The sequence below is a fragment of the Leucobacter japonicus genome (genome assembly GCF_001273855.1).
GTDB classification, from domain to species: Bacteria; Actinomycetota; Actinomycetes; order Actinomycetales; family Microbacteriaceae; genus Leucobacter; species Leucobacter japonicus.
In genome coordinates this window covers 115,344-167,957 of record NZ_JHBX01000105.1, presented here as the reverse complement: position 1 = coordinate 167,957, position 52,614 = coordinate 115,344, and the positions used below count along the sequence as shown (strand labels likewise).

Annotated in this window: 47 protein-coding genes and 2 tRNA genes (1 of these 49 cut by a window edge); 13 read left to right on the top strand and 36 right to left on the bottom strand. The window is 68.0% G+C overall.

Annotated elements, in window-relative coordinates; genetic code table 11:
• Positions 1-3,522 (bottom strand): choice-of-anchor G family protein (locus AMS67_RS07785; RefSeq protein ID WP_053386881.1); only part of this gene is annotated, 3,522 nt, incomplete at its 3' end.
• A gap of 385 nt (positions 3,523-3,907) precedes the next feature.
• Between AMS67_RS07785 and AMS67_RS07780 the strand changes: the two genes are divergently transcribed.
• Positions 3,908-6,448 carry a helix-turn-helix transcriptional regulator gene (locus tag AMS67_RS07780; RefSeq protein ID WP_082305383.1) on the top strand — a complete coding sequence of 847 codons (2,541 nt, stop codon included), beginning with the start codon at positions 3,908-3,910 and terminating at the stop codon, positions 6,446-6,448.
• A 10-nt stretch (positions 6,449-6,458) separates the two neighbouring features.
• A tRNA-Ser gene (locus tag AMS67_RS07775) sits at positions 6,459-6,549 on the top strand.
• Between the two features lie 136 nt (positions 6,550-6,685).
• On the opposite strand, the gene AMS67_RS07770 is transcribed toward AMS67_RS07775, so the two are convergent.
• The 5 genes from AMS67_RS07770 to AMS67_RS07750 form a co-directional block, all read right to left on the bottom strand.
• The gene (locus tag AMS67_RS07770) at positions 6,686-8,080 is read right to left on the bottom strand and encodes an MFS transporter (RefSeq protein ID WP_053386879.1); all 1,395 of its coding nucleotides are present in this window, start codon (positions 8,078-8,080) and stop codon (positions 6,686-6,688) included.
• 58 nt (positions 8,081-8,138) lie between these two features.
• Positions 8,139-9,191, bottom strand: a complete 1,053-nt coding sequence (locus tag AMS67_RS07765) for a 2,3-butanediol dehydrogenase (RefSeq protein ID WP_053386878.1) — start codon at positions 9,189-9,191, stop codon at positions 8,139-8,141.
• A 28-nt stretch (positions 9,192-9,219) separates the two neighbouring features.
• Positions 9,220-9,771, bottom strand: coding sequence for a TetR/AcrR family transcriptional regulator (locus AMS67_RS07760; RefSeq protein ID WP_053386877.1), 552 nt, complete (start codon positions 9,769-9,771; stop codon positions 9,220-9,222).
• Positions 9,772-10,044: 273 nt separating this feature from the next.
• Positions 10,045-10,135, bottom strand: a tRNA-Ser gene (locus tag AMS67_RS07755).
• A 48-nt stretch (positions 10,136-10,183) separates the two neighbouring features.
• Positions 10,184-10,744: a phosphorylase family protein gene (locus tag AMS67_RS07750; protein WP_053386876.1), complete on the bottom strand. Its 561-nt coding sequence runs from the start codon at positions 10,742-10,744 to the stop codon at positions 10,184-10,186.
• Between the two features lie 407 nt (positions 10,745-11,151).
• Here AMS67_RS07750 and AMS67_RS07745 point away from each other — a divergent pair, with 407 nt between their 5' ends.
• Together AMS67_RS07745 and AMS67_RS07740 are read left to right on the top strand one after the other, a co-directional pair.
• Positions 11,152-11,436, top strand: coding sequence for a hypothetical protein (locus AMS67_RS07745; RefSeq protein WP_241488022.1), 285 nt, complete (start codon positions 11,152-11,154; stop codon positions 11,434-11,436).
• 90 nt (positions 11,437-11,526) lie between these two features.
• On the top strand, positions 11,527-12,018 hold the full coding sequence (locus AMS67_RS07740; protein ID WP_053386874.1) for an S-ribosylhomocysteine lyase: 492 nt from the start codon (positions 11,527-11,529) through the stop codon (positions 12,016-12,018).
• Between the two features lie 242 nt (positions 12,019-12,260).
• Here AMS67_RS07740 and AMS67_RS07735 read toward each other — a convergent pair whose 3' ends face one another.
• The 5 genes from AMS67_RS07735 to AMS67_RS07715 form a co-directional block, all read right to left on the bottom strand.
• Positions 12,261-12,977 (bottom strand): HAD family hydrolase, encoded by a 717-nt coding sequence (locus AMS67_RS07735; RefSeq protein ID WP_053386873.1) that lies wholly within the window; start codon positions 12,975-12,977, stop codon positions 12,261-12,263.
• A gap of 2 nt (positions 12,978-12,979) precedes the next feature.
• Positions 12,980-13,732, bottom strand: a complete 753-nt coding sequence (locus AMS67_RS07730; protein ID WP_082305382.1) for a nucleoside phosphorylase — start codon at positions 13,730-13,732, stop codon at positions 12,980-12,982.
• 92 nt (positions 13,733-13,824) lie between these two features.
• The gene (locus tag AMS67_RS07725; protein WP_053386872.1) at positions 13,825-15,201 is read right to left on the bottom strand and encodes an amidohydrolase; all 1,377 of its coding nucleotides are present in this window, start codon (positions 15,199-15,201) and stop codon (positions 13,825-13,827) included.
• Positions 15,202-15,277: 76 nt separating this feature from the next.
• Positions 15,278-16,150 (bottom strand): SDR family NAD(P)-dependent oxidoreductase, encoded by an 873-nt coding sequence (locus AMS67_RS07720; protein ID WP_053386871.1) that lies wholly within the window; start codon positions 16,148-16,150, stop codon positions 15,278-15,280.
• Positions 16,151-16,152: 2 nt separating this feature from the next.
• Complete coding sequence (locus AMS67_RS07715) at positions 16,153-16,938, bottom strand: isoprenyl transferase (RefSeq protein ID WP_053386870.1); 786 nt, start codon at positions 16,936-16,938, stop codon at positions 16,153-16,155.
• 171 nt (positions 16,939-17,109) lie between these two features.
• On the opposite strand from AMS67_RS07715, the gene trhA reads away from it, so the two are divergent.
• Positions 17,110-17,889 carry a PAQR family membrane homeostasis protein TrhA gene (gene trhA, locus AMS67_RS07710; RefSeq protein WP_156316576.1) on the top strand — a complete coding sequence of 260 codons (780 nt, stop codon included), beginning with the start codon at positions 17,110-17,112 and terminating at the stop codon, positions 17,887-17,889.
• Here the strand turns inward: trhA and AMS67_RS07705 are convergent.
• Together AMS67_RS07705 and AMS67_RS07700 are read right to left on the bottom strand one after the other, a co-directional pair.
• The gene (locus AMS67_RS07705; RefSeq protein ID WP_241488021.1) at positions 17,886-18,494 is read right to left on the bottom strand and encodes a gluconokinase; all 609 of its coding nucleotides are present in this window, start codon (positions 18,492-18,494) and stop codon (positions 17,886-17,888) included. The two genes, trhA and AMS67_RS07705, sit on opposite strands and share 4 nt — an antisense overlap.
• Positions 18,491-19,213, bottom strand: a complete 723-nt coding sequence (locus AMS67_RS07700) for a TetR/AcrR family transcriptional regulator (protein WP_075201273.1) — start codon at positions 19,211-19,213, stop codon at positions 18,491-18,493. Before AMS67_RS07700 ends, AMS67_RS07705 begins: the two co-directional genes overlap by 4 nt.
• Before the next feature lie 128 nt (positions 19,214-19,341).
• Between AMS67_RS07700 and AMS67_RS07695 the strand changes: the two genes are divergently transcribed.
• Entirely contained in the window at positions 19,342-20,292 is a 951-nt protein-coding gene (locus tag AMS67_RS07695; RefSeq protein WP_053386868.1) for an NAD-dependent epimerase/dehydratase family protein, read from the top strand.
• A gap of 59 nt (positions 20,293-20,351) precedes the next feature.
• Here AMS67_RS07695 and AMS67_RS07690 read toward each other — a convergent pair whose 3' ends face one another.
• Positions 20,352-21,836, bottom strand: a complete 1,485-nt coding sequence (locus tag AMS67_RS07690) for an MFS transporter (protein WP_053386867.1) — start codon at positions 21,834-21,836, stop codon at positions 20,352-20,354.
• A 77-nt stretch (positions 21,837-21,913) separates the two neighbouring features.
• On the opposite strand from AMS67_RS07690, the gene AMS67_RS07685 reads away from it, so the two are divergent.
• Positions 21,914-22,603 (top strand): TetR/AcrR family transcriptional regulator, encoded by a 690-nt coding sequence (locus tag AMS67_RS07685; RefSeq protein WP_053386866.1) that lies wholly within the window; start codon positions 21,914-21,916, stop codon positions 22,601-22,603.
• On the opposite strand, the gene recQ is transcribed toward AMS67_RS07685, so the two are convergent.
• From recQ to mca, 3 genes are read right to left on the bottom strand one after another with little or no spacing between them, the layout of a single operon-like run.
• Positions 22,600-24,657 carry a DNA helicase RecQ gene (gene recQ / locus AMS67_RS07680; RefSeq protein ID WP_053386865.1) on the bottom strand — a complete coding sequence of 686 codons (2,058 nt, stop codon included), beginning with the start codon at positions 24,655-24,657 and terminating at the stop codon, positions 22,600-22,602. The genes AMS67_RS07685 and recQ overlap by 4 nt on opposite strands.
• Before the next feature lie 4 nt (positions 24,658-24,661).
• Positions 24,662-24,934 carry a light-harvesting protein gene (locus AMS67_RS07675; RefSeq protein ID WP_053386864.1) on the bottom strand — a complete coding sequence of 91 codons (273 nt, stop codon included), beginning with the start codon at positions 24,932-24,934 and terminating at the stop codon, positions 24,662-24,664.
• On the bottom strand, positions 24,931-25,797 hold the full coding sequence (mca, locus tag AMS67_RS07670; protein WP_082305379.1) for a mycothiol conjugate amidase Mca: 867 nt from the start codon (positions 25,795-25,797) through the stop codon (positions 24,931-24,933). Before mca ends, AMS67_RS07675 begins: the two co-directional genes overlap by 4 nt.
• A gap of 85 nt (positions 25,798-25,882) precedes the next feature.
• Between mca and AMS67_RS07665 the strand changes: the two genes are divergently transcribed.
• Entirely contained in the window at positions 25,883-26,341 is a 459-nt protein-coding gene (locus tag AMS67_RS07665; protein ID WP_241488020.1) for a DUF4307 domain-containing protein, read from the top strand.
• A 116-nt stretch (positions 26,342-26,457) separates the two neighbouring features.
• On the top strand, positions 26,458-26,943 hold the full coding sequence (gene greA / locus AMS67_RS07660) for a transcription elongation factor GreA (RefSeq protein WP_053354071.1): 486 nt from the start codon (positions 26,458-26,460) through the stop codon (positions 26,941-26,943).
• Positions 26,944-27,041: 98 nt separating this feature from the next.
• Here the strand turns inward: greA and AMS67_RS07655 are convergent, their stop codons facing one another.
• Both AMS67_RS07655 and AMS67_RS07650 read right to left on the bottom strand, forming a co-directional pair.
• Positions 27,042-28,466, bottom strand: coding sequence for an APC family permease (locus AMS67_RS07655; protein ID WP_053386863.1), 1,425 nt, complete (start codon positions 28,464-28,466; stop codon positions 27,042-27,044).
• Between the two features lie 65 nt (positions 28,467-28,531).
• The gene (locus tag AMS67_RS07650) at positions 28,532-30,265 is read right to left on the bottom strand and encodes an amidohydrolase (RefSeq protein ID WP_053386862.1); all 1,734 of its coding nucleotides are present in this window, start codon (positions 30,263-30,265) and stop codon (positions 28,532-28,534) included.
• A gap of 158 nt (positions 30,266-30,423) precedes the next feature.
• Between AMS67_RS07650 and AMS67_RS07645 the strand changes: the two genes are divergently transcribed.
• Positions 30,424-31,026, top strand: coding sequence for a TetR/AcrR family transcriptional regulator (locus tag AMS67_RS07645; RefSeq protein ID WP_053386861.1), 603 nt, complete (start codon positions 30,424-30,426; stop codon positions 31,024-31,026).
• A 211-nt stretch (positions 31,027-31,237) separates the two neighbouring features.
• Here the strand turns inward: AMS67_RS07645 and ilvA are convergent, their stop codons facing one another.
• The 5 genes from ilvA to AMS67_RS07620 are packed head-to-tail and all read right to left on the bottom strand — an operon-like array spanning position 31,238 to position 36,826.
• On the bottom strand, positions 31,238-32,479 hold the full coding sequence (gene ilvA, locus AMS67_RS07640; RefSeq protein ID WP_053386860.1) for a threonine ammonia-lyase: 1,242 nt from the start codon (positions 32,477-32,479) through the stop codon (positions 31,238-31,240).
• Positions 32,476-33,684, bottom strand: a complete 1,209-nt coding sequence (locus tag AMS67_RS07635; protein ID WP_053386859.1) for an AI-2E family transporter — start codon at positions 33,682-33,684, stop codon at positions 32,476-32,478. The genes ilvA and AMS67_RS07635 overlap by 4 nt, the downstream gene beginning before the upstream one ends.
• A 35-nt stretch (positions 33,685-33,719) precedes the next feature.
• Positions 33,720-35,135, bottom strand: coding sequence for an aldehyde dehydrogenase family protein (locus tag AMS67_RS07630; protein ID WP_053386858.1), 1,416 nt, complete (start codon positions 35,133-35,135; stop codon positions 33,720-33,722).
• Between the two features lie 48 nt (positions 35,136-35,183).
• Positions 35,184-35,480 (bottom strand): hypothetical protein, encoded by a 297-nt coding sequence (locus AMS67_RS07625; protein WP_053386857.1) that lies wholly within the window; start codon positions 35,478-35,480, stop codon positions 35,184-35,186.
• Positions 35,477-36,826, bottom strand: a complete 1,350-nt coding sequence (locus tag AMS67_RS07620; protein WP_053386856.1) for an inorganic phosphate transporter — start codon at positions 36,824-36,826, stop codon at positions 35,477-35,479. Before AMS67_RS07620 ends, AMS67_RS07625 begins: the two co-directional genes overlap by 4 nt.
• A 243-nt stretch (positions 36,827-37,069) precedes the next feature.
• On the opposite strand from AMS67_RS07620, the gene AMS67_RS07615 reads away from it, so the two are divergent.
• Positions 37,070-37,345 carry a mycoredoxin gene (locus AMS67_RS07615; RefSeq protein WP_053386855.1) on the top strand — a complete coding sequence of 92 codons (276 nt, stop codon included), beginning with the start codon at positions 37,070-37,072 and terminating at the stop codon, positions 37,343-37,345.
• Positions 37,346-37,372: 27 nt separating this feature from the next.
• On the opposite strand, the gene AMS67_RS07610 is transcribed toward AMS67_RS07615, so the two are convergent.
• The 5 genes from AMS67_RS07610 to manA all read right to left on the bottom strand — a co-directional run bounded on the left by AMS67_RS07610 (position 37,373) and on the right by manA (position 43,695).
• Positions 37,373-38,410 (bottom strand): 6-phosphofructokinase, encoded by a 1,038-nt coding sequence (locus tag AMS67_RS07610; RefSeq protein ID WP_053386854.1) that lies wholly within the window; start codon positions 38,408-38,410, stop codon positions 37,373-37,375.
• 158 nt (positions 38,411-38,568) lie between these two features.
• Positions 38,569-40,728 carry a DEAD/DEAH box helicase gene (locus tag AMS67_RS07605; RefSeq protein ID WP_053386853.1) on the bottom strand — a complete coding sequence of 720 codons (2,160 nt, stop codon included), beginning with the start codon at positions 40,726-40,728 and terminating at the stop codon, positions 38,569-38,571.
• Between the two features lie 186 nt (positions 40,729-40,914).
• The gene (locus tag AMS67_RS07600; protein ID WP_053386852.1) at positions 40,915-41,853 is read right to left on the bottom strand and encodes a bifunctional riboflavin kinase/FAD synthetase; all 939 of its coding nucleotides are present in this window, start codon (positions 41,851-41,853) and stop codon (positions 40,915-40,917) included.
• The gene (locus tag AMS67_RS07595) at positions 41,853-42,329 is read right to left on the bottom strand and encodes a hypothetical protein (RefSeq protein WP_053386851.1); all 477 of its coding nucleotides are present in this window, start codon (positions 42,327-42,329) and stop codon (positions 41,853-41,855) included. The genes AMS67_RS07600 and AMS67_RS07595 overlap by 1 nt, the downstream gene beginning before the upstream one ends.
• Positions 42,330-42,363: 34 nt before the next feature.
• Positions 42,364-43,695, bottom strand: a complete 1,332-nt coding sequence (gene manA / locus AMS67_RS07590) for a mannose-6-phosphate isomerase, class I (protein WP_053386850.1) — start codon at positions 43,693-43,695, stop codon at positions 42,364-42,366.
• Between the two features lie 71 nt (positions 43,696-43,766).
• On the opposite strand from manA, the gene AMS67_RS07585 reads away from it, so the two are divergent.
• Both AMS67_RS07585 and AMS67_RS07580 read left to right on the top strand, forming a co-directional pair.
• Positions 43,767-45,170: an O-antigen ligase family protein gene (locus AMS67_RS07585; RefSeq protein ID WP_053386849.1), complete on the top strand. Its 1,404-nt coding sequence runs from the start codon at positions 43,767-43,769 to the stop codon at positions 45,168-45,170.
• On the top strand, positions 45,167-45,532 hold the full coding sequence (locus tag AMS67_RS07580; RefSeq protein WP_053386848.1) for a hypothetical protein: 366 nt from the start codon (positions 45,167-45,169) through the stop codon (positions 45,530-45,532). The genes AMS67_RS07585 and AMS67_RS07580 overlap by 4 nt, the downstream gene beginning before the upstream one ends.
• Before the next feature lie 37 nt (positions 45,533-45,569).
• Here AMS67_RS07580 and deoC read toward each other — a convergent pair whose 3' ends face one another.
• From deoC to AMS67_RS07545, 7 genes are all read right to left on the bottom strand, one after another.
• A complete protein-coding gene (gene deoC / locus AMS67_RS07575; protein ID WP_053386847.1) occupies positions 45,570-46,247 on the bottom strand; it encodes a deoxyribose-phosphate aldolase in 678 nt (225 codons plus the stop codon).
• A gap of 22 nt (positions 46,248-46,269) precedes the next feature.
• The gene (locus AMS67_RS07570; RefSeq protein WP_053386846.1) at positions 46,270-47,286 is read right to left on the bottom strand and encodes an ABC transporter permease; all 1,017 of its coding nucleotides are present in this window, start codon (positions 47,284-47,286) and stop codon (positions 46,270-46,272) included.
• On the bottom strand, positions 47,283-48,812 hold the full coding sequence (locus AMS67_RS07565) for a sugar ABC transporter ATP-binding protein (protein ID WP_206541751.1): 1,530 nt from the start codon (positions 48,810-48,812) through the stop codon (positions 47,283-47,285). Before AMS67_RS07565 ends, AMS67_RS07570 begins: the two co-directional genes overlap by 4 nt.
• On the bottom strand, positions 48,809-49,756 hold the full coding sequence (locus AMS67_RS07560) for a sugar-binding transcriptional regulator (RefSeq protein ID WP_053386845.1): 948 nt from the start codon (positions 49,754-49,756) through the stop codon (positions 48,809-48,811). The genes AMS67_RS07565 and AMS67_RS07560 overlap by 4 nt, the downstream gene beginning before the upstream one ends.
• Positions 49,753-51,279, bottom strand: a complete 1,527-nt coding sequence (locus AMS67_RS07555; protein ID WP_053386844.1) for an FGGY-family carbohydrate kinase — start codon at positions 51,277-51,279, stop codon at positions 49,753-49,755. Before AMS67_RS07555 ends, AMS67_RS07560 begins: the two co-directional genes overlap by 4 nt.
• Positions 51,280-51,301: 22 nt before the next feature.
• Positions 51,302-52,345 (bottom strand): galactitol-1-phosphate 5-dehydrogenase, encoded by a 1,044-nt coding sequence (locus tag AMS67_RS07550; RefSeq protein WP_053386843.1) that lies wholly within the window; start codon positions 52,343-52,345, stop codon positions 51,302-51,304.
• Positions 52,346-52,427: 82 nt separating this feature from the next.
• Positions 52,428-52,614: the final stretch of a substrate-binding domain-containing protein gene (locus tag AMS67_RS07545; protein WP_241488019.1), read on the bottom strand. The gene runs 803 nt beyond the window's last position; only the last 187 of its 990 coding nucleotides appear in the window; its start codon lies off the right edge, out of view — the gene reads right to left on this strand; its stop codon occupies positions 52,428-52,430.

The window sequence follows — 52,614 nt, the reverse complement described above, 5'->3', positions numbered from 1 at the left end:
CGAAGCCGTCGCATCATCGTCCGCCGCGGCCTCCGCCGAAGCCGACGCCGAAGCCGACGCATTCGCATTCACATCGGCATCTGCCGCGGCCTCGACCTCGGTCGTTGCGGTTGCCGTGCGTCCGCTGGTGTCGCCGGTCGCAGTGAACTCGGCGTCACCCGTCGCGAAGTCGGCCGGAACGTCCCAGGTCGTGCTGAACGTGCCGTCGGCCTCGGCGGTGACCGTGGTGGTCGTGCCGTCGGGCAGCGTGACCGTCACGTCTTCGCCGCCGACGAACCCGCCGCCGGTCAGGGTGACGGTGCCGCCCTGTTCGACCGGATCGGGAGTCGCCGTGAGCGTGCCCGCCAGTGCTTCCACCTCGGTGGTCGCCGTTGCCGTGCGTCCGCTGGTCTCGCCCTCCGCCGAGAAGTCAGCGCTCCCCGGCGCGTAGTCGGCGGGCACCTCCCACGTCGTCGTGAACGAGCCATCGGCTTCAGCCGTCACAGTGACGGTGGTGCCATCCGGAAGCGTGACCGTGACGTCTTCACCATCAGCGAACCCTTCACCGCTCAAGGTGACTGTGCCCTCTTGCTCGACCGGGTTCGGAGTCGCTCCGAGAGTTGCCGCGGATGCCGCTTCCACTTCGGTGGTCGCCGCCGCCGTACGACCGCTCGCATCGCCCGTCGCAGAGAATTCGGCGTCGCCTGGAGCGAAGTCGAATGGCACGTCCCAGGTGGTGGTGAACGACCCGTCGGCTTCCGCCGTCACCGTGGTGGTCGTGCCGTCGGGCAGCGTGACCGTCACGTCTTCGCCGCCGACGAATCCGCCACCGGTCAGGGTGACGGTGCCGCCCTGTTCGACCGGATCGGGAGTCGCCGTGAGCGTGCCCGCCAGCGCTTCCACCTCGGTGGTCGCCGTGCCGGTCGCGCCGCTCTCCTGCCCCTCGGCCTCGAACGTCGCGGGGCCAGCCGGGTAGTCCGCGGGAACATCCCACGTCGCACTGATGGTGCCGTCGGCCTCCGCGGTCACGACCGTGGTCGTGCCGTCCGGGAACGTGACTGTGACATCCTCACCCGAGGCGAAACCGCCACCCGTCAGGGTCACGGTACCCTCCTGCTCCACCGGATTCGGTGACGCGTCGAGGGTGGCGTTGATCGCTGCGACGACATTCGTGGTCGCGGTCGCGGTCAGTCCGCTCGTGGCTCCCGTCGCGGAGAACGTCGCTTCACCCGTGGGGAAGTCACCAGGTACGTCCCACGTGGTGGTGAACGAACCGTCGGCCTCGGTGGTCACCGTAGTCGTCGTGCCGTCAGGGAAGGTCACGGTGACGTCTTCGCCGCCATCGAACCCACCACCCGCGACCGTCACGGTGCCGCCATGCGCCACCGGATCCGGCGTCGCCTCGAGCAGCGCATCTGCGGCCGCCTCGACTTCGACGCTCGCCGTCGCGGTCGCCCCGCTCGTCACGCCCGTCGCTGAGAAATTGGCCGGACCGACCGGGAAGTTCGCGGGAACGTCCCAGGTCGTGGTGAAGCTGCCATCCGCCTCAGCCGTCACCGTGGTCGTCGTGCCGTCGGGCAGTGTGACTGTGACGTCTTCGTCGCCGTCGAACCCGTCGCCGTTCAGGGTGACGGTGCCGCCCTGTTCAACCGGGTCGGGAGTCGCCTCAAGCGTCGCATCCGAGGCCGCGACGACCTCGGTCTCGGCCGTCGCGGTGAGCCCGCTCGTAGCCCCAACCGCTGAGAAGGCTGCCGCGCCGATTGCGTAATCGGCTGGCACGTCCCAGGTGGTCGAGATCGAGCCGTCCGGCTGTGCCGTGACCGTAGTCGCTGTGGCATCCGGGAACGTCACCGTAACGTCCTCGCCAGCGGTGAAGCCACCGCCGGTCAGGGTGACGACGCCACCTTGCTCGACCGGATTCGGTGACGCCGCGAGCGTGGCCTCGGCCTCAGCGGAAATCACCGTCGACGACCCCAACTGGAGGTTCGCCGAGCCAGCTCCGAGAATCGGAAGCAGCTCAATAGCGAGTGCACGAACGGTGAAACTCCCCGCACCGAGATCGCCCTCGGCCGGTTGTTCGTTCACCGTCACCTCAAGCAAGTTCGACAGGACGGGCTCGAGCGCGTCGTCGAGCAGCGGATTCACCACTGCGCCGACCGCCGTCGTCAACACCGGCTGCGCATTTGTGAGCAGGTTCTGCACGACGGGGAGCACAGCCGCACCGATTGTGCTCACCGTGCCGGCAAGCAAGTTCGCGATGGGTTGCACGATGGTGCCGACGGGGATGCCGGCCACCGTGATGCCGCTCACGTCGAATACCGCGGGCGTGTACCCCGGCTGGCCGGTCAGCCCACCGAGGTTCGTCGCCAGGGTGACCGGCGCGTTGACCAGCACGAGACCGGTCAGCGGGTTTGTCACGCGGATCTGCAGCGAAATGTTGAACGCGACGTTGTAGATGCCCTCGTTCAGCAGGTTCACGACCTTCGTGATCAACGAGTTCGGGCCGTTTCCGAGCAGCAGCTCGGTCACGCCGTCGACGATGCTCGTGACGGCTTCGCCGCTGAGCAAGTTCGTGTTCGGGTCCAGCGAGCTGAGCCCGACGGCTCCCCCGCCATCGGTGAGCAGGTTGTCGAGGTCGACATGGATGACACCGGTGCTCAGGTCGATCGACAAGCTGCCTTCCGCGTTTTCGAGCGGTTCGGCGAGCAGTGAGCTGCGGATCTCATTGGTGAGCGGCGTCGTGTCGAGCGACAGGCTGTTCAACGATGCGTTCACCTGCGCTACGAGCGGCACCTGGATGCCGTTGAGCGAGGTGATCAGCGTACCCAGCGTGTTCTGAATGGTGCCCCCAGGGCCGACCAGCGCATTCAGCGGGGCCAAGAGCGTTCCGAGCGCGCTATCCACTGTCGTAGTCAGATTGCCGACGACCGGGCTGTGTACGTCGAGGCCGACGCCCGAGAGCAGGTACTCGCTCGTCGGCTGACCGTCAACGGCCTCGGCCCGCGAGGCGAGTGCCCCGATGCTCACCGAAGCTTCATCCAGCGCGGTATCCACGAGCACATCGGGAAGCACCTGGCGCAGGAGCCCGCTCGCATCGAGGGTCGCCCGATCGAAGTCGGCCGGAACCGACTCCGGGTCCAGGCTGATGCCTCCGTCTTCACCGATCAGGCCGGCAGAGGCTACCGAGTTCTGTGCGTCTGCCGACTCCGAGAAGCTCGAAATCGCACCGAGGCCGCCCAGGTTCAGCAAGCCGCCGTTCGTACCGTCGCCGATCAATGGAATGTTGACGCCGGTGCCGATATCGACGGTGAGCGCGCTCAAGACCGAGAGGTCCAGATCTTCGCCGTTCGGACCGACGTTGTCGGGGAATTCGGAGAGCGCGGAGCCCGTACCCGCGACGTCGAGGCCGAGCGCGTCGAGCCAGAGTGCGTGCCCGTGGCCCGCGGACTCCGCATTCGCACTCGGCGTGTGCGTATCGGCCGATGCTGCCGTCGCGGCGATCACCGATGTCGACGCCAGGGCGGTGAGCGCAACGACTCCCACCGCCAAGGGCCTCATGGTGCGTCGAACCCGACGTCTCCGTTGGTCTTCCCTGTACCCCACGAGATACCCCCTCCGTTGGTCTGCAAAACCCGCGGCTACGCGGGCGCGGAGGTGGACAGAGTCCGGTCCTCCCTACGGGGAGGCTAATAATGTGCATTCACTGAGAGCCACGCAATTCAGCAATGCGGAGACTCAGTTCTCGTAATGCTGAATGAATATTCGCGCACTACTGAGAACACATATGGTTCACACTGATGCGAAACTTTGTTGCGCCTGACGTCAAGGGGGCGCGGCACGCCTGTTCTTTCGCTATGGTGATACCAAACGTCAAGTATGGTCACGGCATATTCGACGCGAGGGTTCGTCTTTTCAAGGGGGGAAGGGCGTGATTCGTCACATGCGAGGTGGGGTACGAAGCGCGGTTGCGGAGCGCCTCATCGAGGAATCGGGAAGGCCCGGGCTCCTCATTTTGATGGGCGCTCGAGGCAGCGGCACGTCGGGTGTGCTCGCCGACGTGCAGCAGGTCTGCAGTACCGCCGACATTCCAGCGTTCTCGGTCAGCATGCGCGACGCCGCAGCCGCCGAGGTGCTGACGCAGCAACCATTGACGGCGCTGCACCTGGTCGACGATCTCGAGTTCGCAACACCCGAGGCGTTGGAGGCACTCGCGACACGGCTGCGACACGGTGGGCGCGGTGCTTGCGCTCTCGTGGAGGATCACCTCACCGCCGAGCGCTCCAGCGAGCCGGGGTGGCGAGCCCTGTTTGCTCCCGAAACCGAACTTCCCTTGACGAGGTATGTGCACCTCGTCCCGCTCTCGGCGTTGGAGTCGCTGCGCATCATCACTGAGACGAGCTCAGAGTATGTCGACGCCCACACCGCTGTCACCCTGCACGGCTTATCATTCGGTCGACCGGCTTGGCTGCTCGAGCTGTTGCAACTCGAGGCCATGGGTGCGCTGCAGGCGACCCCCTGGCCCGGGCTCTCAGCGACTCAAGTGCGCGAACTCGGCCTCGATTCCTTCCGATTCGCCGACGATCGCGCCGCAACTCACCTCGCGCCCGAAGTCATCGCTGCGGGAGCGGCGCTGGCGCGCCTGGACCCCCGCACGCTCAGCGGTCATGGCGATCTCATCAGCGGGGCCTCAACCGCGGCGCTGCTCGCGCAGGGTCTCCTGATCACCATCCCCGGCGATGCCTCGATGTACGCGGTACCCGAGCTGTACGCGGCGGCGCTGCAACTCAGAGCCGATCCTGCGCTGCTCGCTCGAGTGTCGAACCAGATCTCTGAACGGCTGCAGATGCAAGAGTTGCTCGGCATTCAGCTCTCGGAACGCGAGGCTTACTTCTGCGCGACCGCCGATGAGCCCGCCGGCGATGCGACCGTCGGCGATCCCGTGCGAGCCGCACTGCATCACCGGGTGGCGAGCGAGTTCTTGGCCTTCGGCGGAACCGGCGAGGTGCGCGATCTGCTGCTACGAGGCGCCGCTCTCGGGTTGCGGCTCGATCCGCTCGAACGCAGCCGAGTCGCCACCGCTCTGCACGGCCCGCTGGCGGGCATGCGCAGCCTGCAAGCCGCTCAGGAGCATCCGAAGAACCTCGCCGAGCACATCGCGTTCGACGCTCTCGCGAGCTACGTCGTGGCCAACGCCCCGGTGCCTCACGACTCACTCCGAGTCTCTGTCGGGTCAGGAGCGAAGCCGTCGAGCGACGACGACGCACCTGCCGCCCGGTGGCTTCTCGACCGGTGGAACGCGCTCGGACCAATCGACTCCGATGCACAGCGCATCGCACGCATCGCTGACCGGCATCCGGTGGCAGAGATCGCGCTGCTCGCACGACTGCTGCTCGATCTCGAACAGGTGAAGCGCGGGCTGCAACCGCTCACGACCTCTGACTGCGTCGCACGCATTACGCAGATCACGGGCATCGCGATGACCAGCCCACCTGAACTGCGCGACCTGCTCACGACCGCCGTCGTCGCCGAAGCGATGATCGCGTTTTACCTGGGAGACACCTCAGGAAGCGATGTCGCGCTCGACGCGTTGACCGAGACGCTGCCCGCCGCCGCGCTGCACCATCGCTGGCTCATGCATCTCGGAGCCGCAGGCAAAGCCATCCTTGCGGGCGATATCCTGCGCGCCGCACTGGAGTGGAAGCACCTCGTGGCGCACCTGCCGCATTTTCTCCCCGTGAGACTCGACACCCTGATTTCGGACGTCGGCGAGGCGATCGAACGCGCCTCGATGAGTTCCGCCGCGCTCGGTGAAAACGAACTGAGCACCGACATCGACGACCTGTCGTCACAGTATCTGGCGTACTTCAGTGGACTTCTCGAACACATTGGCCCCCGCATCCAGCGCTACGGGTTTTTGCACGATGCACCCGTCGACGATGCACGTTCCCTCGACATCCCCCGGCTCGCCCGTGTCCACATTCAAGCAACGAATGCGCAGAACCCTGCCGCGCTCATCACCATCGCAGAGCATCTCGCCGAGCGCCACTTCTGGGGGCCCGCCGCCTACGCATTGCGCGAGGCACGACGCATTTTTGTGCAACGTCGCGCTACGGGAAGCGTGAACCGTTGCAGTGAACTGCTGACCGAACTGGAGCATGCGGCGCAGTTGACCGACCCGTGGTTTAGCATCGAGGCACTCCCGGAGGTCGAGTTCGCCCGGCTCACGCCGCGCGAGCTCGCCACTGCCCGACTCTCGGTCGACGGGCTCAGCAACAAGGAAATGGCCGCGCACCTGCGCTGCAGCGTGCGCACCGTCGAGTCGCACCTGGCGCAGGCCAGAGCGAAACTCGGGGCATCGGATCGCGAGGAACTCGCGGAGATCATGCGCGAGTTCGCGCAGCCGGAAGCGCCGCGGAACGCACGGCATCGGTTCCGGGTCGATTCGCGCACCATCGAGCACATGCGCTAATCTCGTGAGCGGTGACGTGTCCGAGCGGCCGAAGGTGCAACTCTCGAAAAGTTGTGTAGGGTAACCCCCTACCGTGGGTTCAAATCCCACCGTCACCGCCAGAAGAACCCCCTCCTGAGGAGGGGGTTCTTGCGTTTCCGCAGTTCAGCACTGCGCGGGGCGGCGGGGCGCCCTGACGCCCCTGCGCGTCGACGCGTCCCTCCGCATGCGCCGCCTCGCCCGCCGCCGACGTGCGGCTCAGGCGTCGACGACCTCGACCTGGTCGGTCGAGCGCGGATTGCGAATACCGAGGAACGAGACGATGGCACCCGCAATGAAGAGTGCCCCCGTGACGAGCGCTGCCGTGTGGAACCCGCGAAGGTCGAGCGTGCCGCCGACGATCGTCGCCAGGAGGGCGATGACGATGAGCCCGGCGACTCGCGAGATCGCGTTGTTCACCGCCGAGGCGATGCCGCTGCGCTCGGGGCCGATCGCACCCAGAATCGCAGCGGTGAGCGGGGCGACCATGATCGACAGGCCGAGGCCCATCACGAGCATCGTAGGGAGCACCTGCGTCCAGTACGAGAACGGCGTATCGACGAGCAGCAGCAGCCACGCCCCGATGCCGAGCAGGAGCGGGCCGACGGTCATGAACAGTCGAGGTCCGTACCGCCCGGCGAGTGCTCCGGCGCGAGAGCTGAGCAGCACCATCAGAATCGTGATGGGCAGACTTGCGAGCCCCGCAAGCGTCGCGGTAAGCGCTGGCCCCTCGGGATTTTGCAGGTACACCCCGACCACGAAGCCGTTGAGCGCGAGCGCGGCGTAGATGAAGAGGGTGGCGAGGTTGCCCGTCCAGAAGTTGCGCACGCGGAACAGGCTGAGCGGAAGAATCGGCGATGCCACACGCGTCTGCCACCAGAGGAAGGCCAGCAGGAGCAGCGCCCCGACGCTCAGCGGAACCCAGATCACGGGGCTCCCCCAGCCGTGCGCGGGCTCTTCGATCAGCGCCCAGACGGCGAGCCCGAGGCCGAGTGCGGCACCGATGCCGCCGAGCCAGTCGATGCTCACACCGCGACGTCGGTCGTCGGTGCCATGCAGTTTTTGCAGCATCCACAGCGTGAGCCCGATCGGCACCACGTTGATGAGGAAGACGAGTCGCCAGGACAGGTAGTCGGTGAACACGCCGCCGAGCAAAGGCCCGATGATCATGGCCCCCGTGGTCGCCGCCGTCCACACACCGATCGCGTGCCCTTGCGCCGGGCCCGAGACGCGCGACGTGATGAGCGCCAAGGAGCTCGGCAGGAGAAAGGCCCCGGCGGCCCCCTGCAGGGCTCGGGCGGCGATCATCATCTCGGGCGAGACGGCGAGGCCGACAGCGATCGACGCGATGCCGAAGCCGATGAGCCCGATGCGCATGATGAAGATGCGACCGTACGCGTCGGCGATCGACCCGGCGAGCAGCATGAGCGCGCTGAGTGTGACCAGGTATGCATCGACCACCCACTGCTGCGTTGCCAGCCCGCCGCCGAGGTCGGCCGAAATGCGCGGCAGCGCGACGTTCGTCACCGACATGTCGAGCGAGGTCACGAACGATGCGAGTATCGCGATCGTCACGACGAGGCGCTGAGCCGGAGTGAGCGCGGTGTCGGTCATGGAAGCAGGATACGACGAGCCGCCGACATTGGGAGACGGCGACCCGCGCATCGAGCGGCTACTGCCCGGCCTGCACCAGAATCTTCGCTCCGACGCCGCCGCGCAGGGCGTGGATCGCATCGACGACGCCGTTCAACGGCACCTCTTGCACCCATCCGGTCGTGTCGTACTTGCCATCTGCCATCGCCGCGATCACGGCATCGAAATCCTCGGGCAGATACGCCAGCGCACCGGCGATTTCGGTCTCGCCCATCACGAGCTGCGTCGGCAAGAACTCCATGGGACGCTCGTGAATGGCGACCACGACGATCCGCCCGCCCGGCGTGAGGCTGGCGAGCCCCGACGTGACCGCGGGGCCCGCACCGGCTGCATCAAATGCGACGTCGACGCCCGTGCCGCCCGTCAGCTCCGCCACGGCTGCCGCGAGATCCTCGTGCACCGGGTCGACGACGGTCGCCCCGAGCGCGGCAATGGTCGCGCGGCGGTCAGCGCTGGGCTCCGAGACGAGCACCCGATCCACCCCGCGCGCCTTGAGCGCGAACCAGACTCCGATGCCGATCGGACCCGCGCCCGCGACGATGGCCGTCTGGCCCGCCTCGACGTGGCTGCGTGACACCGCGTGCCACGACACCGACATCGGCTCGACGAGGGCGCCCATGCGCAGGTCGACATTCTCGGGCAGCACGTGCACCTTGCTCGCCGGAACCGTCGTGAACTCGGCCATGCCGCCGCCGTGCGAGCTGAGCCCGTGGAAGCCGATCTTCTGGCAGACGTTGTAGAGGCCCTTGACGCAGGCCGGGCACTCGCCGCAGTAGTAGATGGGCCAGACCGCGACGCGATCCCCCACCGCGACATCGGAGACGCCCTCGCCGAGCTCGACGATGGTGCCCGAGAATTCGTGACCGAGGATCTGCGGCAGCGTCGAACCGGTCACCGGGTGCGGGTGGTCGAAGTCGAGCCCAGCGGCTTCGGGCGAGTAGTAGACGTGCAGATCTGAACCGCAGATGCCGGCGAAGGCGTTGCGAATCTTCACTTCGCCCGGGCCCGGCGTGGGCTCCTCGACGTCGACGATGCGGAGGTCTTCCTTCGCGTAGAACTGTGCTGCCTGCATGGGGTGCTCCTTCTTCTCGGGCCGCGGATCAGCGCAGCCACCATTCCGGGGATGCCGCGAGGATCAGCTCGACGGCACGTTCGATATCGTCGCTGCCCGAGTCGAGCCAGGCCTCGATGGCTCCGACGGTGCCGGACGCGGCATACGCGATGGCGATGCGTTGCCCGATGGCGTCGTCGCGCAGGGCGGGCGGCAGGATCGCCGGGCGCAGGGCGATCCAGGTTTCCAAGCCGTGCCGCACGGACTGCTCGAGCGCACTCCGCACGGGTGCGACGAGTGTCGGTCGCATCGCCCCGCGATAGATGTCGGCGCGCGCGGCGACGTGCGCGATCAGCAGCCGCTCCCCATCGCCGATGGTCTGCGCGGCGGGCAGCGCCTCCATCGCGGCATCGATCTCGTGCGCGAGTGCGTCGCCGAGCAGGTGCGCCGGGGTGCTGGCGTGCCGATAGAACGTGTCACGCGTGATTGCCGATTCCCGGCAGATCGCCGCAACGGAGATGTCGTCGATCGGCGTCGCTGTCGACAGGGTGAGGATCGCGGCGCGCAGTTGGCTCCGCGTGCGGAGCGACCGAGCATCCATGCGCACATTCTATCTGACAGGTGTCAGATAGACCAGCGCCAGGTGCCCGCTCCGCCCGCCCTGCCCTAACAGCTTCGTCGGCCAGCTCCGCCCACTCACGGATTGGTGTCAAAAATTGCTCTCAGATCAGTGATGTGGGCGGGCTGAACGACACAAAGTGACACCGATTCGGCAGGGGCGAGCGGCGTTGCGAGCGGAGTGACGCGCGGCGTAGCGAGCGCAACGCCCAGCCCCACCAACGCGAAAACCCCCTCACGAAGAGGGGGTTTTCTGTGGCGGTGACGGTGGGATTTGAACCCACGGTAGGGGGTTACCCTACACAACTTTTCGAGAGTTGCACCTTCGGCCGCTCGGACACGTCACCGCGGAAGAGCTTATGCGATTCGCGCACGCATTGCGAATCGGGGCAGACTCAGGCGAGTCGCTCCTCCCAGAATGCGCGCAGTTGTTCGCTCTTGCGGAAGACGATCGTGTCCCACTCTTCATCGGTGGTCGACGAATCGGCGAAGTCCGAGGGGATCTTGAAGAGCTGCAGCGCAACCCCGAACCGCGCGCACACGCTCGCGTAGGCGTACGCCTCCATGTCGACGAGGTTCGCGCCGAGCCCGGCGATGGTCGCCCGCTGGTCGTCGTTCTGCACGAAGACATCGCCGGTGGCGATCACCGCGGTCGATTCCGTGGGCAGGATCACCGCACCTGTCGGGGCGAGCTCGGGCGAGGGCAGCGAGAAGTCGTGCTGCACGACCCCGGCGATTTGGTAGACCTCGTCGAGCGAGGGGCGATCCGGCGCATCACTGACGACCCCTGCCGTGCCGAGCACGACCACCCGGTCGACCGGGCGCTCGGCGAGCTCGGCGGCGAGCGAGACGGAGGCGTTGATCTTGCCCACCCCGGTGACGAGGTGCGGCACATCGGCGAAGGCCGAAGCCTCGTCTCGATGCGCGAAAACGAGCAGGGTGGTGAGGTCAGACATCGGCGCTCCCAGCGGCGCTTGCACGCCCGTCGATCAGGAATTTTCGACTCCACACTAGCGCTTTTCGAAACCTTGTTCTAATATTGGGGAGTCGGGTTCGCGAGCCGTACGCGTGATCGCCCTGAAACGGGACGTCGAGATCACCTCAACTCCGCGACAATCGCAGCGAAACCCACCCGCACCGCAGACCTTCACACGAGGTCGATCCTCCCGATGAGGCCGGTGCAGATGCGCTCACGCATCGATCCCGCAGGTTCCACAGACGCTGCAGGCTCGATCGGGCTGTGCCGACGCAGCCCCCGCGATGCAGCGTGAGGCCCCGAGCGGGCCCACCCCCGAGACATGCTCGGCGGGATACGCACCATGACGGTGCGTCAGAAAGGAACACCATGACTTCGCATACCCGTATGCCTGAAACCGCAGCCCCGCGCCCCGTCGCGACGCTGCGCACCCCGTACCACTCGCTCAGCGGCGCCGACAACATGCTCGTGCCCGACTGGGCGCAGCGCCGCTCCGTCTACCGCAGCTCGGGGCGCACGCTGTACATGGTCGAAACCGATCGCCTCAGTGACGCCCGCGTCGATCTGAAGCGTCTCGACCGTGCCGGCTGGGACGTTCGCGTCTCGCCGCTCCCCACGGGCGACCACGCCCGTATCGCGCTCACGCGCCGCGACCTCGCTCGCGCCGCGTAACCGTTCGCACACGCTGAGCTCCATGAGCATCGCGTAACTCGACGCCATCGCCCATGCGGCCCGGTGGATCCCCTGGATACACTGGGCCGCATGAGTGATGTCGAGCTTGCCGAAGTCGAGAGCTTCTCCCTGGACCACACGAAAGTGCTGGCCCCCTACGTGCGTCTGATCGGCGTCGAACGCGGACCCAAGGGCGATGCGATCTCGAACTTCGATATCCGCCTCGTGCAACCGAACGAGGGCGAGATTCCAACTGCGGGCCTCCACACCATCGAACACACGCTCGCGGCGCTGCTGCGCACCCGCTTCGACGGGCTGATCGACATCTCCCCGTTCGGCTGCCGCACCGGCTTCCACCTCATCGCGTGGGGCGAGCCGAGCGCCGAAACCGTCGCCGCAGCGATCAAGAGCTCACTCGAAGACCTCGTGGAGCGCGTGACTTGGGACGACGTGCCCGGCACCGAACCCGTCAGCTGCGGCAACTACCGCGACCACAGCCTGCACTCCGCGAAGGAGTGGGCCAAGATCGTGCTCGCGCAGGGCATCAGCCTCGACGCATTCGATCGCTCACGGATTGCCTAGCCCAGCAGGGCCTCGCGCCGAGCCGCATGCCCCGAGTTCTTGAGTCTCGGGCCCTCGAGCCCAAGGCTTTGAGCCCTTGAGTCGTTGAGCCCTGGGCCTCGCGCCCTCGAACGCACCGGTTTCGCGCGAGAGTACCCACATCACAGGGGTGCACTCGCGCGAAACCGGTGCGTTCGTTGCAGCGCGGCGGTAGCGCGGCGGTAGCGCGGCGCTAGCCCGGCGCCAGCGCGCCGCAAGCAAATCTACTCCCCCACGCCCCAGCCATCGACGAGACCGGCAAGCTCAGACATGCTGCTGAACACGAGCGTCGCGCCCGCAGCGCGCAATGCGTCGGGTGCGGTCGCGACCGGGCTGTCGGGCGAGAACCCGAAGACGGTCGCTCCTGCGGCGATGCCCGCAGTGACGCCGGCGACGGTGTCTTCGACGACCAGCGCGGTCGAGGCGTCGATGCCGAGTGCCGCCGCGGCCGCCAGGTACACATCGGGGGCCGGCTTGCTGCGCGGCTGATCCATGCCGCTGAACACGCGATCTCCGAACCAGCGGCCGAGACCGGTGACTTCGAGCTGCATATCGATTTTGACGCGGTCTGCCCCGGATGCGAGCGCGATGCGGTCGCCAAAGCGCTCCGTGATCTCGGCGAGCATTTCGGGGACACCGTCGATGGGAGTCACGCTCACTCGCAGCGCGTCGTCGCGACGGGCGTGAAACTCATCGATCCAGTCTTCGGTGATGCGAATCCCAGTGTGGGTGAGAATCACTTCCCACTCGTCTTTCAGTGCGCGCCCGATGAACGTACGGATGGTCTCGGCTTCAGAGATCTCCCACCCGAGTTCGCGCAGCATCTCGGCGAGCAGTCGCTGCGTGATCGTCTCCGAGTCGACGAGTACGCCGTCGCAGTCGAACAGCACCGCCGAGAACGGAGTCCTCACCGCAGCGCCACCCGCAGCCGCGTCGCTCATGCTCAGCCCACCAGCACGTCGAGTGCGGCGGTGAGTGCACCGTCGACGGCCTGCGTCACGATCTCGCGGTACGGGTCGTACCCGTCCATCGCCTCGTCTTTCGCGGCGAGCGGGTTGCCGTCGATCGCGAAGACGGCACCCGACTCGATGCCGTGCAGCGACGCGATGACGAAGAGCGCCGCGGCTTCCATCTCGACGGCCACGATGCCGGCGCGCTGCCAGGCGTGGTGGTCGACCCCGACGATGACCTCGCTCGGGTAGAACATGTCGCCGGTGAGCACGATGCCGCTGTGCACGTCGAGCCCGGTCTGGGCCGCGGCAGCCTTGAGCGCGATCGTGAGCTCGGGGGTCGCGATGGCTGGGAACTCGGTGGGCACCAACTGGTGGCTCACCCCGTCGGCGCGCACCGCACCGGTGGCGACGACGATCGCGCCGTCGACGACCTCGGGCTGAATGCCGCCCGCGGTACCCGAGCGCACGATGCGGGTGACGCCGCCGCGCGCGAGCTCTTCGAAGCACACCGCGGCACCAGCAGCACCGACGCCGTGCGAGGCGACGGTGACGGGCACGCCCTTCCAGGTGCCCGCGTACACGTGGTACTCGCGGTTCGCCGCGAGCTGGCGCACATCGTCGAGCCGTTCGGCGACGCGCGCGGCCCGAGCGGGATCGCCGACGACGAGCGCGCGATCGGCGAGATCGGAGACCCGAGCGCGCAGCAAGGGAAGTTCGGCATCGGAGGGAAGACGTACGGGCATGACGGGCCTTTCAGTGACAGCGAAGCGATGCCGTGCAGCGATCGCGCGAGGTGGGAAGCAGTGTTCGGGAGTGGTGCCGGATCGCGCCAGCGTCACTCAGCGGAGCGACTGGCGGCGGTGAGGCGTGCACGCGCTGCGGCGGCGCGCGCGCGAATCGCGTCGGCGTCGAGCGTGAGGTGCTCGCCCTCCGCGTAGACGTGGCGGCCGCCGATGAAGACGTGGCGCACATCGGCACCGGTGGCGGCGAACCCGAGGTGGGAGATCAACGACGCGGCGTCGAAGGGAACGGCGGCGGATCCCGTGACGTCGAGCGCGATCACGTCTGCGAGGCGCCCGGCTTCGAGCGCCCCGGTCTCGGCGAACCCGATCGCTTCGGCACCGCGTCGCGTCGCGATGTCGAGCACGTCGGCGGCGCGCACGATCGCGGCATCTTGGCGAGCGCCGCGATGCAGAATCGTGCCGGTCTTGATCTCTTCGAAGAGGTCGAGCGTGTTGTTGCTCGCGACCGAATCGGTGCCGAGCGAGATGCGCAGCCCGGCCTCCTGCCACTCGGGCAGCGGGGCGATACCGTTGCCGAGTTTCAGGTTGGAGACCGGGTTGTGGCTGACGGCGGTGCCGGTGCGCGCGAAGAGCGCGATCTCGCTCTCGGTGAGGTGCACGCAGTGTGCGGCGAGCACCTCGGCTGCGAAGAGCCCGAGCGAGTCGAGGTGATCCGCCGGCGTCGCACCGTACTGCTCCTGAATCTGCGCGACCTCGGCCGCCGACTCCGAGATGTGTGTGTGAATCGGGATGCCCCGCTCGACCGCTCGACGGGCGATATCGCGCAGGTATTCGGGCGGGCAGGTGTAGGGCGCGTGCGGGCCGTAGGCGATGGAGATCTGCGCGTCGTCGGCGTAGCGCGCGGCCAGCACCTCGGTCTCGTTCGTCGCGTCAGCGCCGTTCCAGGGCGAGACGCCCGGAAAGCCGACGGTGTCGGGCGCGAACGACGCGACCGCGATGAGCGCGCGCATGCCCGCGGTGCGCACCAGCTCGATGAGCTCGGCATCCCAGTGATACATGTCGGCGAACGCCGTCGTGCCCGTCTCGATCATCTCGACCATCGCGAGCTGCAACCCCACGGCGACGTCATCGTGGGTGAGGTGCTGCTCGAGCGCTTGCACGGCCGCGAGCCACGGCATGAATCCTTCGTCGTCGGAAACGCCGCGCAGCAGCGTCATCGCCGAGTGGGTGTGTCCGTTCACGAGCCCGGGCATGAGCACGTGCCCCGCAAGATCGTGCACCACGCGGTCGCCGGCAGACTCTGCGTCGGGGCGGGCGGATCCGGCATAGGTGATGCGCCCCGTGCCGTCGAACGCGAGCTCGGCGTCGACAATGACGCCGCCGGGGGCCAGCATCGCGTCGGCGCGCAGCACCGTTTCGAAGAGCACGGTGTCAGACGCGGCGGTCTGGGGGGTCTCGATGTCGCTCATGCGGGGCTCCGTTCTGCGGTGGGAGTCAGGTGTCTGGGAAAGCAGGGTCGGGTGGCAGCGCCGGATCGCCCAGCGCTCACCATCCGGGCGTCGCGAGCATGCCGCCGTCGACGGCCAGGTCTTGGCCGGTGATGAAGGTCGCCGCGTCAGAGGCGAGGAGCGCGCAGGCACCGCCGATGTCAGCCGGTGTCGCGAGTCGACCGAGCGGCGCGTGGCGCGTCCAGCTCTCGACGCCGGAGGGCCAGGCCTCGGCAAGGCCGGGACGATCGACGAGCCCGGGCGACACCGTGTTCACGCGGATGCCCTGCGGCCCGAGCTCGAGCGCTGCGGCGCGCGCGTGCATCACGAGACCGGCCTTGGCCGCGGCGTAGTGCGCGTGCGCGGGGCTCGGCCGCGACGCCTCGACGGAGGCGATGTGCGTGATCCAGCGATTCGCAGGCACCCCGTCGGCTGCTTCCCCTGGCGCAGCGATCATCGCGGCGGCCGCGACCTGCGACAGCTCGAAGACGGCGCCGAGATTGGTACCGAGCACCTCGTCCCACTCGGCGCGCGTCGTCTCGGCGAGCGGGGTGACGGGTTGCACGCCGGCGTTGTTCACGAGGCCGTCGAGCCCACCCAAGCCGGCGACCGCATCGGCGATCAGTCTGGCCGCCGCACCGGGCTCGTTCAGATCGGCGCGCACTCCGATGACGCGGGGCGTGGGATCAGCACCCGGCGCCGGGGCCACGCCCCCGCCGACGGCGTCGGCGAGTTCGCGCAGCTCGGCGACGAGTGCCTCGCCGGCCCGCACCGACTCGGGTGTGAGCCCGCGGAAGTGGACGGCGACGCTCGCGCCGGCGAGCACGAACGCGCGGGCGATGCCGCCGCCCACGCCCCCGGACGCACCGGTGACGAGCACGCGCTGACCCGACAGATTCGGGAGACCGCGCGGGTGGGTTTGGGAAGTCACAGTCACCCTCCGAGGCGTCGTTGGCGGGTCGAGTAGTCGCGCAGGGCGCGCAGGAAGTCGACCTCGCGGAGGTCGGGGTACAGCGCTTCGACGAAGTAGAACTCGGAGTGCGCCGACTGCCAGATCATGAAGTCACTCAGCCGCTGCTCGCCCGAGGTACGAATGACGAGGTCGGGGTCTGCCTGACCCCGCGTCCAGAGGTGCTCGCCGATCAGCTCCGGCGTGAGGCGTTCGGCGAGCGTGTCGATGGTGCCGCCCGCGGCCTGGTGCTCGGCGATGACGCTGTGCATGGCGGCGGTAATTTCGCTGCGGCCCCCGTAGCCCACGGCGAGGTTGATGTGCAGGCCCGTGCGATCCTGCGTCGCCGTTTCGGCCGCCTGCAGCGCCGAGGCGAGCTCGGGGGCGAGCCCCTCGCAGGTGCCTACGTGCTTGACGCGCCACCCGGGATGCTCGGCGAGCAGGCCCGCGAGCTCGGCGATGATGCCGAAGAGGTCTTCGAGCTCTTGGCGGTCGCGCGCGTTCAAGTTGTCAGCCGAGAGCAGGTAGAGCGTGACGGTGCCGACCCCAGCCTCTTCGCACCAGCCCAGAAACTCCGGAATCTTGCGCGCCCCGGCACGGTGCCCGAACGCCGCGCGCTCTTGCAGCCGCTGCTTGGCCCAGCGGCGATTGCCGTCGACGATCACCGCGATGTGGTGCGGCACCTGCTTCGGATCGATCTCGTGACGCAGGCGTCGCTGATACAGCCGGTAGAGCAGACCGGCCCGCGGTTTCGACGGCTGGGCACTCACCCTCCGAGTGTACCGGTCGGGCAGCTTGGCGCACCCCGCTCGTCTGCGACGCGCGACAGCAGCAACACGTCCGAGCGACTGGGGGTTCTCCACACATATGCCCCCGCCACGCTGTAGCGAACATACACTCGAGATATGACCTCGCAGAGCTCGCCCGCGCCCGAATCACCGATGCCGGATGCGGGCGCGAGCGAGGCGACCGCGGGCACCGGCGGCGAGCGCCGCTTCCCGGAGCCCGACAGTCTCTCGCTTCCCCTGCTCGACGATGCACTCGATCACCCGCACGATCAGCCGGGCGGTGCGCACGAAGACGTGAAGCCCCGGTGGCGTGGATGGATTCACGCGGGCACGTTCCCCGTCACCATCGCCGCGGGGATCGTGCTCATCTGCCTCGCGCACGGCGCCGTCGCGAAGTGGGCCTCGGTCGTGTACATGCTCTCGAGCATGCTACTGTTCGGCGTCTCGGCGCTCTACCACCGCTTCAATTGGAAGCCGACGACCAAGCAGGTGTTCAGGCGCCTCGACCACGCGAACATCTTCGTACTCATCGCAGGAACCTATACGCCGATCGCCCTGCTCGCGCTGCCGCCGTCGCAGGGCATCCTGCTGCTCGTATTGGTGTGGGCGGGTGCGCTGCTGGGAATCGGGTTCCGGGTGTTCTGGATCGGTGCCCCGCGTTGGTTGTACGTGCCGCTGTATCTGCTGCTCGGTTGGGCAGCGGTCATGTACCTCGGTGCGATCGCTCACGCGAATCTCGCCGCGATGGTGCTCGTGGTGGTCGGCGGCCTGCTCTACTCACTGGGCTCCGCGGTCTACGGCTTCAAGCGACCGAACCCTGTGCCCGGGGTGTTCGGATTCCACGAGATCTTCCACGCGCTCACCGTGTTGGCGTTCCTGTGCCACTGGACCGCCGCGCTCTTGCTCGCGCTCGACCCGTTCTTCTTGCGTTAATTCGCGCCGAGCACCCCGCCCGCCGAACGCCAGCTCTGCACCTGCATCGCAAGGCGGTCGAGGAGGCGCGACTCAGGGAGCGCGCCGTCGATCGTGAGCCCCGACTCGTCAGCGCCGAGCGGTTCGAGCGTCGCGAGCTGGGAGTCGAGCAGCGCGACGGGCATGAAGTGGTCAGGGCGCCCCGAGATGCGCGCGGCGAGCTCGGATCGCGCCACGTCGAGGTGCACGAACACGAGGGCACAGTCGGGCCCGGTGCCTGCGCGCAACCGGTCTCGATAGCTGCGTCGCAGCGCCGAGCAGGCGATGAACGCGGGTCCGCGCCCCGCAGCGGCAGTGTCGCGCATGCGTTCGGCAACACGGTCGAGCCAGGGTGCGCGATCGACGTCGGTGAGCGGCACTCCGGCACGCATCTGGGCCACCGCGGCGGGCGAGTGCAGCGCGTCGGCTTCGATGAACGCTCCCCCAACGCGCGCGGCGAGGGCCGCGGCCACCGTGGTCTTGCCGCACCCGGCAACCCCCATCACCACCACGGCGAGGCCGCGTGACTCCTCCGGCACGGCCGCCGCGGCAGTGAGCGCTCGGCCAACAGGCTGGGGCTTACTCACGTGAGCCCGAAGCGCGCCGAGGTCGAGGTGATCCACCGCTCGAGCAGTTCGCTGCCGAAGGCGGACAGCACGCTGCCGAGTTGCTCGAACACTTCGGCGCTCACAAGCCCGATGAGCGCCGACCAGGCTTCGACAGCGTCGGCGGCGAAGCCGGGTGCGTCGTGCGCCTCGGCGGTGAGCTCGGCGCCGGCCTCGCCGAGGAGCGCCGCGACGCCCTGCTCGAGCACGGCCGCGAAGTCATCGCTGACCGGTGGCCGCTCAGCATGCCGCACCGCGCGATCGCCGGCCGCGAGCGCCTCGACGAACCGCATCATCACGCGCGTGCCGGCGGGCGTCGTCTCATCGGAGGGCGCCGCATACCCGGGCACGGGCGATCCGTAGAGCAGCGCCCACGATTCAGGGTGCGCGACGCCCCAGGCGCGGGTCGCCCGGGCGATGACCGCGAGCCCGTCGACTCCCGCATCACCCGCCGCGTCGAGCTCCGCATCGACCGCATCGGCGAGCTCGGTGTAGGCGTCGACGACGAGCAGGGTGAGCAGCGCGTCTCGGTTCGCGACGTGCCGGTAGATCGCCGACGAGGCGACCCCCAACCCTCGCGCGATTTCGCGCACCGACAGCCCGGCGGCGCCGGAGTCGGCGAGCTGTGCTCGCCCGAGGCGCAGGATCCCCGCGCGCATCTGCGCGCGGGCCTCGGCGTGTGTGCGGCGGGGGCGTTCCATGTCCCCCAGTGTGGCAGTCCGCACCCCGCCAAGCAATTCAGAGATCAGTGCTCTTGATTTTTCGCAAACTTCGTTTTACAGTGAATCTCATCAATTAGTGAGCACTGATCACAGAATGGAATTCCCTCATGCACGCACTCATCACCGGCGCCGGTCAGATCGGCACCCAACTCGCCCGCGAACTCTCCGCAGCCGGCCACGAGGTCACCGTGCTGCGCCGAGGCACCGGAGCCGTTCCCGGGGCCCGCGTCATCAGCGGCGACGCGGGCGACCGCGACAGCCTGCGCGCGATCGCCACGGGCACCGCAACGGAGACCAGCACGATCGACGTCATCTTCCACTGCATCCACGCGGCGTACTCCGCGCCGGTCTGGCGCCGCGAACTCCCCCAGCGCGAACTCGCCGTCATGGATATCGCCGCCGAGCTCGATGTGCCGGTCGTCTTCCCGGAGTCCGTCTACGCCTACGGACGCGGTGCAGCGCAGCTGCACGAGCACCTCCCCCTCGCACCAGTCTCCCCGCTCGGCGAGGTGCGCGCCGAGTTGCTCGCGGCCCGGGCGGCTCACCCCGCACGCACGGCCTCGGTGATCGCCTCGGATCTCGTCGGCCCCACAGCCACGGCGCAGTCGTCGGTGGTGCTCGGCATGGTATTCACGCCTTCCGCTGCCGGGCGCGGCGCGTGGGTGCTCGGCGATCCCGATGCTCCGCACGCCGTCACGACGATCCCGGATCTCGCTCGCGCGATGATCGCCGCGATCCCTCTGGCGAGCACCGGCGATACGCGCCTCACCGCGCCCACCGACACCGCGCGCTCGCAGCGGCAGATGGCCGCCGACGCGGCGCGCGTCGCTGGTAAGCCCCAGCGCACCACGCACCGCATCCCCGGCGCGCTCTTCGCACTCGCCGGGCCGTTCTCGCCGATGATGCGCGAGATGCAGCATCAGCGGTATCTCTGGGCCGCACCGAGCGTCATCGTGCCGGGTCGCCTCACGACCGAGCTCGGCCTCGAGCCGACGCCGTGGGAGGACACCCTGGTCGAGTGGCATGGCGGGCGGGCGGTCGATCCGGCGCACCGGTAACCCGCACTCAGCGGGCGTGCGCGCTGAGCAGGCTCACGCCCGCTCGAGCACGCGACCCCTCAGCGCTCGCGGCGCGGCGCCGGCACGAGGAACGCCGCGGCCACGCCGACGAGCGAGACCGCAGCGGCGATCCCGAACAGCATTCGGAACGTCTCGACCCCCGGCTGCCCGGCCGCCGTGACGCCGACGATGGTGAGTACCAGCGTCGCGATCGGCGTGCCGAAGGCCGAACCGACCGTGCGCAGCACGCCGTTGACACCGAGTGCCGCGCCGATGCCGGCCGGGGGCACATTGCCCGCGATGAGCTCGGCGATGACGGCGAACCCGATGCCGTTGCCGAGGCCGATCAGGCAGAAGAACCCGATCACCATGGCGAGGGAATCGGGCCGCGCCGCGATACCGACGCCGCCGATCACCATCACTGCGAGCGCGATTGCCGCGACCACCCGTCCGCTGAGTCGGCCGAGCAGCCATGGCGCGAAGCGTCCGCCGAGGAAGACGAGCACGGCCCCCGGTAGGAGCGCCGCTCCGGTCGCGGTGACTCCGAGACCGTGACCGGCACTCGACGCCCCCGGCAGCACCGACGCCTGCAGCAGCACCGGCAGGCCGACGTAAAACGCGTACGGAATGAAGCCGAGGAGAAGGGTGAGCACGTTCGTCGCGGCGAGCGCGCGGTGCGTGACGAGGGCGGGATCCACGAGCGGCGCCGCGACCCGGCGCTCGACGAGCACGAGCGCGACCAGGCTCAGCACGGCGACCACGGCAAGCGCGATGGTGGCGGGTGCGCCCCACCCCCACCGGGCGCCCTGCGATACGACGAGCAGCAGCGGCAGCAGCGTCGTCACGAGCAGCACGATGCCGGCCCAGTCGGGTCGGGATCCGGTCGCGCGCAGGGCCGCGGCCGGCACGCGCCACAGCACCAGCAGCACCGACACCAGGCCGAGGGCGCCGCCCGCGATGAACAGCCACGGCCAGCTCAGCAGGTCAGTGATTGCGCCGCCGACGACGAGCGCGATGCCGGCGCCGAGCCCGAGTGTGCCCGACAGCCAGCCGATGGCGCTGGCCTGCGCGCGACCGGTGAGCCGCACGCGCACGATGGCAACCGCGAGCGGGAACGAGGCGGTGGCCGACCCTTGGAGCACCCGCCCGACGAGCAGCAGCGGGAACGCGGCCGCTACCGGGATCAGTGCGCTGGCGGCGGCGAGCGCGGCGCCGAGCACGAACACGAGCATCGCGACGACGAGCGTGCGCCGGTGGCCGTAGCGGTCTCCGAGCGAGCCGATGACGGGTGCGGCGATGGCCCCGCTCAGCAGATATGCGGTGAGGATCCATCCGGCAGTGGCCCCGTCGACGCCGAGTTGCTCGGCGAAGACCGGCAGCGCCGGCACGAGCAGTGTCTGCATCATCGAGAAGGCCAGCACCGCCGATGCGAGCGCGAGGGTGAACCCGGCGGGCGGGGCAATGCCCGGCGCGAGCGTGCCCCGTGCAGGGGCAGCCGCGTCGGGCGCGGCAATCGTCGGATTCGGGGCGGTCTGCGCGGTCATGGCATCCTTTCAAAATCGGAACGGAATGATTCGTTCCGATTCAGAATCGTAACACCACCCTCGGTACGATGGAAGCCATGAGTCAGCAGACGGAGCCGACGCGGCCCGAAGCGGGCGGCGACGACGCCGCTCCCCTGCGCGGACGCGCACGCGAGGCCCGCGACAACGACCGCATCCTGATGCAGGCGGCACGCGAGGTCTTCTCGCAGCGCGGCTGGCAGGCTCCCATGTCTGCGGTGGCCGAGCAGGCGGGCATCGGCATCGCCAGCATCTACCGCAGGTTCCCCAGCAAAGACGACCTCGTACTGCACCTGCGCACGCTCGCGATCTCCGACATCACCGACGTGGCTCGCGCGAGCCTCCCGGGCGAGGGGTCAGCCGTCGCCCGCTTCTTGCGCCGGCACATCAGCGAGGCGGCGTCGCCGCTTATGGTCGGCTCCTGGCGCCAGGCGGTATCGTCGCCCGAGATCGATCGGCTCGCCGAAGAGCTGCACGCGGGGCTCGACGCCCTGGTCGCGCAGGACGCGGCGGCCGGGCTGATCCCGAACGCCTACACCGCAGCCGATCTCATGCTCGCCGTCGCGCACCTGCGCCCGAATCTGCCGGCCGCACGCGAGCGCACTACCGAGATCCACCTGCGGCACGTCGATCTCTACCTGCTCGGGCTCACCGCGTCGGTGGCGCACCCCGAACTCGTGAGCGGTACCGGGTCGACCTGGGACGAGTGGTTGTCATTCAACGTCGCCGAGGCCGACACCGCGCACTAATCGGCCGCGCGCTCACCTGCCGCGAGGGTCTCGAGCACGGCAGCACCGTAGCGCTCGAGCTTGACCTGGCCGATTCCTGAGATGGCGAGCAGTTCGTCGTCGTTCGTCGGCTGGTGCACGGCGAGCGCTGCGAGAGTCGCGTCACCGAACACCACGTACCCGGGCACGCCCTGTGTGCGCGCCTCGCCGGCTCGCCACGCACGCAGGCGCTCGAATACCTCGGCCTGCTCGGGCGACAGATCGGCAGCAGCGGCCGATCGTTTCTCACCGGCGGCCCCGCGTGACGCTCGGCTGCCGCGACCGCCGCTTGCGGCGCGGGTCACGACTTCCTCGCGCATGTGCACCTGCTCCTCGCCGCGCAGCACCGGCTTCGACGCCTCGGTCGGGGCGAGTACGCCCCACTCGCCGCGGGCTTCGATGAGCCCGGCCGCGAGCAGGTGCCGCACCACGCCGCGCCACTGCGCCACCGACCACTCGGTACCGATGCCCCACGTCGAGAGCTCATCGAGTCGCATCTGCGTGGCGCGCTCCGACGAGACGCCGCGCAGCACGTCGATATGCTGACCGGCTGCGTAGGTGCGGCGGCGCTCCTTCTCCGTGCGGATGACGGTCGACAGCAGCATCTGCGACGGCACGGTCGCATCCCACAGCTTCGGCGGGTTCAGGCAGACGTCGCAGTTGCCGCAGGCCTCGCTGCGCTCCTGACCGAAGTAGCGCAGCAGGAATACGCGCCGGCATGCCACGCCCTCGCACAGCGCGAGCATCGCGTTGAGGTGCCGGGTCTGGCTGGCCCGCGTCACCTGATCGCCGTCGCCCGACTCGATCATCTGGCGCTGCTGCACCACGTCTTGCAGCCCGTAGGCGAGCCACGCCTCCGAGGGCAGGCCGTCGCGGCCCGCACGGCCGGTCTCCTGGTAGTACCCCTCGACCGACTTCGGCAGATCGATGTGCGCCACGAACCGCACATCAGGCTTGTCGATGCCCATGCCGAACGCGATCGTCGCGACCACCACGACGCCGTCTTCGCGGAGGAAGCGCGTCTGCGCGTCGAGACGCACGTGCGCCGGCAGTCCGGCGTGATACGCGACGGCGTCGACGCCGACGTCGCGCAACGCGGCCGCCGTCTGCTCCACGCGCTTGCGGCTCAGGGCGTAGACGATGCCCGCCTCGCCGGCGTGCTCGCCGCGCACGAACTGGATCAGCTGCGCCCGCGCATTCTGCTTCGATTCGATGCGGTAGCGAATGTTCGGGCGATCGAAGCTCGACACGAAGTGCCGCGCGCGCTGCAGATGCAGGCGCTCGGTGATCTCCTGGTGCGTTTCGGGCGTCGCCGTTGCGGTGAGCGCGATGCGCGGCACGTCGGGCCAGCGCTCCGCGAGCGCACCGAGTCGCAGGTAGTCGGGGCGGAAGTCGTGCCCCCACTGCGACACGCAGTGGGCTTCGTCGATCGCGAAGAGCGCGATGCGGCCCTGCGCGAGCAGCTCGACGGTGCCGGGAGCAGACAGGCGCTCGGGCGCGAGGTAGAGCACGTCGAGCTGCCCCTCGCGGTAGGCCTGCTCGACGGCGCGGCGATCCTCGATCGACATCGCCGAGTTCAGTGCGGCCGCGCGCACGCCGACGAGCTGCAGCGCCGCGACCTGATCGTGCATCAGGGCGACGAGGGGCGACAGCACGATGCCGGTGCCCTCGCGCACGAGCGCGGGAATCTGGTAGCAGATCGACTTGCCGCCACCGGTCGGCATCAGCACGACCGCGTCGCCGCCGCCGATCATCTGCCGAATGATCTCTTCCTGCTCGCCGCGGAACGCGTCGTAGCCGAAGACCTCGGCGAGCACCTCGCGCGGATCTTGACCGACGTGCGGCCCGTTGCCCGAGGCGATGGCGGGCGCGGTGGCCGGAGTCGCAGTGCGCTGCTGCGGGATCGCCGACGGCGCACCATCCGCCACGTTTCCGGGCGGCAGCGCTCCCCAGGCCTCACCGGGCCAGCGTTCGTCGTCGCCGAAGTCGAAGTCTGCCGGCTCCTCGTCGGGGCCGGGGGACCAGCCGCCGCTCACGCGGTCAGCTCCGCTGCCCGGATTCCGGATCGGCGGGCTGCGCAGGATCGGCAGCGTCGGTGCCGCCCTGCTGCTCGGCGAGTTCGAGCTCGATCTGCTCGCGAATATCGGCGCGATAGCTGTTGCGACGCAGGCGACGCACCATGTTGAACCCGAGCAGGATGATGCCGACGGCGAGCGCCGCGACGGCGAAGAACCCGGCGACACCGGGGCTGACGGTGTTCGGGTCGAATTCGGTGTCTTCGGCGGCGCGGGCGATGGTGAACAGCAGGCTCATGCGCCCTCCTCGATTCCTTGGAACAGGTCAGCTTCGAATTCGCTGGTCGCCACGCGAGAGGCGGCCAGTCGGTAGTCCTCGAATGGCCAGGCCTGACGCTGCAGCTCGTTCGGCCAGAAGAAGAATGTGCTGTCGGGCGGCACCTGGCTCGCGTGGGCGCGCAATGCCTCGTCACGGCGCTCGAAGAAGCGCCCCACGTCGACGCTCGCGGTGCCCACGTAGGGGCGACGCATCATCCACTCGCGAATTTCGCTGAACTGCTCGATGATCGGCGACGATGGGTCGTTGTCGGTCAGCCACTGGTAGATCGTCTCGACGCGCTTCGCGTTGAAGATCTCTTCGTAGTAGAGCTTCGACATCTCCCAGGGCTCCCCGGCATCAGGGTAAGCCTCGGGGTCGCCCGAAAGCTCCCACGCGCGACGGCTGATCTCGTGGCAGCGGATGTGGTCGGGATGCGGGTAGCCGCCCTGCTCGTTGTACGTGATCATGACGTGCGGGCGGAACTCGCGCACGACGCGCACGAGCGCTTCGGCGGACACCTCTGCCGGGATGCCGGCGAATGACGTTTCGGGCACGCCCTCACCCTCTTCGGGCAACCCCGAGTCTTGGTACCCAAGCCACGTGTGGCGGAAGCCGATGATGTCTCGTGCGCGCGCCATCTCGTCACGGCGCAGACCGGGCAGATCGCGCCGGCTCTTCGGATCGCGCGCGACGAGCTCGTTGAGCAGATCGCCGCGCTCGCCCCCGGTGCAGCTCACAATGAGCACCTCGACGCCCGACTCGACGTAGTGCGCGTACGTCGCGGCACCCTTGCTGGACTCGTCGTCGGGGTGCGCGTGCACCGCGATCAACCTGAGCGTCATGAGGGTCCTCTCACATGCTTCCCGGGCGCTTCCCGGTACTCTGGCAACAGACACCCAGTTTACCCAGGGCAGATCGGAGGATGCCGTGCCAGAGGCCGCTGGTTCGACCCCGATCGCTCAAGGCTCGGCGACTTCGGCGACGCAGTCGCTGGAGGATCGCTACGGCACGAGCCGTCGACGCAGTTTCGATCGACGATTCGCCTGGGGCGCCGCTGTCGCGCTTGTCGCGGGCGGCGTCGCCTTCCTCGCCTTCAGTGGGTGGCAGCAGACCAGCCAGGTCTCTGCGCAAGACATCGGGTACACGAAGAACGGCGATGCGAGCGTCGACGCCAAGTTCATTGTGACAGCCCCGGCGAACACTCCCGTGGCCTGCGCGATCGAAGCCTTGAACAAGGCGAAGGCGCCGGTCGGGTGGAAGGTCGTCGAGGTGCCCGTCTCAGACGCGACCTCGCACACCGTCACCACCCGCGTCATCACCACGAATCCTGCCACTGCCGTCACTGTGCAGGAATGCTGGGTCATCGAGGAGCGCGCCACGGCCTGACATCTGGAGCGCGCTCCTGATATCCTGGAAGTTGCGCCCTGGTCATTCAGGGCGTTGCGTATATCTCGCGCGACCCCTCCGGCATTGCCGGCACTCATCTGAAACGAGGATCGACTATGGCCGAGCCCACCCAGACCTGGCTGACCCAGGAAGCCTTCGACCGACTCAACGGTGAGTTGGAGCAGCTCACCGGGGCGGGCCGCAAGGAAATCGCTGCGCGCATCGAGGCGGCTCGCGAAGAGGGCGACCTCAAGGAGAACGGCGGCTACCACGCCGCCAAAGACGAGCAGGGCAAGATGGAGGCGCGCATTCGCGACCTCGAAGAGCTGCTGAAGCACGTCGTCGTCGGCGAGGCCCCGCAGGCGAGCGGCGTCGTCGAGATCGGCACCGTCGTCACCGCAGACATCTTCGGCGACGAAGAGCGCTTCCTGCTCGGCAACCGCGAGCTCGCGAACGGTTCCGACCTCGACGTCTACAGCGCAGAGAGCCCGCTGGGCGCCGCGATTCTCGGCCGCAAGGTCGGCGAAGAGGTCAGCTACGCGGCCCCCAACGGCAACCAGATCGGCGTCAAGATCCTCGCGGTCGACACGTACGCCGGCTGATCGGCGCGCCGGCCGAGTGCCGGCTCGCGACGGAGGGGGCGGGATCGCGCAGTGCGATCCCGCCCCCTCCGTCGTTTTCCGTGGTTCGACGACCCTCGCTACTCGTACATCGCGATGTTGACCGGCCCGGTCAAATCGGGCGCGGCCCGGCGCAACCCGCGCGTGGAGATCAGCAGGTACGTGACGCCGAGCGCCAGCCAGATGCCGCCGATGAGCATCGAGATCGCGTCGAGGCTCAGCCACAGCCAGACATTGATCGCCACACCGATCGCCGGGATCGCGACGAACGTCACCCACGACCCCGCCGTGCGCCGCTGCAGGAAGCGGAAGAACACGAAGATCACCGACAGGTTCACGAACGTGAAGGCGATGAACGCGCCGAAGTTGATCATCGAGGCCGCCTGATCGAGGTCGACGAAGAGCGCAGTCAGCGCGACGGCGGCGACGAGCAGCACGTTCGCGACCGGCACGCCCGTGCGGGGGTTCACCCGACCGAACAGTCGCTTCGGAAGCGCGCCGTCGCGGCCCATCGCGTAGAGCAGACGCGCGGCGCTCATCTGCTGGGTGATGCCGCAACCGAGCACGGCCATCATGTAGCCGCCGACGAAGATCGCCTGGAACGCCGCCCCGCCGATGTACTTCGCGATCTCGGGCGAGGCCCCGACGATGTCGGCGAGCTGGGTGACGTCAGGAAAGAGGGTCTGCATCACGTAGGTCACGGTGATGAAGAACGCTCCAGCGACGGCGATGATGATGAAGATCGCGCGCGGAATATCGCGCTCGGGCCGCTCTGCTTCTTCGGCGAGCGTCGAGACCGCATCGAAGCCGAGGAACGAGAGGGCGAGGATCGCCGCACCCGCAGCGATTGCCGCGCCCTGCACATCGCTCGAGATGAACGGCCGCGCCGTGAACTCCGCCCCGTTCGCGCCGTTCGCGATGTTGATGACGGTGAGCACGACGAAGACGACCGCGACAACGAGCTGGATGCCGACGAGAATCACGTTCATGCTCGCCGCCAACTTCACCCCGACGAGGTTCAGCACCGTGCAGATCGCGACCGTGAGCAGCACCCACACCCAAAACGGAACCCCCGGAATCACCGCGGTCATGTAGATCGCCGAGAGGATCGCGTTGATCATGGGCAGCAGCAGGTAGTCGAGCGTCGCGACCCAGCCGACGAGGAACCCGAGGTGGGCGTTGATCGCCTCTTTCGTGTACGTGTACGCCGACCCGGCGATCGGGAAGAAGCGCACCATCCGCGAGTAGCTGAAGGCGGTGAAGAGCACCGCGATCATGACGACGAGGTACGCGAGCGGCACGTGCCCGCCGGTCACGTCGGCCACGATCCCGAACATGTCGAAGACCGCGAGCGGCGCCATGTATGCGAGCCCGATGAACACCAGGTGGCGCAGCTTCAGGGTGCGTTTGAGCCCACCGGGTTCGGTGCCCGGAGTTCCGGTGATCGCGTGCGCGATCTGGTCGTCACCGGCGGCGACTGCGGAGTGCGATGGCAACGTCGACATCTGGGTTCCTCGGTTTCTTCAGGGGGTTCAGTATTTGCGATTGGGCTCGCAGGCGGGGCTCGCGGTCAGTGCGCGTGTGCGTGGCAGTGGTGATCGTCGGCAGGCTCGGCGCAGACCTGGCCGGCGCCGGCCGGATCCTGCGCCCGCGCCGCGGCCGCGACGCCATCGAGTTCGCCGCGCACGTCGTGGATCGCGGTGCCGCCGACGACCGTGAGCTCGGCGCGGTGCTCGAGCAATTCGGCGGGCTCCATCGCGTACAGATCACCCGACCACGCGACGACATCGGCGAGCGCGCCGACTTTGAGCACACCGAACGCGTCTTCGCGGTGGAACGCCTCGGCGCCGCCCAGCGTGTAGGCGCGGAGCGCGCGGTCGAGGTCGAGCCGCTCATCGAGGGTCCAGGCGTCGCCGCCGTCGAGGCGGGCGCGGGTCATGGCGCTGTAGAGGCCGATCAGCGGATCCATCTCGCCCACCTGCCAGTCGCTCGAGAACGTGACGCGCGCGCCCGACTCGATCATCGACTTGAAGCGCCAGGCGCGATCCCACCGGGCCTCGCCGACGTTCTCCATCCAGGTGCCGGCGACGAGGTCGGGCGACGCGTGGCGGGGCTGCATCGCGGCGACGACGCCAAGGTCGGCGAAGCGCGCGAGGTCTTCGGGGGCCAGGCATTCGACGTGCACGATGCCGTGGCGCGTGTCGGCCGCGACTCCGCCCAGCCCGTTCGCGCGCTGCGCGGCCTCGATCGAGTCGAGCGTGAGGCGAATGCCCCAGTCCCCCGTCGCGTGCGTGTGCACCTGGTAGCCGAGACGGTCGAGTTCGACGAACAGCTTCGTGAACTCGGTGGGTTCGAGGCTCGGGCGGCCGCGGTGGCCGGGGCGATTCGCGTAGTCCTCGAGCATCGCTGCGGTGTGCGGCTCGATAACATCGTCGGCGTACAGCTTCACCGGGCCGAGCCGGAAGCGCTCGTGCTGCGGCGTCTCACGAATCGCTTCGGTGATGCGCGCGCGGAAGTCGCCGTCGGCGCCGACGGGGTGATAGATCGCGGCGATGGTTCGGCTCGTGAGCTTGCCCTCGCGCTCGGCGCGGGCGAAGAGGTCGAGCTCGGCGAGCGGCACCTGCGGTTCGACGACGGTCGTGATGCCGGATCGCGCGGCCATCTCCAGGCTGTTCGTGATCTTGCGGTAGCGCCGGTCGGGCGAGTACATCGGGATGTCGCGCTGCAGCTCGGCGAGCCCGTCGATGGTCATCGCGCTCGTGTAGAAGTCGGTGACCCAGCCGGTGGGTTCGCCGGTGACGTCGTCGATCTCGGGGTTGCCCCAGGCGATATCGGCGCCCTGCAGAATGCCGAGCTTCGCGAGTGCCGGGCGATTGAGCCAGACCGAGTGCTGGTCGTAGGTCGTGATGAACACCGGCTTATCGGTGACGCCGACGAGGTCGTCGGCGCGCGGGCGGCGCCCCTCGACGACGGAGTAGAGGGCGTTCTCGGCGCAGATCCAGTCGAGCTCGGGGTGCGTCTCGGCGAATGCGGCGATGCGGGATCGCACGATGTCGAGGCTCTGCACCTGGTCGAGGCTGACCGCGAGGTCGTCAAAGCCGAGCAGCAGGTGGTTGTGGGTGTCGGCGACGCCCGGCGTGAGCAGGCGCCCCTCGAGCTGCACGGTGCGGCGGGCGGCGGGCGCGTCGGCGGCCGACCCCACGTAGCTGATGCGATCGCCGGTCACCCCGAGGGCCTCGGCCCACGGCTGTGCGGGGTCGAAGGTGCGGATTCTTCCACCGGTGAAGAGGGTGTCGACGGCCATGTCTGCTCCTGCGCGCTCGGCTCGCCGGCCTCCCCGGCGAGTTCTTTGACTCAAGAGTAAGTTAATTTACTCAGATGTCAAATAATGGCGCTGTGCTCGGCTCGTTCTGGCCGCTTGCGGTGCGCCGGATCGCCCGATCCCCTGGCATACTGGCAGGCATGGCACGACCGAGCACCCAGCAGCAGCGCCGCAAGGAGGTCGTCGACGCGGCCCTCGCGGCGGCGGCCGAGCACGGGCTCCGCAGCCTCTCGTTGACCGACGTCGCGAACCAGGCCGGAGTGACGCGCGGCGCCCTGTTGTACTACTACGACGACCTCGACGCGATCCTCGTCGAAGCCCACGCCGCGGGCCTCGCGCGCGTCGGCTCGGAGCGCGTCGCCCTCGTCGCACGGCAGACGGGCGCGCCGGCGAAGCTCGATGTCGCCATCACCGCGGGGCTGCCGACCGGACCCGACGACGCCCTCATGAGCTTGCTCTACGAGTTCGACGTGCTCGGCGGCAAGTCGCATCTGCACGACGAACTCGTGCAGCAGCTGTACCGGGAGCAGCTCGGACTCTACCGCGACATCCTCGCAGAGGGCGTCGCCGCCGGAGACTTCGACCTCACCGGTCCACTCGAGATCGTCGCCATGAACTTCGTCGCACTCGAAGACGCGTACGGCCTGCACATCACGGGCGGCGGCAGCATCACCGTTGCCGACGCGCGCGCCGCGATCGCGCTCTACGCCCAGCAGGCGGGGGCTCCGCTGCCGGTGCAGTGAGGCGCGCTACGGCGCCACGCTGTGCCTGGCGCCGCCGAGTAGCGCTCCACCCCGCGCTTCGCTCCGTGGGCTGCCGCCGTGGGCGGCACCGAGCGCTACGGCGCCACGCGATGCGTGTCGCTCCTAGTAGCGCTCCACCCCGCGCTTCGCTCCGTGGGCTGCCGCCGTGGGCGGCACCGAGCGCTACGGCGCCACGCGATGCGTGTCGCTCCTAGTAGCGCTCGCCCACCCGCACGGTGTAGCCGGCATCGCGCAGCGCCTCCGCGACAACCTCGCCGTGATCGTGGCCACGGGTCTCGATGTGCAGCTCCAACTCGACCTCGCTGATCGGCAGCTCAGTCGCGTGACGAGTGTGAATCACCTCGACGACATTCGCGTTGTTCTCGGCGACGATGGACGCGGTGCGCACGAGCTGACCGGGCACGTCGGGCAGCAGGATGCGCAACTTCATGTATCGCGCAGACGCCGCGAGACCGTGACCGATCACGCGCTGCAGCAGCAGCGGGTCGATGTTGCCGCCCGACAGGATCACCGCCGTCGGCCCGCTCACGTTCGCCTTGCCCGCGAGCATTGCGGCCACGCCGGCGGCCCCTGCAGGCTCGACGACGAGTTTCGCCCGCTCGAGCAGCATCACGATGGCGCGCGCGATGTCATCGTCGCTGACGGTGACCATCTCATCGACGAACTCACGCACGAGCTCGAAGTTGCGATCGCCCGGGCGCGCGACGGCGATGCCATCGGCGATCGTCGGCTTCGTCGTGATGGTGACGGGTTCACCCGCGTCAAGCGAGGCGACGAACGGCGACGCGTTCTCCGACTGCACACCGATAATGCGCATGGGGCGCCCATCGCGCTGCGCACGAAGCTTCGCGGCGACGGCGACGCCCGAGATGAGCCCGCCGCCTCCGACCGGCACGACGATCGTCTCGACGTCGGGCGCCTCATCGAGGATTTCGAGAGCGACCGTGCCCTGCCCCTGGATCACGGCGTCGTGGTCGAACGGCGGAATGAACGTCGCCCCCGTTTCGGCCACGAAGCGCTGCGCGGCGGCGTTCGTCTCATGGAACGTCGCCCCCTCGAGCACGACCTCGGCACCATACCCGCGCGTGGCTTGCAGCTTGGGCAGAGCGACCCCGAGCGGGGTGAAGATCGTCGCTTTGATACCGAGCTCGCGCGCCGCGAACGCCACACCCTGAGCGTGGTTCCCGGCCGACGCGGCGACAACGCCACGCGCGCGCTCGTCCGCGGTCAGCTGCGTGAGGCGGTTGTAGGCTCCGCGCAACTTGTAGGCGCCCGTGCGCTGCAGGTTCTCGCACTTCATGTACACCGGCACGCCGAGAATCTCGGCGAGATAGCGCGACGTCTCGAGCGGCGTGTGTTGCGTGACCTGATGCACGTTCTCGAGCGCACGCTCGAAATCTGCGAGTACCGGCGCCGGCTTCTGCTCGGTCATGGACGTCCTCCCTTGCGACGGAGTTTGGCGATGCTGCGGGCCCGCTGCCGAGCCTCTTGGTGGGCGTGATCGTTGCGGTGGTATTCGGCCACCGGGTCGGTTCCCGCTTCCCACTGCCGTTTCACCAGCGTGTTGACGATCGAGTTCGCGGCTGCGGCCAGAGGCACGGCGAAGAGTGCACCGGGAATGCCCGCGACCAGTGCGCCGGTCGACACCGCGAGCACGACGCCGAGCGGGTGCACGCGAACCGCACTGCCCATGACGAGCGGCTGCAGCACATGGCCTTCGATCTGATTGACGAGGATCACGACGCCGAGCATGATCAGCGCGTTCACCGGCCCGTTGTACACGAGCGCGACGAAGGCCGCGAGGAGGCCGGTGCTGATGGCACCCAGGAACGGAATGAACGAACCCAGGAAGACGAGAATGGCGATGGGAATCGCGAGCGGAACGCCGAGCACCGCGGCCCCGACGCCGATGCCGACTGCGTCGACGAATGCGACGAAGATCTGCACGCGCACGTACTGCCCGACCGAGACCCACCCGGCACGGCCCGCGGCGTCGACCGGAGCGTGTGCGCGGGCCGGCAGGAAGCCGAGCACCCAGTTCCAGATGCGTCGCCCGTCGATGAGCATGAAGATCAACGAGAAGATCGTGAGGAGCAACCCAGTGACGAACTGGCCTGCGGAGGTGGCCACCCCCAGCGCACCGTTCCAGAGCTCGGACTGGTGCCCCTCGATGGTCTTCAAGAGCTGATCGGTGAATCCGCCGATCTCTTTCGCCGAGATGCCGAACGTCGCCTCGGCCCAGCGCAGCATCTCCCACCACACCTGCTCAGAGCGGTTGGCGACATCGCCCAGCCCGTCGCGCAGTTGCGTGATGATCAGCGTGAGCAGCACCCAGACGAAGGCGCCGAAGATCGCCAGCGCGAAGACGACGCCGAGCCACCTCGGCAGCTTCTGGCGTTCGAACCAGTGCACGATCGGGGCGAGCAGCGCAGTGAGCAGGATCGCGATCAGCAGCGGGATCACGATGATGCGCACCTGCACCACCAGCCAGAGGAAACTGGCGAAGGCGATACCGATCAGCAGCAGTCGCCACGACCACGCCGCGGCGACTCTCACTCCCAGCGGCAACTCGTGGGCAGCGTTCGTGCCCTCGACTTCCCCGCCGCTCTCAGCGGCGGTGCTTCTGCGCTCTTCCACAGGCCAATCCTAGCGACGGGCAGATTCGAAACCGCTCATACGCTGCGATCGAGCAGTTTGCCGAGCCACCGTCGCGCGAACGCATCTTTGCCGGCGGTGTACGGCGGCATGATCGTCGACGCGAGCGTGTCGGGCGCGAGCGGCTTGGCGAGCACCGCCTTCTCGTGGCTGAACAATCGGAACGATCGCTCGCCGTGGTAGGCCCCCGTGCCGCTCGGCCCGACCCCGCCGAACGGCAGATCGGGGACGACGAGATGCAGCGCCGGCACGTCGAACCCGAGCGCCCCCGAGCTCGTCTCCCGTTCCCAGCGCCGTCGCACGGCGGGGTCTCCTGTGAAGACGTAGGCGGCGAGCGGCTTGTCTCGGGTACTCACGAACGCGATCGCGTCATCGAGACTCGTCACGGGCACGAGCGGCAGAATCGGCCCGAAGATCTCCTCGCGCATGACTGATGCCCCCCGGTCGACGTCCGCGAGCACCGTCGGTGCGATGAAACGCGTCGCGGCATCGTGTTCTCCCCCGGCCACCACCCGTCCGTCGCCCAGGTACCCGACCAGGCGTGCGAACTGCGCGTCGTTCACGATCCGCCCGTAATCGGGGTTCGCATGGGTCGCGCTGCCATACAACTCGTGGATTGCGTCGACGAGGTGTCGGTGCAGCGCAGCGAGCACCGTCGGCGTTCCGAGCACGTAATCGGGTGCGACGCAGGTCTGACCGGCGTTCATGAACTTGCCCCAGACGATGCGACGAGCCGCATCCGCCAGTGAAGTCGTCGTATCAATGTAGACGGGAGACTTGCCTCCGAGCTCGAGGGTGACGGGGGTGAGGTGATCCGCCGCCGCGTGCGCGACGATGCGCCCCACTCGCCCGTTGCCCGTGTAGAACAGGTGGTCGAATCGTTCGGCGAGCAGCGCCGACGTCTCGGGCACGCCGCCCTCAATCACCGCGACGGCGCGTCGGTCGAGCACCTCGGGCACCAGACGCCCGATCAGCGCCGATGTCGCAGGAGCCAACTCGCTGGGCTTGATCACGATGGCATTGCCCGCAGCCAGCGCGCCGATGACCGGCGAGAGCGCGAGCATGAGCGGGTAGTTCCACGGCGCGATGACGAGCACGACACCGAGGGGTTCCGCAACGACGCGGGCAGTCGCCGGCTGCACCGCGAGCGGCACGCGCACGCGCCGCGCCCGCATCCAGTGACGCAGATGCCGCAGGGCATGATCGATCTCGGCGATCACGAAGCCGATCTCGGTCAGCTGCGCCTCGGTACTCGACTTGCCGAGATCGGCGTGCAGGGCCGCCTCAAATTCGTCGGCGCGGCTGACCAGCGCGTCTCTGAGTCGCCGCAATTGCTCGCGGCGCCACGTCTCGGGTCTCGTCACTCCGGCCGCGAACGAATGCCGCAGGCCCGCGACGATGTTAGGAATCCGATCGAGCGTCGTGCCGTTCATACGGCCACCTTACGCATCGCGTCTCAGTGCGCGCGCAAGATCAGGGGATCACCAGAAGTGCAGGGCCGGAATGATGAGGAAGATACCGACGAGCACAACGACCACCGAGAGACCGAAGCAGAGGTTCGCCGCGATCGTCGCCCAACGTGGGCGGCCGATGTCATCGACGTCGTCGTCTTCGTCGTCTCGCGAGGGGCCGTTCGGCTCGAACGTGCCGTCTGCGAGTCGCGCCGGGGGCGCCGGTGTGGCCAGAAAGCGAAGGCCGAGCGAGTACAGCGCGACGACGAACACCGCGGCGAAGAGCGCGGCGCCGAAGACGATCAGAAATGCCATCCAGTCGATCATCGTTCGCCCTCCGCATCTTTCGCTTCAGCCGCCTGCGACTGTGCCGCACGCTCTGCTCGTGCCGTCTCGCGCGCGAGCCGCTCGGCTTCTCGTGCCGCGTCTTTTGCGGCGATGTCGTCAAGCACGGCCGCCTGAGCCACCGATGTCAGCGGCGGCACCGTGCCGGTCTCAGTTTTGACCTGCTTGACCTTGCCCTTGCGAATGCGCACCGCATAGCCCGATTCCGCGACGTCAGGCACCGGAATCGCGTTGCCGTGATCGACCTTATTGCGGCTCGAACGCCAGAAGATGAAGAGGATGAAGGCGAACCCGAGCACGGCGTCGATGATGACACCGACGAACCCGGTGTGCGCGATTGCCGCGGCGATCGCGCCGACGGCGCCCGACGCGGGAAGCGTGAAGAGCCAGCCCGAGGCGATGCGCCCAACGGTGCGCCAGCGCACGCTCGACCCGCGACGCCCCAGACCCGAACCGATGACGGAGCCCGACGCGACCTGCGTCGTCGAGAGCGCGAACCCGAGGTGGCTCGACGCCAGAATGGTGGCTGCGGTGCTGGTCTCGGCGGCAAACCCCTGCGCGGGCTTCACCTGGGTGAGCCCTGCACCGAGCGTTCGAATGATGCGCCAGCCGCCCGAGTACGTGCCGAGCGCGATCGCGAGCGCGCAGGCCACGACGACCCAGAGATGCGGGCCGGTGCCCGGGTCTTGCAGGTTTGCGGCGACAAGCGTCAGGGTAATGACGCCCATCGTCTTCTGCGCGTCATTGGTGCCGTGCGCGAGCGCGATGAGTGACGACGACGCGATCTGGGCGTAGCGGAAACGACCGCGGCCGTCTTTCTTGCCGTCGTTGCGCTTCGTGATCGCGTATGCCACCTTCGTCGCGGTAAACGCAACGATGCCGGCGGTGAGCGGGGCCGCGACCATCGGGATCAGGATCTTCGATAGGAAGACGCCGCCGTTAATTGCTGCGACTCCGGCACCGACGATCGCCGCACCGATGAGGCCGCCGAAGAGCGCGTGCGAGGAACTCGAGGGGAGACCATACAGCCAGGTGACGAGGTTCCAGACGACTGCACCGATAAGACCCGCGAAGATCAGCTCTGGCGTGATGAGCACGCCGTCACCACCCTCATTGATGAGCCCGCCCGAGATCGTCTTGGCGACCTCGGTCGAGAGGAACGCGCCCACGAGGTTCAGAATCGCGGCGAGCAGCACCGCGGTCTTCGGCTTGAGTGCACCGGTCGCGATGGGCGTCGCCATCGCATTCGCGGTGTCGTGAAAGCCGTTCGTGAAGTCGAAGAAGAGGGCCAGTACGATGACCAGCAGCACGATGAGGGTGAGTTCCACCGGCGTCTTTCTTTCGGGAGCGGGACCCTGACGGGCCTTCCGGTACACACCGGCGAAGTCACCTCGTGTTCACTGTTTCGTGAGCCTCGAGAGTCACCGCGCCAGCGCCGTACATCATGGTTACATCTGGCACACGGCAGGTCAAGCTGAGCACCTGAGTTCACCTGTCGTTCACCTTGAAGTCGAAACCTGCGCGTGTTCATCTGCCCGGAGTACGCTGGTGGGGTCGATCGAGAGGACCATATGAGCACCGCAGCACTCACCGATTTCACGCCCGAGTCGGGCACCGTCACGATGTTCTCCACTGTCTGGTGCGGGTACTGCAAGCGGCTGAAGCTCATGCTCGACAAGACGGGCATCGGCTACACCGTCGTCGACATCGAAGAGACGCCCGGCACCGAAGAGCTGGTCAAGTCGGTGAACGGCGGCAATGCGGTGGTACCGACGCTGGTGTTCCCGGATGGGTCCACCGCCACGAATCCGTCCTTGAAAGACGTGCAGGATCGCCTGAACGCCTGACCCGCTCCATCCGGGGCAAGCTTCGACTCAACCGAAGTTGAGGCGCGCCTCCTCGTACCGGGCATCGGGCACCGTCTTCAGGTGTCCGACCGCCTCGGCGAGCGGCACCATTTCGATGCGATCGCCGCGCAGGCCCGCCATCGTGCCCCACTGCCCCGCCTCCGCGGCGTCGGCCGCCGCGATGCCGGTGCGGGTGGCCAGTACGCGATCGAATGCGGTCGGGGATCCGCCGCGCTGCACGTGCCCGAGCACGGTGGCGCGGGTTTCGATGCCCGTGCGCTGCTCGATGAGCGGGGCGAGTACTTCGGCGATGCCGCCGAGTCTCGGCCGACCGAAGCCGTCGAGCCCCTGCCGGGTGGTCTGTTCCTCGTCACCCGCGAGACGGAACCCCTCGGCGACGACGACCAGTGATGATCGGCCGCGGTCGCGCACGCTGAGCACCCATTCGCTGATCTGCTCGATCGACTCGGGGAACTCGGGAATCAGTGTGACTTGCGCACCGCCAGCCATGCCGGCGTGCAGGGCGATCCAACCCACGTCGCGGCCCATCACTTCAAGCACCATGCAGCGGCGGTGAGATTCACCCGTGGTGCGGAGTCGGTCGATGGCCTCCGACGCGATCGACACGGCAGTGTCGAAGCCGAAGGTGAAGTCCGTGCCGCCCAGATCGTTGTCGATGGTTTTGGGCAGGCCGATCGCGGGGATGCCGTGATCGGTGAGCAGCTGCGCGACAGTCTGGGTTCCGTTGCCGCCGATCAGCAAGAACGCGTCGACCCCGTATTCGGCGACGCGATCCCGAATCGCCTGAATGTCGGCCGCGTCGCCGCGCCCCGAAAGGAAGGGCTGCACCCGGCTCGTGCCGAGGATCACCCCGCCGAGCGGGGAAATGCCGCGCACCGCTGCACGGTCGAGTGGCACCAGATCACCCTCGTGAAAGCCGCGCCAGCCGTCCATGAAGCCGACCATGTCGAACCCGTGGACTTCAACCCCGCGGAGCACCGCCCCACGGATGGCCGCGTTCATTCCGGGGCTATCCCCGCCTGAGCACAACACTCCGATACGCATGCGGCACCTCACCCTTCGACGCGCGAACACTTTCGGGCAGACGTGTGCCACGGTGCCCGAAGTCCAGCTTAGCTGGCAGGATCCTCACGCACGTTCATGTTCGCGCCAAAATGGAGACGCATGCGGCCAGGGAGTCGAGTACCTCGACCCCTGCGGAGCTACTCCCCGGCGTGCTCGACGGCCTTCGTCAGCACGCCGATCAGCGCCTGGAGCTGCACCGAGTCGGCATCCTCGGCCGGAGCTGCGGCTCCGTCGAGTGCACGAGCGGCGAGCCCGGCTTTGCCGTCGATGAGCTCGGCGATCTTCGCATCGATGGTCTGCGCGGCGACAATGCGCCACGCGGTGACCGGCTCGTCTTGGCCAATACGGTGCACGCGGTCGATCGCCTGCGTCTGCTCGGCATCGGTCCAGCTGAGCTCGGCGAGCACCACGTTCGACGATGCCTGCAGGTTCACGCCCACGCCGGCGGCGGTCAGTGAACACACCGCCACCGAGATCTCGGGGTTCTGGTTGAACGCGTCGATCTGTTCCTGGCGGAACGCCGCGGTCTGATCACCGCGGATGGAGACCGTCTTGAGCCCGGCCTCTGCGAGCTGTCGCTCGACACGATCCATGACGTCGATGTGCTTCGCGAAGAAGACGACCTTGCCGACCGATCGCGCGAGCTGCGCCGCGTAGTCCGCGGCGAGCGCGGCCTTCGCCTGGCCGATCTGGCGCACCATGGTGAAGACGTTGAGCCCGTCGGCAGACGAGTTCGACTCTTCCAGCTCCTGTGCGGCGACCATACGAATGATCGCGGTGTCATCGAGCTTCTCGCCGAGCTTGCCGCGCTTGACGACGCGGAAGCGGTCGAGCAGTTTCTTCGCGAGCTGCGCCTCGGCCTCGCGAATACTGCGGCCGAGTTCGTCGTCGAGTTCGACGGGCAGGTCGACGACGCGCTTCGCGGGCAGGTCGGCGGCGACGTCGATCTTGCGGCGGCGCACGATGCCCATATCGATCACGCTCTGGCGCGCTTCCCGATAGAACGACTGGTCTGCCGGGGTCCACCCGTTGTTCTCGAGCCGCGCCATCAGGTCGGAGCCGGGCTTATCGCTCTCGGTCCACCCGAGGAAGCGCCAAATCGCACGGAAATCATCGATGTCGTTGATGAGCGGCGTGCCCGTCAGCGCGACCAGCAGGGGTGAGACGCCCGGCGTGCGCTCACGGATCCGCTCCGAGATGGCGAGCACGTTGCGCGAGCGCTGCGACTGCACATTCTTGATCATGTGGGCCTCGTCGACGACCATGCCCTTGAACCCGAAATCCGAGATCCAGCTCAGGTGACGATCGAGGATGTCGTAGTTGACGACGAACACGTCGGCGAAGGCGTCGATGTTCTGCCCGTCGCCATGGATGACGGTGACTCGACGCTGCGGCGTCCACCGCTCGACCTCGCGCGCCCAGTTCATCTTCACGACGTTGGGCACGACGACGAGCAACGGGTAGGCGTCGGCGACCGATGCTGCCAGAACGGACTGCGCGGTCTTGCCCAGACCCGGCTCGTCGGCGAGCAGGAAGCTGCGGTGGCCGTCACGCACTCCGGCGAGGAAACGGGCCTGGTGCGGCATGAGTTCGCGCCCGGCGGGGGCCAGGCGATCCGGCACCGGGGGCGCGGGAAGCTCCATGCACGCCGAGCCACCGCCGCCCTGTTCGAACGACTTGAGCAGCGGGCCGAGCAGTTCCCAGTTCGCGAGGCGCACCACCGGTGTGGGCTGCTTCGGCGGGGCGAGGTCGGGCGACAGGAAGGGGTTCGCGAGCATGCGGGCCTCGATGCCTGCTGGCTCGACCTGGCGCTCGGCGAGCTCGGGCGGCACGATCGCGCGCGCAGGCTCGGGGGCCGCCTTCTCGTCCTCGGGAAGTTCGATGCCCGCCTGACCGAGCATCTTGCGCTTCAGGAGTCGCGTGGCCTCGGTGATCGCGGCAGCGGGCTCGAGCAGCGTGATGAGGCTCGTGTCTCGAGCAGCGGTTTTGGCGAGGATCGCCGCCACGCCGTCGAGACGCTTCAGCGTCTCTGCCCGCTCCGAGTCGCTGACCTGATCATCGGTCTTCACCCGAGCGCGCTCTTCGCGCATGAGCAGTGCGATGACGTGGAACTTGGTGCGGTTCGCCGGGGTGGCCTTGCCCCGCTGCGCTGAGGATTCGACCTCGCGCACAGCGCGGGCGAGCAGCGGAATGATGCCCTCGTTGTGCGTGTGCTTGCGGCGGCCGTTCGAGCGCGACTGACCGCGCTGCGCGCCGCCCTTCTGCTGGGGCTGGCGCGTGGCAGTGGTGGTTGCCAAAGGATCTCCTGATCGGCGAGTTGCAGTCTCGGAACGCGTACCGAGTCGCGGGCCGCTCGCGGGTTCGGAGTCTGACCTCATGCGCGGCATGGGACTCACGAACCGCAGAATACGCGACCGTGCTCACGATTCTAGCATTCGCCTCGCTGCGTTCGGCCAAACGATGACGGAATGCGAAGCTCGCGATCAGTTGGCGAGCAGCTGCCGCGCACGCGCGACGTCGTCATCCATCTGCTCGATGAGCGCGTCGAGCGAGTCGAATCGCACCATGCCGCGAAGACGGTGAGCGAAGCGCACCTCCATGACGCGCCCGTACAGGTCGCCCGAGAAATCGAGAATGAACGCTTCGACGCGCGAGACTTCATCAGGGGTGAACGTCGGATTGTTGCCGACGGAGATCGCGGCCGCGCGCACCTCCCCGTCGATGACGACCCAGCCGGCGTATACGCCATCGGCGGGCACGAGGCCCTCGAGCGCACCGCCAAGGTTTGCGGTCGGGAACCCGAGCTCACGACCGCGGGCATCGCCGTGCACGACGTCGCCGCGCACCGCGACCGGTCGCCCGGTCATGCGCGCCGCCGCCTCCACGTCTCCGGCGAGCACCGCGGTGCGGATGCGCGACGACGACACCTGCCCGGCCTCATCGTCTTCGACGAAGTCGAGCACCTCGGCGACGAAACCGTGCTGAGCCCCCAGCGCACGCAGCAGGTCGCCGTCACCGGCTCCACGATGCCCGAAGCGGAAGTCGCCGCCCATGATGATGTGCTTCGCATTCAGACGACCGACGAGCACATCGACCACGAAGGTCTCCGCCGAAATCGACGCGAAGTCGGCGTCGAACTCGACCATGACGCACGCATCGAGACCGAGCGCCGCGATCGCTTCGAGGCGCTGGGTGCGACTCATCAGCGGGCGCGGGCACGACTCGGGGTTCAGAAACCCGAGCGGGTGGTTCGCGAAGGTGAAGGCGACGCTGCGGGTCCCCTCCTCGGTCGCCGCGACGCGCATGCGCTCGAGGATGGCTTGGTGCCCGATGTGCAGCCCGTCGAACTTGCCGACTGCGACGCAGCTCCCGGCGGCAAAATCCGCGGGGTCGATCGCGTCGATCGATTCGATGATCTGCATCACGCAGACCCTGCTGCAGCGCGTTCCGCCGCGCCCGTGCTGCGCAGCCAGAGCAGACCGAGCACCGGAAGCACCAGCGGAATGAAGACATAGCCGCTGCCGAAGAACGACCACACTGACGGGTGGCCGAAGAGTTGCGGCTCAATCACGCTCAGCAGGCCCACGACGAGCACACCGGTGAGTTCGAAGATGAGTGCCGCCCAGGCGATCGTGCGCCAGATGCCACGGCGCTTGATCAGTGCGATCGTCGCGACGATGTAGACGACACCCGAGAGTGCCGACAATGAGTACGCCAGTGGCGCCTCGTCGAACTTCGCAATGATCTGGTAGACCGAGCGGAAGGTCGCCGCGATGGCGAGCACGATGTAGACCGTGATCAGCACACGCCCCAAGCCGCCGAGACGATCGGCGCGCTGGGCGCCCGGCGCGACGGGTGTTGCGGGTGAGGCGGTGGCTCGTGATTCGGCATTCGACACGCGGATCAGTGTACTCGCCTGCGCCGCGCCGAGCTCACACGTCGGCGCGCTGCTGTTCCAGACGGTCGGTGACTTCCGCGCCCACGCTGGCGAGAAACACCTCGCCGGCGCCACTCAGACGAATGACCCCGCCCGCAGAAATAAACAGCGATTGCCCGCGCCGCACATTCGCCACCTCGCGAGCCTGCGCATCATCACGCTCCACGAGCACTCGACCGCGCGTTGCAATCAGCACGGTCGGATGAGTGATGTCGATTTCGACTTCGGCGGCAGCGTCATCCTCGAGAGGGATTCCGAGTGTTTCGACGTCTTCACGAGCACAGACGCGGGCGCGCAGCAGCCGGAAGTCTTCGATCTGCGGCTGCCATTCCTGCAGGCCACGAGACACGCTCGAACCGGAGAACTTGGGGTCGGGGAGTTCCGAGTAATCGACGATCCGGCGCAGCTCGTCGATGTCCACATGCTTCTTCGTGAGTCCGGCGCGCAACACATTGTCCGAGGCCGCCATCACTTCGACCGCGACGCCGCTCAAGTATGCGTGCAGATGCCCGGCGGCGAGGTAGATCGATTCTCCGGGTGCAAGCTCGACGACATTCAGCATCAGCGATACGAACACGCCCGGATCGCCCTGATGCTCGCGGACCAGAGCCGCCAGGGCATCGACGCGAGCGGTGTCGATGCCGCCGCAACGGGCCGTGTCTGTTTCGCCCGCATTCTGCGTTTCGAGCAGCTCGCGCGCGAACCAATCCAGCGCAGGAACGAGGGTCGTCTGACCCGAGAAAACCCAAGCGAGGAATTGCTGTCTTGCGTGCTCCTCGTCGACGCCAGTGACAGAGGCCAGCGCGTGCTGGAACACCTCTGCCGCGGGAGCGTCACCGGATGCGGCCGCGGCATCATGGAGTCGAGAAATGTCCGAGCGAGCCGCCTCGAGGTTCCGAAACCCGCTGAGCGCCGTCACGGTGCTCAGCGCGACGAGCAATTCGGGCTTGTGATTCGCGTCACCGTAGTTCCGGTGCGGTGCATCCACGGGCACCCCTGCCGCTTCTTCCGCGGCGAAGCCTGCCTCGGCTTGAGCCTTATTCGGGTGCACCTGCAATGACAGCGGCGCGCCGATCGCGAGCACTTTGAGGAGGAACGGGAGTGGCCCACCGTTTACCCCATAGCGCTCGGGGTCACGGCGTACCAGATCGATGACGGTCTGTTCCGTGGGAGTCGCTTTCGCGACCTGCGACGGGTTCCCCGGGTGCGATCCCAGCCAGAGTTCGGCCTGCGGCTCCCCAGTCGGCTCGACTCCCAGCATCTCGGGCAACGCGTCCGTCGACCCCCACGCATAGGCGCGCGGGGTGTTCTCGATGAAGATCAGCACGTCTTTCCTCCGCTGCCCGCAGGCGTCCGCTGCACATGGTCCCCCGTGAAGCATGAACTACCATACCGACTATGTCGGAGAGCAAGACGAGACTCGGAGTGAGCGCGTACGCGATCTGCGTGTTCATCCTCACTTTGGGCGCCAACGGCCTGCGCAATTTGGTCGGGTGGCCCGGTTTTCTGGGGCTCGCTGCCGCGCTCGTGGTCTGGGGCGTCATCATCTTTGTGCGCGAGCGCCCGGATCGGTTCCGCTGGTACCGGCTGCCCGCTCCGCTTTACTGGTTCCTCGGCCTCGCGATCCTGTCCATCGCCTGGTCGCAATACCGCGTCGAGAGCGTGCTCGGCGTGCTTGCCCAGTTGGCGACCACGCTCCTCGCCGTGGTGATCGCCTTCGTGCTCTCCTGGCACGAAGTGCTGCGCACGCTCGGCACGGCATTGCGCTATCTGTTGGGGTTGTCGCTCGTCTTCGAGCTCTTCGTCGCGGTGATCGTGCGCGAGCCGTTGCTGCAGAACTTCATTCCCATCCCTGACGGTCGCATCCCGAAGCTGCTCTATTGGAGCCGCGACCTGCTGTTCGCCGGTGGGCCGATCCAGGGTCTCGTTGCGAGCTCGGTGCTGCTCGGCTTCCTCGCGCTGCTCGGCGTCATCATCTTCGGCATTCAACTGCGCGCGGGGCTCGTGCGCCCCGTGTGGGGCTGGTTCTGGGTGGCGGTGTCGTTCGGCACCATTCTGCTCACCCGGGCTGCTACGGTGTGGGTCGCGCTCGCCGCGGTGATTGTTGCTCTCGCGCTGGCCCTGTGGGCCCGTCGCCTCGGTCCGGAGCGACGCGTACCGCTCTACGCGACTGGCGGCGTGCTGCTCGCCGCCGCGATCGGGGCAGCGCTGTTCGCCCGCGACTTCGTATTCGGCCTGCTCGGCAAGAGCGGTGACCTCACCGGCCGGGTCGAGACCTGGCACAAAGTCATCGAATTGGCGGATCAGCGGCCCTGGTTCGGCTGGGGCTGGGTGAGCTACTGGGCGCCCTGGGCAGAGCCTTTCAAGTCGCTCGATGTCAAGGCCGGCATCTCGGTCATGAGTGCGCACAACGCCTGGCTCGACGTCTGGTTCCAGCTCGGTATCGTCGGGGTGCTCGCGTTCGCGCCGCTGATCGTGCTGACCACGTGGCGAGTGTGGTTCCGCGCCGTCGACCCGCCTCGTCGTGGCTACGGCCCGCCGCTGCCCTACGCGACGAGCGCGCTTTGGCCGTTCCTGCTCGTCGTCGCGCTGCTGGTGCAGTCGCTCACCGAGAGCCGACTGCTCATCGAGGGCAACTGGCTGCTGCTCGTGCTGCTCGCGGTCAAATCGCGTTTCGACTTCGCCCTGCCGTCGCTCGAGGCCGAGCCCACGCTCATCCCGTGGCGGCGCGTGCCCATCACGCACGACACGGGCGCGATCCGTGTGGCGCGTGAGACCGAAGCCTCGCGGGCCAGCCGATGAACACCCTCCACCTCACCACCGAGCGTCTGGTGCAGCTGCGCTCAGACGCGCGATTGGAGCGCCAGACGATTCTCGAGCACCGCGTGCGCGACGGCGAAGACCCCGCGGTCGCGTTTGCGGAGGTGCCCGAGGTCGACGATTTCGTGGTGCTGGCGCTCCGAGACGAGTTGCTCGAGGAGCGCGGGTTGCTGGCCGAGTTCGGCCTGGCGCGACTCGCGGCCCGTGCTGGGGGTAGCGACGCCGAGATCCATCGTCGCAATGCGGATCGCGTCGAGTTCGAGCTGCTGCGCGAGATCGCGGCGAGCGCGCCGCCGCTCACCGTGGCCGTGTGGCGCGCGGGCCAGGAACTGCGCGTTCACTGACCCGCGGCACCGCGGCTGCACCGAGACCGGCGAGTGTTTAGTAGCCGGCGTTTCCGGTGCCGCCGTCGAGCACGGTGCGGCTTGACGACAGGCCGAGACGCGACGCCCCGGCGCGCAGCATGGCCTCAGCATCGCCGCGGTTGCGGATGCCACCGGAGGCCTTGATGGCGACGCGATCCCCGACTGCAGCACGCATCACCTCGACCGCGTGTACGGTCGCGCCACCCGCCGGGTGAAAGCCCGTCGAGGTCTTCACGAAGTCGGCCCCTGCCGCCTCCGCGGCACCGCACACGGCGGTGATCGTGGCGTCGTCGAGCGCCGCCGATTCGATGATCACCTTGAGCACCGTGGGTGCGGGCACAGCCACGCGCACCGCTCGAATGTCGGCTTCGACGGCATCGATGCGCCCGTCGAGCGCGGCACCGAAATCGATCACCATATCGATCTCGTCGGCACCCTGCGTCACGGCGAGGGCCGCCTCCGCCGCCTTCACCGACGACTGGTGCTTGCCGCTCGGGAACCCGCACACCGCGGTGATCTTGAGCGAGCTGCCCTCGGGCAGCACGAGCGGCAGCTCGGATGGCGAGACGCACACGCTGTAGGTGCCGAGGGCGGCTGCTTCGGCGACCGCTTCCTCGACGTCGGCGCGACGCCCCTCGGGCTTGAGGAACGTATGGTCGATGGTGCGGGCGAGGTCGAGAGATGCGCTGTTCATGGGTGTTCTCCTCAGTGACGGGTCAGCGGGCGGCGGCCTGAGCGCGAGCGTCCAGGACCTTGTTCAAGATGAGTGCGAGTACGAGGATCAGGCCGGTGGCGATCATCTGCACGAACGATCCGATGCCCATGAGGTTGAAGAGGTTCTTCAACACCGAGAGCAGCAGCACCGCGACGAAGGTACCGCCCACGCTACCGCGCCCGCCGAAGAGGCTCGTGCCGCCGAGCACGACCGCCGCGATCGCGTCGAGTTCGGCCCCTTGGAAGGCGGTCGGCTGCCCGATCGTGAGTCGACTCGTGAGCAGCACGCCGGCCAGCGCCGCCGTCAGACCTGAGAACCCGAAGACCGCGGTCTTGACCCAGTTCACGGGAACGCCCGAGAGCCGCGCGGCTTCCTCATTGCTGCCGACCGCGTAGATGTACTCGCCGAAGGTCGTGTAGCGCAGGATGAGCGCCGTGCCGATCGTCACCGCGATGAAAATAAGCCCGGTGAGCGGCAGGATCCCCAGATAACCGCCGCCGATGATCGTGAAGGAGTCGGGCAGCCCCGAGCCAGCCGGTCGACCATCGGTCAGGGTGTAGGCCCACCCGCGCACCGCGGTGAGCCCGGCGAGCGTCACGATGAACGCCGGCAGCCTGATCCACGACGACACCGCCCCCATGAGCAGGCCGATACCGATGCCGGCGGCGAGCGAGACGATGACCGCGAACGCGATGGACATCTTGCCATCGAGCAGGATCGCGACCAGCATGCCGCTCAGCGCGGCAGTCGAGCCGACTGCCAGATCGATACCGCTCGTCAGAATGACCAGCGTCATGCCGATGGCGATGATGCCGGTGAGGCTCGACTGCTGCAGCAGGTTCGAGATGTTGCGCACCGTCAGGAAGTCGGGGCTGAGCAGCGCAGCAATCGCGCAGATCACCACGAAGACGATCAGGAGGTTGCCCTTGATGAGCCACCCGGAACTCCGCTGCTTCCAGGTCGGTCGGACGACGGCGTCCGTTTGCACCGGCTTCGGTGCGGTCTGCGTTGCGTTCATGATGCCTTTCCGCTGATAATCGCGTGACTGATCGTCTCTTCGGTGTCGACGATCGGATCGAATGCTCCGATGTTGCGCCCCTCGTGCAGCACGACGATGCGGTCCGCATTCGCCATGAGTTCGCCGAGCTCGCTCGATGCGACGAGCACCGCTGCGCCCTGGTCGGCGAGCGCGCGCACCTGCCGATACAGGTCCGCTTTCGCGCCGATGTCGAGGCCGCGGGTGGGCTCATCGAGCAGCAGCACGCGGGTGTCGCGTGCAAGCCACTTGGCCAGTACGACCTTCTGCTGATTGCCACCGGAGAGTAGGCCGACGGCCTGGTTGCCGTTGGCATGCTTCACCGCGAGATCGCGCAGGATCGGCGCCGTGCGGGCCGCCGACCGCTCTCGGGGCCGCAACCACCCCGTTCCTCGCAGAGCCGCGAGGCCCGCGTTGCGGGCGACGGAGAGTCCGAGCAGCAGCCCCTCGGTCTTGCGGCTCTCCGGCACCAGCCCGAAGCGGTGCCCGATCGCGTCTTTCACCGAACGGATCGACGCGGGCTTGCCGAGCACCCGAAGGCGTCTTGCGGCGGGCCGTGCACCGAATAGCGCGGAAAGCAGCGTTGTGCGTCCAGCGCCGCCGAGACCCGCGAGACCGACGATCTCGCCGGATCGCACCTCGATGCCACGAATATCGATCAGGCCGGGAATGGAAACCTCGTCGATGCCGAGTGCGACCTCATCGGAGAACTCCCGGCGTTCCCGGTGCTCGGTGAGCTCGGCCTTCTTGTCGCCGATCATGTCCGAGATCCAGCGCTCGGCATCGGTGTCTGCGACGGCGTACCTGGCCGCGCCCACCCCGTCGCGCAGCACGGTGATGCGCGTACCGATCGCCCGAATCTCGTCGAGTCGGTGAGAGATGTAAATGACCGCACGGCCTTCTTCAGTGAGTCGGCGGATGACGCGGAACACGTTTTCGACATCTGCCTCGCCGAGCGTCGCCGTGGGTTCGTCCATCACGATGATGCGCGCGTCCGTCGTGAGCGCCCGGGCGATCGCTGTGAGCTGCTGATCGGCGATCGAGAGATCCGCCACGCGCGCATCGGGCGAAAAGACTGCTCCCACACGCGAAAGGGCGTCGAGTGCCAAGCGGCGACGTTCACCGCGCTGCACGATGCCACCGCGCGACGGCGAGTGCCCGAGGAAGAGATTCTGCGCCACAGTGAGGTCGGGGAACAGGTCGAGCTCCTGATAGATGACGGCGATACCCGCGGCAATGCCATCGAGCGGGCGCTGCATCACGACGGGCGATCCCGCAATTTCGATGGTGCCCGCATCGGGAATGTAGGAGCCGGCCAGGATCTTCATCAAGGTCGACTTTCCCGCGCCGTTCTCACCGAGCAGGCAATGCACTTCTCCCCCGTGCACGTCGAGGTCGACAGAGGAGAGTGCGAGCGTGCCGGGAAACCCCTTGCGAATGCCGCGCATGCGCAAGAGCGGTGCCGCGGCGTCGTCGATGACGGCCTCGGCAGTGGAGGTGTTGATCACGATGTGTGCTCCTTCAACAGGTGAGTGGCGCAGTCCTCGTCGGTGACGAGTACCGAGCAGGTGCCGCTGCGCACAACCGCGCGGCAGACGGGCCACTTCGCCCGCCCCGAGATCACCGCGATCGCGGTGTCGGCCAACTGCAGATCGGCGATGGTCAGCCCGAGGGTGCGGGCGTTCAACGAGGGATCGACGATGTTGCCGTCGGCATCGATGTAGCGGCCGAGCACGTCGCCGACGGCGCCGAGTTCGGTCAGTCGGGTGAGGTCGGCGGCTTCGAGGTAGCCGCTGCTCACCAGCACCGAGTCGCCCCCAACGGCACCGGCACTGAACACGTAGGCCGACGCCTCGCGCGCGGCCTCGAGAATGCCGGCGACCGTGCGGTCGCCCTCGATCGCTTCGCGCGTCGACGCCTGCTCGAGAATTGCCGGGCTCGGCAGCAGCGTGACCGTGCCGCCGCCCTTCTGCGCGATGGTGGTGGCGGTCGACGAGGCCATACCCGCCTTGCGATTCACGGTGACGCCGCCGTTGATCTGGATCACCTCGATGCCCGATGCCCAGGCCTCCGGCAGGTCGGTGGCGATCTGCTGCAGCGTGCGCCCCCAACTGATGCCGAGGCTCCGCGGAACCGGGCGCATCGTCGCGAGAAATTCCGCCGCAGCCATGGTCGTGCGCTGGAACGACTCGCGCTCGTTTGCCGCCTGCGGCACCACGACGGCGTCGCGCAGGCCGAACGTGTCGCGCAGGGCCCGCTCGAGCGGCAGACGGCGAGCGCGCGGATGGATCACCTCGATCTGCACGTAGCCCCGCTCTTTGGCGTAGCTCAGCAGGCGGCCGACTTTCCACCGGTTGATCCCGAGGATCGCCGCGATCTCGGCCTGGTTCTTGTCATCCTGGTAATAGAGCTCGGCGGCCCGCACCGCCAGCGTGTCGTCATCGGTCTTCACGCCCCCACCTCCACGCGTTGGCCGCGCGCCGCGGCGGAATCGGCGAGCCGGTGGCTGATCTCGGTCAGCGCCGAGGTCGCCTCCAGATACGCGGCGTACCCGTCGTCGAGCGCCGCGGTGGCGCTATCGTCGGGTTCGATCGTCCTGCATTCGGGGGCGAAGCGGCCGGCAACCGTCTCCAGCGACTCGCCCGAGATTGCGGAGACACCCAGCACGGCGAGGGCACGGGTGGTCAAGTTCTCACCGGCGACAAGCTTCACCGGGCGGCCGAGTGCGTCGGCGGTCGTGCGCAACCACAGCGGGTTGTGTCGGATCCCTCCGGTGAGGAATGTGTCGGCAGTGTTCACGCCGACCTGCTCGAACGATTCGAGCACCTGACGCGTGCCGTAGGCAACGGACTCGACGGTCGCCCGGTAGAGCTCTTCCGGCGTCGTGCCCAGGGTCAGGCCGAGCACCGCGCCCCGCAGTTTGGGGTCGCGGAGCGGGGTGCGGTTGCCCATGAAGTGATCGAGCACGATCAAGCCGTGCTGACCCGCCGGCACGTCAGACGCGCGTGCGACGAGCTCGCCGATGCGTTCGCGCCCGACGCCGAGCACGCGCTCGGACAGCCATGACAGCGCCGCCCCGGCCGAGATCTGCCCGCCCTCGATCAGCCATCGACCCTCGCGCAGCGCGCCGGGATATGGGCCCCAGATCGTCGGAGAGAAGACCGGATCGTCGAGTTCTGCGATGAACGCGTTCGACGTTCCCGCGACGATCGCCACGGGGTTCGCGCTGCGCCCCCACAGCGAGACCAGCGTGAGATGCGCGTCGATGCCGCCGGTCACGACCGCGGCGCCGGGCGCGATGCCGAGTTCACCCGCCGCGCGCGCACTGACCTCGCCCGCGATCGCGCCGACTGGCAAGATGCGCTGCGGCAACTTTTCCGAGAGCCCGGCAACTCCGAGCTCGCGGTACAGATCCTCGGGCAGCCCGTCGCCGCGGTGGTCGTAGTTCCACTTGCAGGTGGCATTCATGCGCGAACCGACCCAGTCGCCCGTGAGTTTGAAAGTCAAGTAGTCGACCGACTCGGCGATGCGGTGCGCCGCCGCGTAGATCTCGGGTTCGTGCTGCGCGATCCACATCGCCTTCGGCACAAGCCACTCCGCGCTATCCGACCCTCCGGCAAACTGCAGGGCCGGGTGATCGATCTGCGCGGTACGCGCCGCTTCTGGTGCGGCACGCCCGTCCATCCAGAGCAGTGCGGGCCGCAGCGGCTCACCGTCGGCGCCCACCACGACCACCGACGACGCCGTGGTAGCGACGCTGACCGCCGCGACGCTCACGGCGCCGGCTGCGGCGAGCGCCGAACGCGACGCCTGCACGGCCGCCGCCCACCAGTCGGTCGGATGCTGCTCCGCCCACCCCGGGGCCGGGAAGTGCGTGGGGTACGACGCCGATGCGTCGGCAAGCCGCGCGCCCGTTTCATCGAAGACTCCGGCGCGAGCGCCCTCGGTGCCGATATCGATCGCGAGTACGAACATGTTGTCTGCCTCCTGCTGCGCTTCAGCCCTGGTTCGGCATGAAGAGCACCTTCGAACTGAAGATGGAGCGCTCACCGAGCTGCCGCATGGTTTCGGGAAGCGCTTCGAGCCCGAGCTCGTGAGTGATCATAAACTCCCACTTCAATGAACCGTCGGCGAAGGCTCGCGCCGATTCCACCCATTCGCGGCCGGGGAACGGTGCGGAGAACGAGTTCCAGCTGCCGTGCAGCGATGCCTCACGGCGCAGGAAGTGACTGAAGGTGCTCTTCGCGAGTTCGACCGGCGTGTGGGGGATCCCGATGAACACCGCCTCACCGTGTCGCGCGGTGAGTTGGGTCGCCAGCGCGACCGTCTGCGCAGCACCGGCCGACTCGATGACGACGTCGAATCCCAGGCCCGCCTGCTCGAGGGCCTCAGCGTCGTTGTTGGCCGTCATCGTGGCGCCGGCTTCACGAGCCATCGCCGCCTTCTCCGGGCTCAGGTCGACGGCGAGCACCTCGGTGGCGCCGAGCAGGCGAGCCCACTGAATCGCGAAGAGGCCGATCGGCCCGGCACCGGTCACTGCGACACGGCTTCCAGCACCGAGCTTCGTGCGGTAAATGGCGTGAAGCGCGATGGCTGACGGGTCCATCATTGCGGCTGCTCGGGGGTCAACCCCCTCGGGCATCGGGAATGCGTTTGCGGCGTTCACTGCGACGTACTGGGCGTAGGCGCCCTCCTGCCGGCTTCCGAAGTATCCGTAGTCCTCGCAAAGGCTGAAGTGCCCCGCCAGGCAGCTGTCGCAGGTGTAGCAAGGAATGAGCGGGGGCACCGTGACCAGCTGCCCGACCGCGAGGCCCTCGACCGCGTCGCCGACCTCGACGATCGTGCCCGAGAACTCGTGACCGCAGATGATGGGGGTGTAGTAGGCGCCGGCAAAATTCATGCGCGGAATGTCGGATCCGCAGACGCCGCAGGCCTCGACCCGCAGCAGCACGTCACCCTCGGTGATCTCGGGGACCGGCACCTGCTCAACGCGGATATCGCCGGGCTCGTGCATGACCGCAGCGGTCATCGTTCGCGTCATGTTCTCTTCTCCTCCAGGGGCAGCAAATCTGTGCGGTGCAGCGATCGGGGCCTGCCCGCCCCGATCGCTGCGTCGCCGGGGCCTACTTGGACTCGGCGAACAAGGTGTCGCCGACGTAGTCGGCAGCGTTCTTCGCGGTCACGAGCTCGGTGCCCGCGTCGATCTCGGCCTCGACGTCGTCGCCGGCGGCGGCCGAGAGCGCCGTTTCGGCGGCCGTGCGTCCGAGCGCGATCGGGTCGTTCAGCGAGGTCGCAACGTACTGCTTGCCA

Coding starts and splice junctions, on each gene's coding strand:
- AMS67_RS07770 (WP_053386879.1), bottom strand. CDS start 8,080: ATGACCGACACCGCGCTCACTCCGGCTCAGCGCCTCGTCGTGACGATC.
- AMS67_RS07765 (WP_053386878.1), bottom strand. CDS start 9,191: ATGCAGGCAGCACAGTTCTACGCGAAGGAAGACCTCCGCATCGTCGAC.
- AMS67_RS07760 (WP_053386877.1), bottom strand. CDS start 9,771: ATGGATGCTCGGTCGCTCCGCACGCGGAGCCAACTGCGCGCCGCGATC.
- AMS67_RS07750 (WP_053386876.1), bottom strand. CDS start 10,744: ATGTCTGACCTCACCACCCTGCTCGTTTTCGCGCATCGAGACGAGGCT.
- AMS67_RS07745 (WP_241488022.1), top strand. CDS start 11,152: ATGCCTGAAACCGCAGCCCCGCGCCCCGTCGCGACGCTGCGCACCCCG.
- AMS67_RS07740 (WP_053386874.1), top strand. CDS start 11,527: ATGAGTGATGTCGAGCTTGCCGAAGTCGAGAGCTTCTCCCTGGACCAC.
- AMS67_RS07735 (WP_053386873.1), bottom strand. CDS start 12,977: ATGAGCGACGCGGCTGCGGGTGGCGCTGCGGTGAGGACTCCGTTCTCG.
- AMS67_RS07730 (WP_082305382.1), bottom strand. CDS start 13,732: ATGCCCGTACGTCTTCCCTCCGATGCCGAACTTCCCTTGCTGCGCGCT.
- AMS67_RS07725 (WP_053386872.1), bottom strand. CDS start 15,201: ATGAGCGACATCGAGACCCCCCAGACCGCCGCGTCTGACACCGTGCTC.
- trhA (WP_156316576.1), top strand. CDS start 17,110: ATGCCGGATGCGGGCGCGAGCGAGGCGACCGCGGGCACCGGCGGCGAG.
- AMS67_RS07700 (WP_075201273.1), bottom strand. CDS start 19,213: ATGGAACGCCCCCGCCGCACACACGCCGAGGCCCGCGCGCAGATGCGC.
- AMS67_RS07695 (WP_053386868.1), top strand. CDS start 19,342: ATGCACGCACTCATCACCGGCGCCGGTCAGATCGGCACCCAACTCGCC.
- AMS67_RS07690 (WP_053386867.1), bottom strand. CDS start 21,836: ATGACCGCGCAGACCGCCCCGAATCCGACGATTGCCGCGCCCGACGCG.
- AMS67_RS07685 (WP_053386866.1), top strand. CDS start 21,914: ATGAGTCAGCAGACGGAGCCGACGCGGCCCGAAGCGGGCGGCGACGAC.
- AMS67_RS07675 (WP_053386864.1), bottom strand. CDS start 24,934: ATGAGCCTGCTGTTCACCATCGCCCGCGCCGCCGAAGACACCGAATTC.
- mca (WP_082305379.1), bottom strand. CDS start 25,797: ATGACGCTCAGGTTGATCGCGGTGCACGCGCACCCCGACGACGAGTCC.
- greA (WP_053354071.1), top strand. CDS start 26,458: ATGGCCGAGCCCACCCAGACCTGGCTGACCCAGGAAGCCTTCGACCGA.
- AMS67_RS07655 (WP_053386863.1), bottom strand. CDS start 28,466: ATGTCGACGTTGCCATCGCACTCCGCAGTCGCCGCCGGTGACGACCAG.
- AMS67_RS07650 (WP_053386862.1), bottom strand. CDS start 30,265: ATGGCCGTCGACACCCTCTTCACCGGTGGAAGAATCCGCACCTTCGAC.
- AMS67_RS07645 (WP_053386861.1), top strand. CDS start 30,424: ATGGCACGACCGAGCACCCAGCAGCAGCGCCGCAAGGAGGTCGTCGAC.
- ilvA (WP_053386860.1), bottom strand. CDS start 32,479: ATGACCGAGCAGAAGCCGGCGCCGGTACTCGCAGATTTCGAGCGTGCG.
- AMS67_RS07630 (WP_053386858.1), bottom strand. CDS start 35,135: ATGAACGGCACGACGCTCGATCGGATTCCTAACATCGTCGCGGGCCTG.
- AMS67_RS07625 (WP_053386857.1), bottom strand. CDS start 35,480: ATGATCGACTGGATGGCATTTCTGATCGTCTTCGGCGCCGCGCTCTTC.
- AMS67_RS07615 (WP_053386855.1), top strand. CDS start 37,070: ATGAGCACCGCAGCACTCACCGATTTCACGCCCGAGTCGGGCACCGTC.
- AMS67_RS07610 (WP_053386854.1), bottom strand. CDS start 38,410: ATGCGTATCGGAGTGTTGTGCTCAGGCGGGGATAGCCCCGGAATGAAC.
- AMS67_RS07600 (WP_053386852.1), bottom strand. CDS start 41,853: ATGCAGATCATCGAATCGATCGACGCGATCGACCCCGCGGATTTTGCC.
- AMS67_RS07585 (WP_053386849.1), top strand. CDS start 43,767: ATGTCGGAGAGCAAGACGAGACTCGGAGTGAGCGCGTACGCGATCTGC.
- AMS67_RS07580 (WP_053386848.1), top strand. CDS start 45,167: ATGAACACCCTCCACCTCACCACCGAGCGTCTGGTGCAGCTGCGCTCA.
- deoC (WP_053386847.1), bottom strand. CDS start 46,247: ATGAACAGCGCATCTCTCGACCTCGCCCGCACCATCGACCATACGTTC.
- AMS67_RS07570 (WP_053386846.1), bottom strand. CDS start 47,286: ATGAACGCAACGCAGACCGCACCGAAGCCGGTGCAAACGGACGCCGTC.
- AMS67_RS07555 (WP_053386844.1), bottom strand. CDS start 51,279: ATGTTCGTACTCGCGATCGATATCGGCACCGAGGGCGCTCGCGCCGGA.
- AMS67_RS07550 (WP_053386843.1), bottom strand. CDS start 52,345: ATGACGCGAACGATGACCGCTGCGGTCATGCACGAGCCCGGCGATATC.